At 38.3% G+C, this 57,671-nt stretch carries 50 protein-coding genes and 1 pseudogene (1 of these 51 cut by a window edge); 34 read left to right on the forward strand and 17 right to left on the reverse strand.

Going from position 1 to position 57,671, the window contains the following annotated elements:
• The 8 genes from D017_RS02225 to D017_RS02260 form a co-directional block, all read left to right on the forward strand.
• Positions 1–2,236: hypothetical protein (locus D017_RS02225; RefSeq protein WP_035334454.1), on the forward strand; the 2,236-nt coding region annotated here is incomplete at its 5' end.
• 21 nt (positions 2,237–2,257) lie between these two features.
• The gene (locus D017_RS15555) at positions 2,258–3,526 is read left to right on the forward strand and encodes a collagen-like protein (protein ID WP_081804618.1); all 1,269 of its coding nucleotides are present in this window, start codon (positions 2,258–2,260) and stop codon (positions 3,524–3,526) included.
• A 6-nt stretch (positions 3,527–3,532) separates the two neighbouring features.
• Positions 3,533–4,261: a hypothetical protein gene (locus tag D017_RS02235; protein ID WP_035334455.1), complete on the forward strand. Its 729-nt coding sequence runs from the start codon at positions 3,533–3,535 to the stop codon at positions 4,259–4,261.
• 3 nt (positions 4,262–4,264) lie between these two features.
• On the forward strand, positions 4,265–4,918 hold the full coding sequence (locus D017_RS02240) for a hypothetical protein (protein WP_035334456.1): 654 nt from the start codon (positions 4,265–4,267) through the stop codon (positions 4,916–4,918).
• A gap of 4 nt (positions 4,919–4,922) precedes the next feature.
• Positions 4,923–6,071 carry a T9SS C-terminal target domain-containing protein gene (locus D017_RS02245; RefSeq protein ID WP_035334457.1) on the forward strand — a complete coding sequence of 383 codons (1,149 nt, stop codon included), beginning with the start codon at positions 4,923–4,925 and terminating at the stop codon, positions 6,069–6,071.
• A 67-nt stretch (positions 6,072–6,138) separates the two neighbouring features.
• Positions 6,139–6,420, forward strand: a complete 282-nt coding sequence (locus D017_RS02250; protein WP_035334458.1) for a GNAT family N-acetyltransferase — start codon at positions 6,139–6,141, stop codon at positions 6,418–6,420.
• The gene (locus D017_RS15315; protein WP_051583778.1) at positions 6,420–7,385 is read left to right on the forward strand and encodes a GNAT family N-acetyltransferase; all 966 of its coding nucleotides are present in this window, start codon (positions 6,420–6,422) and stop codon (positions 7,383–7,385) included. The genes D017_RS02250 and D017_RS15315 overlap by 1 nt, the downstream gene beginning before the upstream one ends.
• Positions 7,382–8,119, forward strand: a complete 738-nt coding sequence (locus D017_RS02260) for a M15 family metallopeptidase (protein WP_035334459.1) — start codon at positions 7,382–7,384, stop codon at positions 8,117–8,119. Before D017_RS15315 ends, D017_RS02260 begins: the two co-directional genes overlap by 4 nt.
• On the opposite strand, the gene D017_RS02265 is transcribed toward D017_RS02260, so the two are convergent.
• The 4 genes from D017_RS02265 to D017_RS15160 form a co-directional block, all read right to left on the reverse strand.
• On the reverse strand, positions 8,116–9,078 hold the full coding sequence (locus D017_RS02265; RefSeq protein ID WP_035334460.1) for a tetratricopeptide repeat protein: 963 nt from the start codon (positions 9,076–9,078) through the stop codon (positions 8,116–8,118). The genes D017_RS02260 and D017_RS02265 overlap by 4 nt on opposite strands.
• A gap of 46 nt (positions 9,079–9,124) precedes the next feature.
• The gene (locus D017_RS02270) at positions 9,125–9,649 is read right to left on the reverse strand and encodes a DUF4136 domain-containing protein (RefSeq protein ID WP_035334461.1); all 525 of its coding nucleotides are present in this window, start codon (positions 9,647–9,649) and stop codon (positions 9,125–9,127) included.
• A 64-nt stretch (positions 9,650–9,713) separates the two neighbouring features.
• Complete coding sequence (gene obgE, locus D017_RS02275) at positions 9,714–10,712, reverse strand: GTPase ObgE (protein ID WP_035334462.1); 999 nt, start codon at positions 10,710–10,712, stop codon at positions 9,714–9,716.
• A 52-nt stretch (positions 10,713–10,764) separates the two neighbouring features.
• Positions 10,765–11,880 (reverse strand): adenylate kinase, encoded by a 1,116-nt coding sequence (locus D017_RS15160; protein WP_081804619.1) that lies wholly within the window; start codon positions 11,878–11,880, stop codon positions 10,765–10,767.
• Positions 11,881–12,129: 249 nt separating this feature from the next.
• Here D017_RS15160 and purK point away from each other — a divergent pair, with 249 nt between their 5' ends.
• The 3 genes from purK (at position 12,130) to D017_RS02295 (ending at position 16,066) form a co-directional block, all read left to right on the forward strand.
• Positions 12,130–13,293, forward strand: coding sequence for a 5-(carboxyamino)imidazole ribonucleotide synthase (gene purK, locus D017_RS02285; protein ID WP_035334463.1), 1,164 nt, complete (start codon positions 12,130–12,132; stop codon positions 13,291–13,293).
• A gap of 10 nt (positions 13,294–13,303) precedes the next feature.
• Positions 13,304–13,786 (forward strand): 5-(carboxyamino)imidazole ribonucleotide mutase, encoded by a 483-nt coding sequence (gene purE, locus D017_RS02290; protein ID WP_035337860.1) that lies wholly within the window; start codon positions 13,304–13,306, stop codon positions 13,784–13,786.
• Positions 13,787–14,038: 252 nt separating this feature from the next.
• On the forward strand, positions 14,039–16,066 hold the full coding sequence (locus D017_RS02295) for a M3 family metallopeptidase (protein ID WP_035334464.1): 2,028 nt from the start codon (positions 14,039–14,041) through the stop codon (positions 16,064–16,066).
• Positions 16,067–16,100: 34 nt separating this feature from the next.
• On the opposite strand, the gene D017_RS02300 is transcribed toward D017_RS02295, so the two are convergent.
• Positions 16,101–17,327 carry a glycosyltransferase family 4 protein gene (locus D017_RS02300; protein WP_035334465.1) on the reverse strand — a complete coding sequence of 409 codons (1,227 nt, stop codon included), beginning with the start codon at positions 17,325–17,327 and terminating at the stop codon, positions 16,101–16,103.
• Between the two features lie 91 nt (positions 17,328–17,418).
• Between D017_RS02300 and D017_RS02305 the strand changes: the two genes are divergently transcribed.
• From D017_RS02305 to D017_RS02330, 5 genes are all read left to right on the forward strand, one after another.
• Positions 17,419–17,922: a transcriptional regulator gene (locus D017_RS02305; protein ID WP_035334466.1), complete on the forward strand. Its 504-nt coding sequence runs from the start codon at positions 17,419–17,421 to the stop codon at positions 17,920–17,922.
• A gap of 457 nt (positions 17,923–18,379) precedes the next feature.
• A complete protein-coding gene (locus D017_RS02315; RefSeq protein ID WP_035334468.1) occupies positions 18,380–19,291 on the forward strand; it encodes a TIGR01777 family oxidoreductase in 912 nt (303 codons plus the stop codon).
• Positions 19,288–19,734, forward strand: a complete 447-nt coding sequence (locus tag D017_RS02320; RefSeq protein ID WP_035334469.1) for an SRPBCC family protein — start codon at positions 19,288–19,290, stop codon at positions 19,732–19,734. Before D017_RS02315 ends, D017_RS02320 begins: the two co-directional genes overlap by 4 nt.
• Before the next feature lie 117 nt (positions 19,735–19,851).
• On the forward strand, positions 19,852–20,403 hold the full coding sequence (locus D017_RS02325; RefSeq protein ID WP_035334470.1) for a sigma-70 family RNA polymerase sigma factor: 552 nt from the start codon (positions 19,852–19,854) through the stop codon (positions 20,401–20,403).
• 26 nt (positions 20,404–20,429) lie between these two features.
• Positions 20,430–20,681: a hypothetical protein gene (locus D017_RS02330; protein ID WP_035334471.1), complete on the forward strand. Its 252-nt coding sequence runs from the start codon at positions 20,430–20,432 to the stop codon at positions 20,679–20,681.
• Here the strand turns inward: D017_RS02330 and D017_RS02335 are convergent.
• Positions 20,662–21,516 (reverse strand): hypothetical protein, encoded by an 855-nt coding sequence (locus D017_RS02335; protein WP_035334472.1) that lies wholly within the window; start codon positions 21,514–21,516, stop codon positions 20,662–20,664. The two genes, D017_RS02330 and D017_RS02335, sit on opposite strands and share 20 nt — an antisense overlap.
• Positions 21,517–21,646: 130 nt before the next feature.
• Here D017_RS02335 and gcvP point away from each other — a divergent pair.
• The 7 genes and pseudogenes from gcvP to D017_RS02370 all read left to right on the forward strand — a co-directional run bounded on the left by gcvP (position 21,647) and on the right by D017_RS02370 (position 29,984).
• Positions 21,647–24,497, forward strand: a pseudogene (gene gcvP, locus D017_RS02340) (aminomethyl-transferring glycine dehydrogenase).
• A gap of 266 nt (positions 24,498–24,763) precedes the next feature.
• Complete coding sequence (locus D017_RS02345) at positions 24,764–25,822, forward strand: 3-oxoacyl-ACP synthase III family protein (protein WP_035334473.1); 1,059 nt, start codon at positions 24,764–24,766, stop codon at positions 25,820–25,822.
• 56 nt (positions 25,823–25,878) lie between these two features.
• Entirely contained in the window at positions 25,879–26,406 is a 528-nt protein-coding gene (locus D017_RS02350; protein ID WP_035334474.1) for a methyltransferase, read from the forward strand.
• Positions 26,406–27,257 (forward strand): glycosyltransferase family A protein, encoded by an 852-nt coding sequence (locus tag D017_RS02355; RefSeq protein ID WP_035334475.1) that lies wholly within the window; start codon positions 26,406–26,408, stop codon positions 27,255–27,257. The genes D017_RS02350 and D017_RS02355 overlap by 1 nt, the downstream gene beginning before the upstream one ends.
• A 65-nt stretch (positions 27,258–27,322) precedes the next feature.
• The gene (locus D017_RS02360; RefSeq protein ID WP_035334476.1) at positions 27,323–28,417 is read left to right on the forward strand and encodes an alkaline phosphatase; all 1,095 of its coding nucleotides are present in this window, start codon (positions 27,323–27,325) and stop codon (positions 28,415–28,417) included.
• A gap of 70 nt (positions 28,418–28,487) precedes the next feature.
• Positions 28,488–29,225, forward strand: a complete 738-nt coding sequence (locus D017_RS02365; protein ID WP_035334477.1) for an ABC transporter permease — start codon at positions 28,488–28,490, stop codon at positions 29,223–29,225.
• A complete protein-coding gene (locus D017_RS02370; RefSeq protein WP_035334478.1) occupies positions 29,226–29,984 on the forward strand; it encodes an ATP-binding cassette domain-containing protein in 759 nt (252 codons plus the stop codon).
• An 89-nt stretch (positions 29,985–30,073) separates the two neighbouring features.
• Here the strand turns inward: D017_RS02370 and D017_RS02375 are convergent, their stop codons facing one another.
• From D017_RS02375 to porU, 10 genes are all read right to left on the reverse strand, one after another.
• A complete protein-coding gene (locus D017_RS02375; protein ID WP_035334479.1) occupies positions 30,074–31,564 on the reverse strand; it encodes a DUF389 domain-containing protein in 1,491 nt (496 codons plus the stop codon).
• Positions 31,564–32,649: a mannose-1-phosphate guanylyltransferase gene (locus tag D017_RS02380; protein ID WP_035334480.1), complete on the reverse strand. Its 1,086-nt coding sequence runs from the start codon at positions 32,647–32,649 to the stop codon at positions 31,564–31,566. Before D017_RS02380 ends, D017_RS02375 begins: the two co-directional genes overlap by 1 nt.
• Positions 32,650–32,654: 5 nt before the next feature.
• Positions 32,655–33,251: a SprT-like domain-containing protein gene (locus D017_RS02385; RefSeq protein ID WP_035334481.1), complete on the reverse strand. Its 597-nt coding sequence runs from the start codon at positions 33,249–33,251 to the stop codon at positions 32,655–32,657.
• A gap of 35 nt (positions 33,252–33,286) precedes the next feature.
• Positions 33,287–33,967 (reverse strand): SDR family oxidoreductase, encoded by a 681-nt coding sequence (locus tag D017_RS02390; RefSeq protein WP_035334482.1) that lies wholly within the window; start codon positions 33,965–33,967, stop codon positions 33,287–33,289.
• Positions 33,967–34,962 (reverse strand): M28 family peptidase, encoded by a 996-nt coding sequence (locus tag D017_RS02395; protein WP_035337864.1) that lies wholly within the window; start codon positions 34,960–34,962, stop codon positions 33,967–33,969. Before D017_RS02395 ends, D017_RS02390 begins: the two co-directional genes overlap by 1 nt.
• A gap of 62 nt (positions 34,963–35,024) precedes the next feature.
• Complete coding sequence (locus tag D017_RS02400) at positions 35,025–36,713, reverse strand: pyruvate dehydrogenase complex dihydrolipoamide acetyltransferase (protein WP_035334483.1); 1,689 nt, start codon at positions 36,711–36,713, stop codon at positions 35,025–35,027.
• Between the two features lie 3 nt (positions 36,714–36,716).
• Positions 36,717–37,715: a pyruvate dehydrogenase (acetyl-transferring) E1 component subunit alpha gene (gene pdhA / locus D017_RS02405; protein WP_035334484.1), complete on the reverse strand. Its 999-nt coding sequence runs from the start codon at positions 37,713–37,715 to the stop codon at positions 36,717–36,719.
• Positions 37,716–37,922: 207 nt separating this feature from the next.
• On the reverse strand, positions 37,923–38,405 hold the full coding sequence (locus tag D017_RS02410) for a cytidine deaminase (RefSeq protein ID WP_035334485.1): 483 nt from the start codon (positions 38,403–38,405) through the stop codon (positions 37,923–37,925).
• Between the two features lie 31 nt (positions 38,406–38,436).
• Entirely contained in the window at positions 38,437–39,636 is a 1,200-nt protein-coding gene (gene porV, locus D017_RS02415) for a type IX secretion system outer membrane channel protein PorV (RefSeq protein WP_035334486.1), read from the reverse strand.
• A 45-nt stretch (positions 39,637–39,681) separates the two neighbouring features.
• On the reverse strand, positions 39,682–43,425 hold the full coding sequence (porU, locus tag D017_RS02420) for a type IX secretion system sortase PorU (protein WP_225969322.1): 3,744 nt from the start codon (positions 43,423–43,425) through the stop codon (positions 39,682–39,684).
• A 280-nt stretch (positions 43,426–43,705) separates the two neighbouring features.
• Between porU and gldJ the strand changes: the two genes are divergently transcribed.
• From gldJ to D017_RS02450, 8 genes are all read left to right on the forward strand, one after another.
• Entirely contained in the window at positions 43,706–45,367 is a 1,662-nt protein-coding gene (gene gldJ / locus D017_RS02425) for a gliding motility lipoprotein GldJ (RefSeq protein ID WP_035334488.1), read from the forward strand.
• 72 nt (positions 45,368–45,439) lie between these two features.
• Positions 45,440–46,579, forward strand: a complete 1,140-nt coding sequence (murF, locus tag D017_RS02430; protein WP_225969323.1) for a UDP-N-acetylmuramoyl-tripeptide--D-alanyl-D-alanine ligase — start codon at positions 45,440–45,442, stop codon at positions 46,577–46,579.
• The gene (locus D017_RS15450) at positions 46,576–46,713 is read left to right on the forward strand and encodes a hypothetical protein (protein ID WP_225969324.1); all 138 of its coding nucleotides are present in this window, start codon (positions 46,576–46,578) and stop codon (positions 46,711–46,713) included. Before murF ends, D017_RS15450 begins: the two co-directional genes overlap by 4 nt.
• 110 nt (positions 46,714–46,823) lie before the next feature.
• Positions 46,824–50,003: a glycerol kinase GlpK gene (gene glpK, locus D017_RS02435; RefSeq protein WP_035337867.1), complete on the forward strand. Its 3,180-nt coding sequence runs from the start codon at positions 46,824–46,826 to the stop codon at positions 50,001–50,003.
• 131 nt (positions 50,004–50,134) lie between these two features.
• On the forward strand, positions 50,135–51,778 hold the full coding sequence (locus D017_RS02440; protein WP_035334489.1) for a solute:sodium symporter family transporter: 1,644 nt from the start codon (positions 50,135–50,137) through the stop codon (positions 51,776–51,778).
• Between the two features lie 113 nt (positions 51,779–51,891).
• On the forward strand, positions 51,892–52,908 hold the full coding sequence (gene galE, locus D017_RS02445; RefSeq protein ID WP_035334490.1) for a UDP-glucose 4-epimerase GalE: 1,017 nt from the start codon (positions 51,892–51,894) through the stop codon (positions 52,906–52,908).
• Positions 52,909–53,225: 317 nt separating this feature from the next.
• Entirely contained in the window at positions 53,226–53,366 is a 141-nt protein-coding gene (locus D017_RS15455) for a hypothetical protein (protein ID WP_225969325.1), read from the forward strand.
• A gap of 42 nt (positions 53,367–53,408) precedes the next feature.
• Positions 53,409–53,948, forward strand: coding sequence for a carboxymuconolactone decarboxylase family protein (locus tag D017_RS02450; protein WP_035334491.1), 540 nt, complete (start codon positions 53,409–53,411; stop codon positions 53,946–53,948).
• Between the two features lie 37 nt (positions 53,949–53,985).
• Here the strand turns inward: D017_RS02450 and D017_RS02455 are convergent, their stop codons facing one another.
• Positions 53,986–54,825, reverse strand: a complete 840-nt coding sequence (locus D017_RS02455; protein WP_035334492.1) for a helix-turn-helix domain-containing protein — start codon at positions 54,823–54,825, stop codon at positions 53,986–53,988.
• 139 nt (positions 54,826–54,964) lie between these two features.
• Between D017_RS02455 and D017_RS02460 the strand changes: the two genes are divergently transcribed.
• From D017_RS02460 to D017_RS02470, 3 genes are all read left to right on the forward strand, one after another.
• Positions 54,965–55,390: a hypothetical protein gene (locus D017_RS02460; protein ID WP_035334493.1), complete on the forward strand. Its 426-nt coding sequence runs from the start codon at positions 54,965–54,967 to the stop codon at positions 55,388–55,390.
• Positions 55,391–55,526: 136 nt separating this feature from the next.
• Positions 55,527–56,195: a TetR/AcrR family transcriptional regulator gene (locus tag D017_RS02465; protein WP_035334494.1), complete on the forward strand. Its 669-nt coding sequence runs from the start codon at positions 55,527–55,529 to the stop codon at positions 56,193–56,195.
• A gap of 53 nt (positions 56,196–56,248) precedes the next feature.
• A protein-coding gene (locus tag D017_RS02470) for an ATP-binding cassette domain-containing protein (protein WP_035334495.1) crosses the window boundary here: on the forward strand, positions 56,249–57,671 show its 5' portion. It continues 236 nt past the right edge of the window; 1,423 of the gene's 1,659 nt are visible here — the first part of the coding sequence; its start codon is at positions 56,249–56,251; its stop codon lies beyond the right edge, outside the window.

Raw genomic sequence — 57,671 nt, forward strand, 5'->3', positions numbered from 1 at the left:
TGGGTCTGATGTAATTATTGATACTACCGGTGTTGCTATCACAGACGCTATTGCTGGTAACCCTATCGCAACAGTAACAAACGCAGATGGAACAGAAGTAAAAATTAACGAAACAGTAACAGAACTAGCAATAGCAGCAGGTGCACTTACATATGCAAATGAAGATGCAACAAATGCAAACGTAAACTTGATTTCTACAGATACAGACAACGCAGTAATTGCAGGAGCAGATGGAGCACTATTTGTAGCACAACCAGCAGCAGATGTCGTAACAGATGTGACGGACCTTAACGCTACAGGAAACTTAATCGGAACTTATAACAATGAAGAAGGAGATCCTTTTGCTATTAACGAAACTGTAACAACAGTAACGGCAACAGCAGCAACAGGAAATACCATTGCTACCTACACTAACGAAGATCCAGCAGCAACTCCAGTAAACATTAATGAAACAATAACTGAATTAGCAATATCTGCAGGAGCTCTTACATATGCAAATGAAGACGCAACAAATACAGATATAAAACTAATATCAGGAGATACAAACAATGCACTAATTGCTGGCACAGATGGATCATTATTTGTAGCACAACCAGCAGCAGATATTGTAACTGATGTAACAGACTTAAATACCGCAGCAGACACAAACCTTATTGGAACATATAATAATGAAGAAGGTAATACTTTTGCCATCAACGAGACTGCGACTACCATAAGTAATCTTAATGCAGCCACCAACAAAAATCTTATCGGAACCTACAATAATGAAGGTGCTACTTCTTTTGCTATTGAAGAGACAGTAACGTCAATAACTTTTGACGACACTACAAACGAGTTAGAATACATAGATGAAACTGGAACCCCAAATCCAGTAGATTTAAGTTCGCTCGAACATACAGGAACTGAAGGCTCTATTTTCTTTGCAGGAGCAGACGAAACTCCTACTGAAGATAATGACCAATTATTTTGGGATGCTGCAAATAATAGATTGGGAGTTGGTACAAATACACCAGATAACAAGCTACAAGTATCAGGAGCAATTCGTTCTGCTGGATTTTTAAATTCTGATGGTAATGCCGGCGAGCCTTCTTATAGATTTACAGATGATACAAATACTGGAATATACAGTCCAGCCGCAGACGAAATAGGTCTTACTGTTGGAGGTTTTGAAGCTCTAAGAATTGATGAAGAAACAACAGGCAACACTGTGGTGATAGTTAACCAAACACTAGACTTAGACGGCCCTGTTCTTGACGAAAATGATTTACCTGGAATAGCAGGACAAGTACTCACAGCTACTGCAACAGGCACAGAATGGGCAGATGCCGCAGCAGAAACAGTAACAACTTTCGCTCAAGACGACACCCCTACTACTACAGATGCTACGGCAACAGGAGAAATCACTTACACAGATGAAGCAGGAGATGAATTTAAAGCACAAGTAGTAAGTGCAGATGCAGATAACAAATTAAGCGTGGGTACTGATGGTGGTGCATTCTTTGCTGGACCTACTATTTGTGCAGCTGGAAAGATTGCTGCTGGAGGATCGGCAGTGGCTGGATTTAATGCAACTGCTAGTTTAATCAATACTGGAGATTATCAAATTACTTTTGATAATGACCTTGGGACCTCAAGCTATGTTATTCAGCTTACTATTACAGATTTATTAGGCGTAGGAAACGATGATCCCAACATTAGTTATTATGATCAACAAAGCGATGGTTTTAAAGTAAATGTAGGAGATAATGACAATGGAGGTTCTGACCGTGCAGATTTTAACTCAGAGTTTATGTTTAGTGTTATCTGTCTTCCAGGTTTTGGGAATGGTGGCTCTACGGCAACAGGAGGAACAGGAGGAGGAACTCCTACTAATACTGCTTCTCCTACCCTTACGGAAAACCAAAGTATTAATGCAAACAACTTTGCAGACATTAATACTTTCATTATTAATTTTAACCCTGGAAATGCTAATGCAGGATCAGCCTTTGAAATATTAATTGAAGACAGACCTTATGCCAATTTACCTGCTAATTTAACAGCATCCTCGAATCAAGGTCCTATAAACTTTACGGTAACTTCTGAGGATAATGGAGATGGAACTTACAATCATCTTATTACAGGAATAGATCCGTTGCCATCTAATAATGATCCTGTAACATTTAGTGGTGATCAACCTTCACCCCAAGGCACTACATTTGGTGGCGCCTGTTCTTGTGTATCATTCTTTACCAACTAATTATTTCTAAATTTTTCTAAAATGAAAAAATTTATAAACATAATAATCTTAATGTTAGTTTGCAGTGTCGGTTATTCACAAACCACAGACCCTGCCCTATTAGTAAACATCCAAAAGGCATCTCAATCAGAAATTGATGCCTATGACCCGGCAGATCTAGAAATAGGTATGCTAGTATACAATACAGATGTAAATAGAATATTCGAATATACGACATCAGGCTTTTTAGTAATACTAACCGATGTCGATGTATCTGAAACAGTAACTACTTTTGTAGATAATGGTAATGGTACGGCTACGTACACAAATGAAAACAACACCGCTGTCACTGTAGGAATTGTAGGTCCACAGGGACCAGCAGGCGCAGATGGTGCAACGGGTGCAACTGGACCGCAAGGACCGGCAGGTGCAGATGGAGCAACAGGTGCAATTGGACCGCAAGGACCAGCAGGTGCAGATGGAGCAACAGGTGCAATTGGACCGCAAGGACCAGCAGGCGCAGACGGAGCAACGGGCGCAACTGGACCGCAAGGACCTATAGGTCCAAAAGGAGCTGACGGTGCGACTGGGGCTACAGGTCCGCAAGGACCAGCCGGTGCAGACGGAGCGACAGGTGCCACTGGCCCGCAAGGAGATACTGGACCGCAGGGACCTACTGGTGCAGCAGGAGCAGATGGCGCAACAGGACCTACTGGACCTACTGGAGCACAAGGCCCTGTAGGACCTCAAGGACCAGCTGGACCCACAGGCGCTCAAGGAGTAGAAGGACCACAGGGACCCGTAGGACCATCAGGAGCATACACCGGATTTTTTATTATAGACAACAGCACATTAACCACCACTGGAACATATAGCCAGAGTATCACAGGTATCCCTTTTGAGCCTTCGCAAGTTACTTTTAAGGCGCATCCTAATATAGGGACATTTAATATTAATGACGATAATGCGCTAGGAGCAAATAATACTGGATTGCTAGAAAATACGTTTGGCGCAATGAATGGGTTTGCTCGAGCAGGTAGTCCTATTGCACAAGCGGTTATTTTTTCTGGCGGAAGTGGTAGCTCTATTAATAACATATCTAGATATGCAAATAACACGCAATGTATAGGCTTAAGATATACTAACAATAACGGTAATAATCTAGGTGTTATCTCAGCATCTCTAGCGAGCTTTACGGCTACAGGTTTTAATCTTAATGTAACTTATACCATAGGAACAACAGGAGGCCCTGCTTTTAGTGATGACATACTTGATGAGTCTGTTATTGTGTTATTTACCGCCTACGAATAAAAAACTATGAAAAACAACCCTTTATATATAACTATACTTCTTGTTTTTGTTTACGCTTTCGCGAAAGCGCAAACCACAGATCCTTCATATTTAGTTAATGTACAGAAGGCATCACAGTTAGAAATTGACGCATACGATCCGGCAGATTTAGAGATTGGTATGCTGGTTTATAATACAGATGAAAATAGGATTTTTGAATATACAAATAATGGGTTTTTGGAACTTCTTACAGAGAAGAATATATACACTGGATGGTTTATCATCTCTGGCGAAGGAGTGGTAACAGTAAGCGACATTCCATTTACACCATCACAGGTAACCTTCTCGGCAGCAGCAAATGTGGAGAGTCGGGATATTGATTCTGATAATGGCGTAGGAGACAATGATAGAGGTATTGACAACTCTTTTGGGTCAATGAAAGGGTTTGCAAGAGATGATGACGGCACAATAACGCAACAAGTGATGTATTCTGGAGGACACGGAAATTCTATAAATGACAACTCTAGATATGCCAGCAGTAGCAACTGTATAGGTATACGTTATGGTGACCAGAATGGAAGTAGTCTCGGAAAAATAGAAGGAGCATTTACATCATTTACTGCAGATGGGTTTACTATTACTGTAAATTATACAGATGGTATAGTGACCGCAAATAGTACTAACCCATTAGTAGACGTTCAACCTGGAGATGTAAATAATGAAGCATTACTAGTCATTTTTACGGCATATAAATAAAGTATGAAACAAATATCCCTATATATTACAGCTTGCTTTTTTTTATTTTTTGCTTTCGCGAAAGCGCAAACATTAAATCCACAATTACTATTAAAATTGAATAATGGTACGACAGCAGAAATAAATAATACGACTGGCGCAGAAGCCGGTGTTATGGCTTATGACAGTGACCAAAAAATTGCAAAAATTTATGATGGCGCTACATGGCAAGAAATGAGTACACCATCTAGAGGAAGTATAATCCTCAATAGAAATGGAGGGTCTGGAATACTTACCACCGCTAATAACACTTACTTTGACATGCCTATTAATGCATCACACATACAAGCAAACGAAGGAGGTTTATTTACTGTAGTTGGTACAGGCAAAATCAGAATTGAGCAAGATGGAATATATGCAATATCTGCATCTCTATCCACTAGCAATATGCCCATAGGCAACACTAAATACATTTTGGCAGCACGCCGTAATAATTCTCTTATAGGATATTTATCTAGAGGCTCTGTCACATTAACGGGCCAAGATTATTGGGGATCATCCGGCACCATAACGTACGCTTTGAGCACAGGAGATGTTATAAATTTTCAATATGTGATTAACGCTGGAGGATCTAGCCTCAATGCAGTATTCACAAACGCGTCAATAACGAAATTGTAATACAATGAAAAATATATTAATAATAATCATGGCTTGTTGTGGTTTCGCTTTCGCGAAAGCGCAAGACACCGCACATAATTTTGGTAATGTTCAGATTCATCAAAGTGGATCAATAGGCTTTCATGGTGATCTTGTGAATGACGGAGACTTTGATAATAATTTAGGTCTAGCGGGTTTTTACAACCAAGACGAAGAACTATTTATTTTAGGAAACAATAAACCTGTTTTCTTTAACATGGAGGTAGATGTTCCAGAAGATCTCAACTTTGAGGTCTCTGTAGGTGTTACAAACTTTTTAGATTTTATAAACGGGAGAATCACAACCCCAAGAGAAGACTTAGGAATTAATCTTGACTTTACTAATGATGCAATTTACTTAGGAGAAAGTGATGACAACCATGTGGACGGTTATGTTACAAATCAAGGTAATCTAGAGTTTGACTTCCCTATAGGTGATGATTTTAAAATACGCCAACTCACAGTAGTCCCTCTAGATCCTGCTGGGGACGTGTATCAAGCAGCATATTTCTTTGAAGATCCTAATACTCCAAGTACGCTTTCTGGATCTTTTGATAGGGATTCTTTTCAAAATACATTATCTATTATTGATCCTAATGAATATTGGGATTTAAATGGTACGCTACCAGTACAAGCTAGGCTTACTTGGGATGAAGAAACACAAGTACCAGTACTTGCAGACGGCATTGAGTCTTTACGAGTTGTGGGCTTCTCTGAAGTTCTAAATAGATGGGTTGACTTAGGAAATACACAGATTACAGGAAATGAAACTAATGGCCAGATTACATCTGACATTTTTGAACCAAATGGTTTTTCTGCGCTTACGCTTGGGTCTGTTTTGAGAGGAGGAAGCTCTATAAATGTTTACACTTTCTTTTCTCCTAATGGTGATGGGATTAATGAAACTTTTGTCATAGAAGGATTAGCTACCAGTCCAGACAATGAACTATTTATTTTTAACAGATGGGGTGTAGAAGTTTTCTCGATGAAAAACTACGACAACTCTTTTGATGGAACCTCACAGGGAAGGGCAACTGTGTCTCAAGACGATAAACTGCCAGTGGGAACTTACTATTATGTACTCAAACTTAAAGATCAAAAAGATCTAGCAGGTGCATTTTATATAAATCGCTAAATATTTCCCAAAAACGGACTTTGTTAGGCTGCTTTGCGCTTTATTTATATTTTTAAATAAAAAAGTGATGACCATACAGCATAAAGAAAGAGAGGATAGAGGTGTCTTTTACATAAAGGGTGAAAATGGTATTATATCTGAACTCACATACTCTAAAGATGACAACTCTGTTATTACTATAGACCACACAGAGACAAAAATCCCACAAGAAGGGCAAGGTTATGCATCAAAACTTGTTGCTCGTACAGTAGCATTTGCAAGAGAACATAATCTTAAAATAAATCCGCTATGTCCGTTTGCAGAGGTTCAATTTGATCGTAACCCAGAATTTAAAGACGTGCTTGCTTAATGACTTCTATTCTGGAAACAGAACGTTTGTATTTAAGAGCATTTACCTATAAAGATGCTATGCATCTTTATGCAATGAATAATGATCCAGAGGTCATTAAATATACTGGAGATAGGGCATTCAAGAGTCTCAAGGAAGCCCAAGATTTCGTATGTGAATATATTAGGTTGCGCACTATTAAAGCAACCAAAAATTCATCAAAAGAATCTTTAGCGAGATATGCTGTGATTAGAAAAGAAGATGATGCTTTTTTAGGATGGTGTGGGCTTAAGCTTCACAAAGAAAAAGGAGCAGTAGATATAGGTTTTCGATTTTATAAAAAATACTGGAAGCAAGGATATGCTACAGAAAGTGCCAGAGGTTGTATAAGCTATGCTTTTTCTAATCTACAACTACCATTTCTAATTGCCCACGCACATGTAGATAATGCACAATCTCGCAAGGTTTTAGAGAAATGCAACATGATTGAAATAGAGAAAATTGATTACGACAATAATCCTTCAATCTTATATCGTCTAGACAATGAGGATTACACGCTTCGGGAAATTGTTGCTCAAGATACTTGGCCGGTAAGACATCCAGTTTTACGAGCTGGAAGACCACTTAAAGATGTATATATGGAGGCAGATGAAAAAGCTTCTACCTTTCACCTAGGTATGTATCATAAGCACACCATTGTTGGTGTAGCAAGCTTTATGGAAGACACTCATGAGGCATTTACAGGCGTCCAAACACGTTTACGAGGAATGGCTGTATTACCAGAATATCGCAATAAAGGAATAGCCGCACAAATACTTAATAAGGGTGAAGAAATCTTAAAGGGAAGAAAACGCACCATCTTATGGTTTAACGCTCGTACGGTAGCACTAGACTTTTATAAAAATCTAGGCTATACTATGATAGGAGAACAATTTGATATTCCGCAAGTAGGCCCTCATGTTAGAATGAAAAAAGACTTAATATGAACAGACGCACATTTTCAAAATTAACATTACTAGGAGCCGTTGCTGCTTCCCTCCCACTTCCCGCAACGACTTCAATTTTTCAAGGTATTTCTGAAGATGAATTACTTGGTAAAGGTGCTCCACTTCTTACTAAGACCTCAGCATACCGACTTCGGCCGGAAGCTGCGGTTGCTTATGAAGAGATGAAAAGTGCGGCGCTTAAGGAAGGAATCAAATTCCAGGTAGTATCTAGCTATAGAGATTATAACCACCAAAATAGAATCTGGGAACGCAAGTACAAACGCTTTCGCGAAAGCGGACTCAAACCTACTGCGGCAATTGAAAAAATAATTAAATACTCTACCATCCCTGGAACTTCAAGACATCACTGGGGCACAGATATAGATATTGTAGACGCCACTCCAAAAGTTTCTGGAGGACTACTCGTACCATCTAAATTTCATGGCAATGGTCCCTTCTGCAAGTTTAAAGAATGGATGGATAAGAACGCAAATACCTACGGCTTTTACTTGGTCTACACAGATGACCAAAATCGTAAAGGTTTTAACTATGAGCCTTGGCATTACAGTTTTAAAAGCTTATCCCTTAACTATCTTAAGAAATATCAAGAGTTGCCTATTAAAAACAAATTACAATCGGCTAAACTATTAGGAAGTGAGCATTTTACAGAGGCGTTTATAGATCGCTATCTTCAGGATAATGTAATGGATATTAATCCAGCTTTACTCACTTAAAGCAACTGGATCTCCTTGCGTTCTAGCAATGCTTCCTTAAAGTCAGAGCGGCTAGCTAAGGCTTTGCCTATCCATTGCTGTGCTTTTATTTTATCTCCTTTATGCTTGTAAATCTGCGCTAGACGCAAGTAAGCCCAGTCTTTTGGGACTCCGTCTTTGGCTGTATAATTATCAATATATTTATGTAAACAAGATATTCCTTGATCTAGGCCTATACCGTATTGACCAGCGATTTTTCCAAACTGATAATGCAATCTATTATCTTCCTTATGCTTGCTCTGAGCAGCCTGCACTGTAGCAAGTGCATCTTCTGGTTTATTGTTTTTTTCGTAATGCTCCTGTAATTTTTGGTAGCAGGTTACAGAACCACCTACTTGAACTGCCTTTCTATAATTCACCTCTGCATCATTAGGACGATCATTATATTCTGCAATATACCCATGCGCTAGATACCCGTCTACTGGTGATATATTTGCAAGCTGATCTGCATATTTCATGGCTTTATCTTCACTTCCACCTATAATACTTGGTAACTGGATGTAAAACTCAATAAGCGCCCATCTGGCTTCAATATGTTTTGGGTCTAGTGAAGCGGCCGTTTCAAACGACTTCTTTATATCACCTATCATGGTCGCCGCTCTCAATTTATTTACCGCTAGCGCTTTCATACCCATCACACCACCATATTTATAATGATAGTTTGCATTCTTAGGAGACTGCTCAACTAGTTGCTCATAATATGATATTGCTTCATTCCAGTTTTCGGCATAGCCTTCTATATCGCCTAGATATTCGATAGTTTTTGCATGAGTGGGATGCGTAGATAAGTATGTTTTGAAAAATGGCTTTGCTTGTTGATATTGTTCTTTCTTAAAAAGAGTTTCCGCTTTCGCGAAAGCGGTATCATTTTGCGCTACCACAAAAAGAGGAAAACACAATAAGAGAATCCATTTTATCATTTTCAAATTTTTATCAAATATATACCAATATGATGCCAAAACTGATTTACTTCTGAGGTGGATATTTACTTAAAATCTTTTCGGCAAGCTTCTTAAAATGAGCTTCCTTTTTCTCAGGAGATGCTTTTACCTTTACATCGCTCTCGCTCGTTGCCTCCCATAAGGTAGCTTGCGTATTTTGAGCTTCATAAATGGTAAGAATAAGCTGTAAGTGCCTTTCGGCTCCTCCTATAGGAATCCCACCACTTACGCCAACTCCAACATTTCCTCCACCTCCACCAAGACCTACGCCAATGGTGTTTCTAGAGTTAGTCTCAAATTCGTCAGTTTTTATTTTGATGAAAATATCATTTTCTAGCGTTTTTACAAAACCTCGAGACTGCAATATGCTATCTGTATATTTTATGAATCTACGCTCGTCAAACTCTGATAAGCCCGATGGCTCAGAGAAGTCGTAATCGTAATTTTTATAACTAGCAATATCTTTCTTAGTATCGTAATCATAATCTACATACATCGTCCCGCAGCTAGTGAGCATTAATGAGACGATAAGACATAAAAAAAACCGCATATCCTTTGTTTTGTATAAAGATAACAAAGGATTATGCAGATTGTTGTATTTAAACAGTTCTTAACTACTCATTCATCATTTTCCACAATGCATCTTTAAGCTCTACAAGACCTTGTTGTGCAACAGAAGAGATGAATAAGTATGGAATTGGAAGTTCTCTATCAAGCTCTTCAGAGACTTCTGCTTTAAGTTCTTCATCGAGCATGTCGCTTTTTGTGATTGCGATGAGTCTGCTTTTATCAAGTAATTCTGGATTGTACTTTTGAAGCTCGTTGAGAAGTACCTCATACTGCTCTGCAATACTATCTGCATCTGCAGGAATCATAAACAGCAGTGTAGAGTTACGTTCTATGTGACGTAAGAAACGATGTCCTAACCCTCTACCCTCTGCAGCTCCTTCTATAATACCAGGAATATCTGCCATTACAAAAGATCTAAAATCCCTGTAAGCCACAATACCTAAGTTAGGCTTAAGTGTAGTAAATTCATAATTGGCAATTTTAGGCTTTGCCGCTGTGATTGCCGCGAGCAATGTAGATTTTCCTACATTAGGAAACCCTACAAGACCTACATCTGCAAGCACTTTAAGTTCTAAAGTAAGGTGTACCTCATAACCGTCTATTCCTGGCTGTGAGTGCCTAGGAGTCTGGTTAGTACTACTTTTAAAGTGCCAGTTACCACGACCTCCCATACCACCTCTAGCGGCAATAAACTCTTGACCGTCTTCAGTGATTTCAAAAAGCACCTTATCAGTTTCTGTGTCTTTAATAGTTGTTCCTAGTGGCACCTCGATATACTCATCTACTCCGTCATGACCCGTAGATCTTGATTTTGCACCATTACCTCCGTGACCGGCACGCAGGTGTTTCTTAAATTTTAAGTGTATGAGTGTCCACAGGTTACTATTTCCTTTGATAATGATATGACCTCCACGACCTCCATCACCACCATCTGGGCCACCCTTCTCAATAAACTTCTCACGGTGTAAATGCGCAGATCCAGAACCTCCATTTCCTGAGGTTGTGTGAATCTTAACGTAGTCTACAAAATTTCCTTCTGTCATCTTTCGGCTAGCCTTTAATTTCTTTAATAATATATAAGTACACTAGTACTTTTTATAAGGTGTCAATCACCTTACTTAATCTGTCTGTAATCTCACTTACTGTACCCACGCCATCAACTCCGTGATACTTATTTTGCTTCTCGTAGTATCCTTTTAAGATAGCAGTTTCTGCATAGTATACTTTAATACGGTTGCGTATCACTGCCTCATCTGCATCATCTGCACGCCCAGAAGTCTTACCTCTTTCTAGTAAACGTTGTACTAGCACCTCATCATCCACCTCTAAAGCAACCATTCCAGAAACCTCAGTATTCTTACTTTCAAGTAATTCTGCTAGTGCTTCTGCCTGTGCCTCTGTACGAGGAAAACCATCAAAAATAAATCCCTTAGCATCGGCATTTTTCTCCACCTCTGCATTAAGCATTTTTATAGTTACGCTATCTGGAACAAGCTGTCCTTTATCAATGTATGATTTTGCTAAGGTCCCTAGCTCTGTAGCATTTTTAATGTTGTATCTAAAAACATCTCCAGTACTTATATGTACTAGATTATACTTTTCTTTTAAAACTTCGGCTTGTGTTCCTTTACCGGCACCTGGAGGGCCAAATAAAACCAGATTAGTCATTGTAGATTCTTTAAGTTTATAAATGGATGTAAGATTACGTCCTAGACCATTATAGTCTAGACCATATCCTACTACAAAATCATTAGGTACTTCTAGCCCTATATAATCTATTTTATAAGGCTTTTTATAAGCCGCTGGCTTATAAAGTAAGGATGCTATCGTAAAAGAAGCAACCTCTTCGTCTTTAAGTATTTTTATGATGGTTTCAACAGTGTTTCCAGAGTCTACTATATCTTCTACCACAATCACATCGCGTCCTTTAAGTGATGGTTCTGCTCCCATTACGGTATGAATCTCATCACTTTGCTGTGTTCCTTCATAACTCGCTACCTTAATAAAGCTCAATTCACAATCATGATCAAACTTTTTAATAAGCTCTGAGCTAAATAGAAATGCGCCGTTAAGCACTGTAAGAAAGACAGGGCATTTACCCTTGTAATCTTCATTAAGACGCACAGCTACACCATTTACGGCATGTTGCACATTTGTTTTTGTAATAAATTCCTCAAACGAGAGGTCGTGTAGTGTGATGGTATTTTTCATAATAACAAAGGGCAAAGATACCAAGAGGAAATGACAATTTGCTCAAACCCAAAACCCAAATATCAAAAGGAGTTTTTTAAACCACTTCTCAAACTCCATCCTAAGGAAATTTGTACTTTTGAAAACAGTAATTAGATGCTATAAAAAATCGAGCTTTGGTGGTTAGTCTGCTGTGTTTGATCAAAGAAATAACTTTTAATTAGATCTCATAGGTCTGCACATAAAACCCCTTGAGAGGGATTTAATATTATGACAAACTACTTTTCTTCACAGTTTAAACTTGGAATTTTAGGCGGTGGCCAGCTCGGCAAGATGATGCTTTATGACACTAGAAAATATGATATCCAGACATATGTGCTTGACCCTAGTGATGATGCTCCTAGCAAGATTGCTTGTGATCATTTTGAGCAAGGAAGTCTTATGGATTATGACACGGTACTCGCTTTTGGCAAAAAAGTAGATGTACTTACCTTTGAGATAGAAAGTGTAAATATAGATGCCCTTGAAGCACTAGAAAAAGAAGGGGTAAAAGTGTTTCCGCAGCCATCTGTGTTGCGTAACATACAAGATAAAGGAGTACAAAAAGACTTTTATGCACAACATGATATTCCAACAGCGGGGTATACAAAGTACGCTTTCGCGAAAGCGGTAAAAGAAAACTTAAACACAGCATCAAGTGATATCGAGTTTCCATTTATCTGGAAATCATGCACGGGAGGATATGATGGAAAAGGAGTCTCTGTTGTAAGAACCGCCGAAGATTTAGACCACCTACCTCAAGTACCATGCATCGCCGAAAAAATGATCCCATTTAAAAATGAGCTTGCAGTAATTGTAGCTCGTAGTGTATCTGGCGAAGTAAAGACATACCCTGTGGTAGAAATGGAATTTCACCCAGAAGCAAACCAAGTGGAGTATGTAATTTGCCCCGCTCGTATAGATGAGAATGTTGCAAATAAAGCTCGCGCAATAGCAGAGCAGGTTTCAAAAGCATTTGGCCATGTAGGTCTGCTTGCTGTTGAGATGTTTCAAACAGAAGATGATGAGATTCTTGTAAATGAAGTGGCTCCTAGACCACACAATAGTGGTCATTATAGTATAGAGGGAAGTTTTACAAATCAGTTTGAGCAACATCTTAGAGCTATTTTAGACTTACCGTTAGGAAACACAGATAGTAAAGTAGCATCTGTAATGGTAAATCTAGTAGGTGATGAGGGACATACAGGCGCAGTAAAATATAAGAACATAGAACAAATTATGGCAATGGATGGTGTAACACCACACATTTATGGCAAGAAGGAAACAAGACCTTTCCGTAAGATGGGACACGTTACCATTGTAAATCACAATCTTGTAAAGGCAAGACAAGTAGCTCAAGAGGTTAAAGAAAACATACGTGTAATTGCACAATAAAAAATTAGATATTATGAAAGTAGGAATCATAATGGGAAGCACTAGCGACCTGCCAGTAATGCAAGAAGCTATAGACTTCTTAAAAGAAATGAATATTGATACAGAAGTAGATATTGTGAGCGCACACCGCACACCAGAGAAGCTTTTTGATTATGGTAAAAATGCCCATACTCGCGGTATTAATGTGATTATAGCTGGGGCTGGAGGTGCTGCACACTTACCTGGAATGGTAGCATCATTATCACCACTACCAGTAATAGGTGTTCCTGTAAAATCTCGTAACTCTATAGATGGATGGGATTCTGTCCTTTCCATATTACAAATGCCAGGAGGTGTACCTGTTGCAACTGTCGCGCTAGACGGAGCAAAAAATGCAGGTATTCTTGCTGCTCAGATTCTAGGGGCTAGAGATGGCGCAGTACAAGATAAAATAATAGCTTATAAAGAAGGGCTTAAGCAGAAGGTTATAGAAGGTGCAAAAAGCATTACATAGAAAAGACCACCTAAAAGGTGGTCTCTAACAATGCAGTATACTGGGAAATGATAACGTATTTATTAACCATTCTAAATATTAACCAAACCTTTTCTACACATTGATGGGGGAAATATCGTTTTAAACTAAAGTGAAAGTACTCTAGTTTTTTTCTATGTAAACAAACTTAAAAAATTCATTCTATTTATCGACAACATCACTACTTTTTTCGATAAAGTACATGTTTTCAAAAAATTACAAAATTAAAAGTCCATGTCGCTTACAAACAATCCGCTATTACAAGATTTTGATGAAGCTCCTTTTTCTTCAATTAAAGACGAGCATTTTAAGCCAGCCTTTGAAGAAGCAATACGCTTAAGTCGTAAAGAAATAGACGATATCGCTACCAGCGACGAGCCTGCTACTTTTACAAATACCATCGCAGCCTTAGACTACGCAGGACAGCAACTAGATCGTATTTCAAGTATCTTTTTTAACTTAAATAGCGCCGAAACCTCTGAAGCTATTCAGAAAATAGCACAAGAAGTTTCTCCACTGCTTACAGCTTTTAACAATGACATTACTCTTAACGAGCAGTTATTTGCTAGAATTCAAGATATATACGCTCAAAAAGACAGTTTAGACCTTACCGTAGAAGAAAAAACACTTCTCGATAAAAAATACAAGAGTTTCTCTCGAAATGGAGCCAACTTACCAGAGGATAAAAAATCCCGCTTACGCGAAATTGATACTGCGCTAGCACAATTAAAACTGAGTTTTGGCGAAAACATTCTAGCCGAAACAAACAGCTACGAGCTGCACATCACCGATGAAAAAGACCTAGCAGGAATACCTGATAGTGCAAAAGAAGCATTTGCTGCCGAAGCAGTCTCTAGAGAAAAAGATGGATGGGTAGTAACACTTGATTACCCTAGCTACATTCCGTTTATGAAGTATGCAGATAATCGTGAGCTACGTAAGGAGCTATCACTTGCATTTGGGAGTAGAGCATTTAAAAACAACGAGCACGATAATCAAAAGAACACGCTGGAGATTGCAAATCTACGTCATGAGCGTGCACAGTTACTTGGGTATGCTACACACGCACATTTTGTACTAGAAGAGCGCATGGCAAAAACGCCAGAAAAAGTAATAAACTTTTTAAACGAATTGCTAGAAAAAGCAAAACCTGCTGCCCAGAAAGAATTTGAACAACTAGAAAAATTTGCAAATGAGCTTGATAACATCGCCCGCTTAGAAAAGTGGGATGGTTCGTATTATGCTGAGAAGCTTAAGAAAAAACTCTTTAGCCTAGATGACGAGCAACTCAAACCTTATTTCAAGTTAGAAAATGTAATTGACGGAGTTTTTGAAATTGCGACACGATTGTTTGGACTTCAGTTTAAACAAGTATATGATGTAGATGTTTACCACAAAGAGGTGAAAACTTATCGTGTTACAGATGCAGATGGCAACTATGTATCGCTATTCTATGCAGATTTCCACCCACGTAAAGGAAAGCGTGGTGGAGCGTGGATGACTTCTTTTAAAGGACAGAAAATTGAGAATGGTATAAATGATCGCCCGCATATATCTAATGTATGCAACTTCACTCCTTCTACACCTAGCAAACCATCACTACTTACATTTAATGAGGTAACTACGCTCTTTCACGAGTTTGGACACGGGCTACACGGTATGCTTGCAAATACTACCTACCCTAGCCTCTCAGGAACTTCTGTATACTGGGATTTTGTTGAGTTACCAAGTCAAGTACTAGAGAATTGGTGTTATGAGAAAGAAGCTTTAGAGCTTTTTGCAACACATTATGAGACCGGTGAAGTAATCCCAATGGATTTAGTTCAAAAAATAAAGGATGCTGCTACCTTCCAAGAAGGAATGGCAACACTGCGCCAACTAAGCTTTGGCTTACTCGATATGTCTTGGCATGGTCAAGACCCGAGTGAGATTAAGGATGTAAAAGCATTTGAAACAAAAGCATTTGGAGATACTTCTTTATATCCTGACACTCCAGAGACGTGTATGAGTACAGCATTTGCACACATCTTTCAAGGAGGGTATTCTTCTGGATATTACAGCTACAAATGGGCAGAAGTACTAGATGCAGATGCGTTTGAATACTTTAAAGAAGAAGGGATTTTTAACAAAGATGTGGCAGCTAAGTTTAAGGATCACGTACTCTCAAAAGGAGGAATAGAGGACCCTATGATATTGTATAAACGTTTCCGTGGTCAAGAGCCTAAACCAGAAGCATTATTACGACGTGCAGGACTTATTTAAGTTCAAACATTAATCAGATTACAAAAGGAGTTCATTATATGGGCTCCTTTTTATTTTTCTCCTCAATCCACTTAGACATAAACTTGGTACTACGCATCGAGTGATGTAATAACATCTGCCCTGTGAAATTATTGAGTCGGCTGGTTTCTAGATTAGCCTTAAGAGTATTGATTCTTGTTATGAAATCTTCTTCGAAGTCTTCTTTTTGAAAATTTTTATTGACAATTTCTTTTCCTTGCTCCTGAGCTTTGCTCCAAACTAGCTCATCACTATATAAGGTAATCGCCTCTCTTGCAAAAGTCGCATCATCATCAGTTATCGCACCACTCCACGGCAAGCCTTGTTGCATTCCTTCTGCACCTATTGTTGTGGTCACAGATGGGGTTCCACACTGCATCGCATCGATAAACTTTCCTTTTAAACCTGCCCCAAAACGTAGCGGAGCAAGTAATACACGTGCATTTAATATCACTTCATGCGCATCTTCTGCTCTTCCTTTTACAATAAATCCATCCTTCCTATTATGAAGTTGCATCACTTTTTCTGACGGATAAGCTCCATAGATATGTAACTCTGCAGCAGGAATTGCTTTCCTAATTAATGGCCAGATATTCTTTTTGAGCGCTAGCGTAGCATCCCAGTTAGGGAGATGTATAAAATTACCTATCGCTATAAAATGTTGCCGCTCATCAAAAGGCTTAAAATTGGCTGGGGCTTTTGGTAACAAAAAAGGTACGTAATGTAAGAGTGAGCTAGGTACTTTAAAAAAGTCTTGCAATAATGCAATCTCTACTTGAGAAATCATTAACGTGAGATCACATCTATATATGGACGCTATTTCTCTTTTGGCAACATCAGACACAAGATCTTGTTCCCTGAAATCTCTATCCTCTTTTACTGCTTGCTGGCGTGCTTTTCTCAGGCAATGTAAATCTTCGGTGTCTAGTATTTTAATGGCTTCTGGACATTGTTCTGCGATGCGCCATCCAAATTGCTCTTCGGCCATAAATCGGTCAAAAAGGACGATATTGGGTTGGTACGCTTTCGCGAAAGCGTTAAAAGATTCATCATTTACACGTATCTCTTGGGTAGCAATGCCGAGTGTTTCTAAATCAAAAGCATTTTCTGAAACTCCCGCCGTGCTAGCATAAGTAATCTTCCAACCCTTTGCTAGCATTATATCTAATAGCTGCAACATCCTACTTCCCGCTGCCGAAGAGGTAGGCTCAACCCATACTGTAGAGATCACTAATACGTTCATAAAATCAAAAATACAGATAAGAATATTGCTTTGATTAAAAATAATATTTCATTTATTATTGAAACTACAATAACATTCGTATATTTGATGTATGGAATTTAGTCAAGCAAAAAATAAGTTTATACAAACGTGGGGAGCCTTAGGATCTCAATGGGGAATTAATAAAACTATGGCACAAATTCATGCATTATTAATGGTCTCACCAGAAGCACTTAGCATGGAAGACATCATGGGTGAGCTTCATATCTCCCGCGGTAACGCGAGTATGAATTTACGCTCACTTATAGACTGGGGTATTATTTTTAAAGAATATAAAGCCGGTGAACGAAGGGAATACTTTGTAGCCGAAAGTAATATAGACGAGCTGGCAAGGAAGATTGCAAAGGAACGCAGCAAGCGAGAAATCAAACCAACGCTGAGAGTTTTAGAGGAAGTAAGCAATCTACAAGATACTGATTCTAAGGAAGCGGCTCACTTTAAAGCAAAAACAGCCGAGCTCCATGAGTTTGTCTCTAGAGCCGACAGCATGCTTGAAAAAATCACCGATTATAAAGAGAACTGGATTACTAAGACCATCTTAAAACTGATGAAGTAATACTTCTCAAACTCTACATAACAAGCACTGAAACATGTGCTTTTTATTGAATTAAATGTTTCATTTTTTTCTGAAAGTATAATATTATGGAAACCATCTACAAGATTAACAAAGTCATTGTAATCATTAACTTAATTCTAGCGTTAACCATATACTTTGGTATGCTGTTTTTACCTATTACTGGGATAGTACAAATAGCTTCTTTTGTTTACTTCTTATGCCATTGGAAAAACATCAATCCTAGATTAAAAAATCATTTTATTGGTTACGGGATATCAGTAGTAATTACACTATCTATCGTAAGTTGTATTAACTTTTTCAAATCTTCGAGTTTCTTTATTTGGATGCCTATGATTAGTGGAATTTGCCTTGCTATTTACTTTCTACTTCTTTCTAAATGGCAAATGGAGTATACATACACTCATCACAAACCTCAACAATTTAATACTACATCATCATGAAAAAATTAATTATATCAGGTGGGAGCGGCTTTTTAGGGTCGCTCTTAACTCATTATTTTGGGAATAGCTTTGAGGAGATTGTTTTGCTTTCGCGAAAGCAAAAACCACAGCATAACAACGTGCGAACAGTATTATGGGACGCAAAAAATTTCTCTGGCTGGGAGCGAGAATTTGAAGACGCAGATGTAGTTATTAATATGGCTGGACGCTCTGTAGACTGTCGTTATAACAAGAAAAACAAAGACCTCATCATGAACTCGCGTGTAGATACTACCACGATTATAGGTAAGGCAATTGCACAATGCAAAAATCCTCCTTCCACTTGGCTCAATTCATCTACAGCAACCATATATCGTCACTCGCTCGATAAGGAAATGACCGAACGTACTGGAGAAATAGGCGCTGGGTTTTCTGTGAGTGTGGCAAAAGCATGGGAAGATGCATTATTCTCAAGCACGACTCCACAAACGCGTAAGATTGCGTTGCGCACATCTATTGTGCTTGGCAAAAATGGCGGAGCATTGCAACCCATTAAAAAAATCACCCAACTAGGACTAGGGGGAAAACAAGGTGACGGGAAGCAGAAATTCAGTTGGATTCATGAAGAAGACTTTTTACGAAGTCTTGACTTTCTAATCAATCATTCCCATATAAAAGGACCAATTAATATAGTGGCACCAAAGCCCACCACAAATGCACATCTTATGTCATTGATGCGTGATAATCTTAGAATACCTTTTGGCATCCCTTCTCCTAAACCACTGCTGGAAGTGGGCGCCTTTGTTATAAGAACAGAAACCGAATTATTACTTAAAAGCCGAAATGTAATCCCAGAACGATTACTAGAAGAGGGTTTTACATTTAAGTACGACCAACTAGACAAGGCTTTAAAAGATTTATTAATATGACCACTATACGCCTCACAACTAAAATAAATGCCTCTATAAAGAATGTCTTTGATAGATCACGTGATATTGATTTTCACAAAAAATCTGCGTCACAAACACAAGAAAAGGTAATAGGTGGCATAACATCTGGACTTATAAATAAAGGGGAAACTGTTACTTGGCAAGGCAAACACTTAGGATTATGGCTTACTCATCAGAGTCTGATAACTGAGCTTAAGTCACCCAGTTATTTTGTGGACGAAATGATTACAGGCAATTTCAAGAACTTTAAACATGAACATTACTTTAAAGAAGTGGGCAACACCACAGTAATGACAGATGTACTTACATATAAAGTTCCCTTTGGTTTCTTAGGAGAAATTTTTGACTACTTATTCATAAAAAGACACCTTACTCGCTTTTTGAAAGTACGTAATCATTCTATAAAAAATAGTTTTATCTAAATAGATAAGTGGCAATTACCGCTATTCACAAATGAGGTATCTGGTCTTGATTGCTCTAAAAATCAATATGCTAATCAGTTTTATGTTATTTTTGAAAAAATATACGACAGATTACTTATGTCCACTAACCAAATAGACCCCACAAAATGGGTAGACCAGTACTCGGACTACCTATTTAATTATACCATCGCCCGCGTGAATGATCGCGACATGGCAAGAGACTTAATTTCTGAGACTTTTCTCGCAGGCCTTAAGTCAATGAAAAACTTTAAAGGGGAAGCTACAGAACGCACGTGGCTCATTTCCATTTTAAAGCGTAAAATCATTGATCACTACCGCAAGACAAACTCCAAGAAAGGAAAGGCAGAAGTACATATTAACTATAAAGATGACGAAAGCGAGGGCGACTGGCTAGAAGAGCGCGTTGCAGATCCCTTTGACAAAACTGCAGAGGATAGCATAGAAAATGAGGAACTAGGCGAGGCTATTTTTAACTGCTTAGGTAAATTACCAGAAAAGCAAGCTCGCATTTTTAAGATGAAAACAATAGACGACTTTGATACTGAAGCAATTTGTAATGAATTTGATATTACTCCGTCTAACTTTTGGGTAATTATCCACAGAGCCCGTACAGCCATGGCAAGTTGTATGGAGAAAAATTGGCTATAAGTATCTAAAAAATAAAAGTAAAAAAAATGAAATTTAAAACTGAATGTCAAGAGGCTAACCACATCTGCGACAAGAACCAGTATAAAGAAGCTTCCTTGCTAGAAAAGATAAAACTAAGCTTTCATCTTATCTACTGTAGAGCTTGTAGAAAATATTCTGCACGTAATGGAAAACTTAGTAAAGCTATAAAAAATCCATCGGTAGAAACAGTTTCTATGTCCGAAAAAGAACTCATGAAGCAACGCCTTCAAGAGCAACTTAAGCAAGTAAATAATTAAATAACAACGATAGACCTAACCAAAATAGCGGGATTCCCTCTACCCAAAAGGATGTAAAATAACTCTTAGCTGCATTACGCTTTCGCGAAAGCGTAATGCAAACCACCACCACTGCAACAATTATTGAGTGTGTAATTAACATCGGCATAGATAAGTCGTCCTTTAAGAAGTCTAGAATTAAAAATAAGAAAAGCCAAATCACACCAATGATTTTGGCTTTTTTTATGCCTACTACTTGAGGTAATGTACGTAAAGAGGCGAGGTCATAACTCGTATCTCTTATCTCAAATGGAATCATGAGAGCGATTACAAAAAGAAAGCGTTGTACACAAACAATCCACACATCCCAGTACATGGAGAGACCTTGTTCTAAAACAGGCAATAACACCGTCACTCCTGCCCACACAAAACCTATGATGTAAATTTTTACACCAGAGATGCTTCTCAAATTTCCCTTACTATTATTTGTGCTTGTTGCTGGGAGAAAAAATGGAACTGCATACAGTAGCGTGATTAACCCCAAAATACCACAAGCCACCCACACTTCTAGTGGCAAAGAAAAAGCAGTGATAATCATCCCAATCCCGCAAAAAACAGAAAAAACTTGTATTGATTTTAATGATTTCGCTAGGCTTCGATGGTGTAAACCAGCTATTTCGGCATATTTTACAAAATTATAGCCAGTCACTGTGCTAAAAAATAAAAACGCAAGCAACTCGTAATTAACGTTTATGTCTAAAGATAAGCAAGTCACCCACCCTAATGCAACTACGGCTAAGCTCACGTGGATACTACTGTTTATATAAAAGTCAAAAACACGTTTAAACAACTGCATTAGACAAAAATACTACAACTGTTAATAAGGTTGCATTTCGGTTGAAAACATTAGCTCGCTATGAGGCAAATAAGTCGTAAAAATCGATTTCGTTGCCTTATTTTTGTTGCACCTAAAAATATTCAATACGATGAATACAGATTCGTTTGCATTACGCCATATAGGCCCGCGTAGAAGTGATCTTAACGAGATGCTTAAAACCGTAGGCGCTGAAACTATCGAGCAACTCATTTTTGAGACTATTCCTGATAACATTAGACTTGAGAATAACCTTACGCTAGACCCTGCGCTAAGCGAGCATGAGTTTGCTGCACATATCACAGCACTGTCTAATAAAAACAAAGTTTTTAGATCTTTTATAGGTCTAGGATACAACCAAGCGATTACACCAGCGGTAATACAGCGTAATATTCTAGAAAATCCGGGATGGTACACGGCTTACACTCCTTACCAAGCAGAGATTGCTCAAGGACGTCTAGAAGCATTGCTTAACTACCAGACCATGATCACAGATCTTACAGGTATGGAGCTTGCAAATGCATCTTTACTTGACGAGTCTACCGCAGCTGCAGAAGCAATGGCATTGCTATTTTCTGTACGTAGCCGTGATCAGAAAAAGGCAGACGTAAATAAATTCTTTGTATCTGAAGAGATTTTACCTCAAACGCTTTCTTTATTACAAACTCGTGCAACACCAATAGGTGTAGAACTAGTAGTAGGGAATCATGAGGAATTTAATTTTTCTAATGAGTTCTTTGGAGCCATCTTACAATATCCAGGTGTATCTGGTAAAGTATTTGACTACGCAGGTTTTGTAGCAAATGCAAATGCAGCAGATATTAAAGTAGCTGTAGCAGCAGATATATTGAGCCTTGTAAAACTACGCGCTCCAGGAGAATTTGGAGTAGACGTTGTAGTTGGTACTACGCAACGCTTTGGTATTCCACTAGGATACGGAGGTCCTCACGCAGCATACTTTGCTACTAAGGAAGCATATAAAAGAAGTATCCCTGGACGTATCATTGGAGTAACTAAAGATACTGATGGTAAGCGTGCCCTGCGTATGGCGCTTCAAACACGTGAGCAACACATCAAACGTGATAAGGCAACTTCAAACATTTGTACTGCTCAGGTATTACTTGCTGTTATGGCGGGAATGTACGGTGTATATCACGGTCCAGAAGGATTAAAAAATATAGCAAATAAGGTTCACAACACTGCAGCTACTGTTGCAGATGCACTTGAACAACTAGGATTGTATCAAACTAACGAGAGTTATTTTGACACTATCCAAATAAAAGCAGATGCTGCCAAAGTTGCTGCCGTAGCGCAAGAAATGGAAATCAACTTCCATTACCCAGACGCAGAGACTGTAGCCATCTCTATACATGAAGCTACCACCTTACAAGATGTAAATGATATCGTTTCCGCTTTCGCGAAAGCGTACTCAAAAGAAACTATCGTTGTATCTGAAATTGCCGAAGGAAATGCGATTCCTGCAAGTGTAGCTCGTGAGACTTCATTCTTACAACTTCCAGTATTTTAACAGCTATCATTCTGAAACAGAATTGATGCGTTACATCAAAAAACTAGAACGTAAAGATTTATCATTAAATCACTCAATGATATCTCTAGGTTCTTGTACGATGAAGCTTAATGCAGCGTCTGAGATGCTACCACTTTCTGATCCGCAGTGGGGGAATATGCACCCTTTTGCACCATTAGATCAGGCAGAAGGATACCAGACTATGCTCAAAAAACTTGAAGATCAACTTACGGAGATCACTGGTTTTGCGGGCACATCACTACAACCTAACTCTGGCGCTCAAGGAGAATATGCTGGACTTATGGTAATACGTGCATACCATGAATCTCGTGGAGATAGCCACAGAAACATCTGCCTTATCCCATCTTCTGCACATGGAACAAATCCTGCAAGTGCGGTAATGGCTGGTATGAAAGTAGTAGTTACAAAAGCACTAGAAAACGGAAACATCGATGTAGATGATTTACGTGAAAAAGCAGAAAAGCATAAAGACAATCTCGCTGCACTTATGATCACATACCCATCTACGCATGGAGTATATGAAAGTGCTGTAAAAGAAATCACATCACTCATACATGAGCATGGTGGTCAAGTATATATGGATGGTGCAAACATGAATGCACAAGTTGCCCTTACAAACCCAGGAGCAATTGGTGCAGATGTATGTCACTTAAACTTACACAAAACTTTTGCTATTCCTCACGGAGGTGGTGGCCCAGGAGTAGGACCTATATGTGTTGCAAAACAACTAGTTCCTTTCTTACCTACTAACCCAGTAGTTACTACTGGCGGTGAGCAGGCGATTACAGCAATAAGCGCAGCTCCATGGGGATCTGCACTTGCATGTCTTATATCTTACGCATACATCACTATGCTAGGTGAGCCAGGGTTGCGTCACTCTACAGAGTATGCCATTCTTAATGCAAACTACATCAAAGAGCGTCTTGACGGCGCTTATCAATGTTTATATGTAGGAGAACGCGGTCGTGCTGCACATGAGATGATTATAGACTGTCGTCCATTTAAAGCTCATGGAATCGAGGTTACAGATATCGCAAAGCGTCTTATGGATTATGGTTTCCACGCTCCTACGGTTTCTTTCCCAGTAGCAGGAACTATGATGATAGAACCTACCGAGAGTGAAAGCAAAGAGGAACTAGATCGTTTTTGTGAAGCGATGCTTTCTATCAGAAAGGAAATAGACACAGCAAGTTCTGATGAGCCTAACCACATCATGAAGAATGCTCCGCATACCCTAGCAATGCTTACCGCAGACACTTGGGAGTTCACATATTCTCGAGAGCAAGCAGCTTACCCACTAAGCTACGTTACAGAAAACAAATTCTGGCCTACTGTGCGTCGTGTAGATGACGCTTATGGTGATCGTAATTTAATATGTACTTGTGCTCCTATTGAGGAATACATGGAAGCATAAATGCACAATAATTGAAACATCTATTATTTTGATAAAAACATCGTCAAAATTGAGATGATCCCACTAAGTAAAGGTCAAAATCTAGTATTTTGACCTTTGCTATTTTATACATACATCAAGATTAATTTAATAACGGTAAAGTTCTCGCCGATAAGTAGCCAAAAACAGCTAATTATTATGGATTTCACAAAATAAGTAGGAACAGTAATCATCTCGGGCATTCCCATTCTGTTTCATTAACTTTACCTCCTTTCAAAATACCCTATATGGCAATTAAAATAACAGGTCTAGGCAGCTACATCCCAGAAGTCATTACAAAAAATGACAATTTTCAAAAACATCAATTTTTGAACATGGACGGCTCTGCCATTACATCTGAAAATGGTATTATCATAGAGAAATTTAAAGCGATTACTGGCATTTCAGAACGACGTTATGCACCTGCTGGCATGCAATCCTCAGATATGGGAACGCAAGCAGCACTAAACGCTATTAAAGACTCAGGAGTAGATCCTGAAACATTAGACTACATTATATGCGCTCACAATTATGGTGATGTGCAAAAAGGATCAAACTTTAGCGATATTGTACCTAGTCTTGCATCACGTATTAAACACAACTTACGTATTCAAAACCCTAAGTGCGTTGCATATGATATTCTCTTTGGATGTCCAGGCTGGATAGAGGGTGTAATTCAAGCACAAGCTTATATCAAGGCAGGAATGGCCAAGAAATGTCTTGTAATTGGTACTGAGATGCTTTCTCGCGTGGTAGATGATCACGACAGAGACAGTATGATTTATAGTGATGGTGCTGGAGCATCTATCATTGAGCAAGATGATAGTGACACTGGCATATTATCTTTTGAGACAGCTACATTCACTTATGATGAGGCATATTTTCTTTTTAACGGATCTTCTTATAACACTGAAGCAGAACAGCAAACTAAGTACATAAAAATGTATGGTCGCAAGATTTATAACTTTGCGCTTACACAAGTACCTCAAGCCATGAAAACATGCCTTGAAAATAGTGGCTGTACAATAGCAGACATTAAGAAAATATTTATTCATCAAGCAAACGAAAAGATGGATGAGGCAATCGTAAGTCGTTTTTATAAACTTCACGACTTAGAAATGCCTGAGCATATCATGCCTATGAGCATAAATACATTAGGTAATAGCTCTGTTGCGACGGTTCCTACAGTATTTGACTTAGTACGTCAAGGAGCTCTAGAAAATCACGAAATCAACAAAGGTGATGTCGTTATTTTTGCAAGTGTAGGTGCTGGAATGAACATCAACGCCATGGTATATCGCTACTAATAAAAGAAGCAACAAGGCTCTTTTCAAGTGTTACTAACTGTAAATCTTTATTAAACGTGTACGAAAACACTTTTCCAAACAAACGGTACAAGCACACCATCGATTTTCTCAAGGAAGTAATTCCTAATACAAATGAGCATATTCTTGATCTTGGTGTACGTAACCCATTTGTTGAATTTATGGAACGTGAAGGATACACTGTACAAAATACGTCGGGAGAAGATCTGGATATAAACACGAGTGCCGTACAAGAGTCAGACGCTTCGGTGATAACTGCTTTTGAGATTTTTGAACACCTACTCGCCCCCTTCAATGTCTTGCGTGATATAAAAGCAGATAAAATTGTAGCCAGTATACCCTTAAAATTATGGTTCTCCCCTGCCTATCGTTCTAAAACAGATATGTGGGACAGACATTATCATGAATTTGAAGATTGGCAATTTGACTGGCTTTTTGAAAAAGCGGGCTGGGAAATTAAGAAACGTGAGAAGTTTACAAATCCCGTTAAAAAAATAGGCATAAGGCCACTACTTAGAATGATTACTCCCCGCTATTACTTGATTTACGCCGAACGCAAATCATAATGAATTTCTACATCGTCATACCTTGTCACAATGAGGCCGAGTTTATAAAACAAACACTAGACTCCCTAGTTGCACAAACTTTGCTTCCTAAAAAGGTAGTTGTGGTCAATGACCAAAGTACAGATAACAGTGAGAAGATAATTTCCGCTTTCGCGAAAGCGCACTCTTTCATAGAACTTCTCAATACAACCAGCAGCGATATACATCTACCTGGCAGTAAAGTAATACAAGCCGTTCAAAAAGGTATAAACACGCTTGATGAAGACTATGACATCTTTTGCAAATTTGATGCAGATCTTATTTTCCCGGTGAATTACCTAGAGACTATTGCTCATGAATTTGAAAAAAATTCTCGCATCGGAATGGTTGGCGGATTTTGTTATGTTGAAAAAAATGGAGATTGGGTTCTTGAAAACCTAACTAACAAAGACCATATACGTGGTGCACTTAAAGCGTATAGAAAAGAATGTTTTAAAGAAATAGGCGGTCTGAAACCAGCAATGGGATGGGACACCATCGATGAGCTTCTTGCAAAATATTATAACTGGCAGGTTATCACAAACGACACCCTGCATGTAAAACACCTGAAACCAACAGGCAATACCTACAACAAAGCAGCACAATTCAAACAAGGAGAAGCATTCTATGGAATGAGATACGGCTTTTGGCTCACTTTGATAGCCTCAATCAAGCTAGCAAATCGTAAAGGAAACCTGCTTTTAACTAATGATTATTTGCTTGGATATTTTCGCGCAAAGCGATCTAAAAAAGATCATCTTGTAAGTGCACAAGAAGGCACATTTATAAGAAAATTACGATGGAAAGGAATAAGATCTAAGCTTGGTGTCTAATTCTTAACCTAATCTTTAAAATTGTCACTGAGACATTAATTACTTTTGCTTAAATCTTTACTACAATGAATATACAGTCTATATCAAAATATCTATCGCTATGTGTAATAGGTATGACCATATCTTGTGCATCTGTAAGCAGTACCGCACAAAATAAAAAACCTAAGAACATTATACTTATGATAGCAGATGGTACTGGTTTGAGCCAGATTTCTGCTAGTCAATATTACAATACGCAGCCGTCTAATTATGATCGTTTTAAAACAATAGGACTCATTAAAACTTCTTCGGCGAGTGATTTGATTACAGACTCGGCTAGTGGTGCTACGGCTTTTTCTACAGGTTTAAAAACTTATAATGGAGCCATTGGAGTTAATACAGACACCATCGCTGCACCAACTATTCTTGAAGATCTAGAAAAAAGAGGTTTTGCTACAGGTGTTATAGCAACTTCAACCATCACTCATGCAACCCCTGCAAGTTTCTATGCTCATCAAAAGTTTAGAAAAATGGAGTTAGAAATTGCCGAAGACATCGTCAACTCTGGCGTTGACTTTTTTGCTGGTGGAGGACGCAAATATTTTGAAAATAGAGAAGATGGAAATAATCTCGTAGCAACACTTGAATCTAAGGGGTACGAAATGTATTTAGACAGACTAGATCCAGCGTTATCAATGAAGAAAGATAAAAATTATGGTTTCTTACTAGCAGACAGTGGGATGCCTAAATTTTTAGATGGTCGTGGTTCCTTTTTATATGATGCTACTCAACTTGGTATCAAGAAACTTTCTCAAAACAAGAAAGGGTTTTTCTTAATGGTAGAAGGTTCTCAAGTAGATTGGGGTGGACATAATAACGACAGCGAGTATTTAATAAGCGAACTAATAGACTTTGACACGGTGATAGGTCAAGTGCTTGATTATGCTGAAAAGGATGGCAACACACTCGTTATTGTAACTGCAGATCATGAGACGGGCGGATTTACACTAGCATCAAAAGCGGGAGATTATAACACAATAGAACCATCATTTTCTACAGGTGGACACAGTGCTACGATGGTACCGGTTTTTGCTTATGGTCCTGGTGCTTCTGAGTTCATGGGAATCTATGAGAATACTGCTATTCATACCAAAATGAAAAAATTACTCAAACAGCAGTAGTCATAAACCTATCTTAAATACTATTTTAACAATCGTATTAATACCTACATTAGCCACTTAAACACAGTCAATGTCATACCTACACTCTATAGGTGAATATTTCTTAATGATAAAAAACACCTTTGTAAAACCTACAAAGGGTAGAGTGTTGCGTGATCTTATTTTTAAGGAAATTGACGATTTGATTATAGGCTCTCTTGGTATTGTTGCATTTATCTCCTTTTTTGTAGGAGCCGTTGTTGCTATACAAACAGCGCTTAATCTTACTAATCCGTTATTACCAAAGTCACTCATTGGGTTTGCAGCAAGACAATCTATAATACTAGAGTTTGCTCCTACTTTTGTATCAGTAATTATGGCTGGAAAAGTAGGATCTTTTATCACTTCTAGTATAGGTACAATGCGCGTGACAGAACAGATAGATGCTCTAGAAGTTATGGGTATCAACTCCCTAAACTACCTCATCTTCCCGAAGATTGTGGCGATGTGCATCTACCCATTCTTAATTGCAATAGGAATGTTCTTAGGAGTCATAGGAGCATATACGGCAGCTGTTTATGGAGGTTTTGCACCTAGTAATGACTTTTTATCAGGACTTCAACAAGATTTTATTCCTTTTCAGCTTTTCTACGCATTTTTTAAGACGTTCTTATTTGCATTTTTACTAGCTACTATTCCCGCATACCATGGATACTACATGCGAGGCGGTGCTTTAGAAGTAGGTAAAGCAAGTACAACTTCGTTTGTATGGACCAGTGTTGCTATTATTCTCGTAAACTTTATAGTCACTCAATTATTATTAAGCTAGATGATAGAAGTAAAAGAAATACGAAAGTCATTTGGTGACAACGAAGTTTTAAAAGGCTTCTCAACCAAGTTTGAATCTGGTAAGACTAATCTTATCATAGGTACTTCTGGATCTGGTAAAACGGTATTCTTAAAAACTATGTTAGGCCTTTTTAAGCCCGACAGTGGACAAATAATTTATGACGGTAATCCATACTCACAACTTGACGATGAGCATCAACGAGAGCTTAGAGAGCAAATAGGGATGGTTTTTCAAGGTAGCGCCTTGTTTGACTCAATGACTGTGGAAGAGAACATCGCTTTCCCGCTCAAGATGTTTACAAAGATGAAAAAGAAAGAACGCATAGAAAGAGCAAATGTGGTCATCAACCGCGTTAATCTAGAAAATGCAAACCACAAGCTACCTTCAGAAATATCTGGAGGAATGCAAAAGCGTGTCGCTATCGCAAGAAGTATCGTAAACAATCCAAAATATCTTTTTTGTGATGAGCCTAACTCTGGGTTAGACCCTAATACTGCTACCGTAATTGATAATCTCATTAGAGAGATTACCATTGAGCAAAATATCACAACCATCATCAACACTCATGATATGAATTCTGTGATGGAAATAGGAGATCATATTGTATACCTTCAGAAAGGACACTTAGCCTGGGAAGGAACTAAAGATGAAATTTTTAAAACAGATAATGAGGACGTAACCAACTTTGTGTATTCCTCAAATCTTTTTAAAATGGTACGAGAAGCACAAAACTCTTAGAAGTTACGCTTTCGCGAAAGCGTACTTATTACCTTAAGCAATATCAATAGCCGGTTAACAGTCTCTCTCACATACTGAAATCAAGTATGTTATTTTTTACTCCACACATTACCATTTACAACTACAGTATCAAGACTAAAACGCTCTTTCATCCATTGTCCGAGCTTCTGTTGTTGTTTATCTCTAACGCTTTGCGATAAGCTATCTGCCCACTCTACTCGCACTACCGTTAAGGTATCAATCCCTCCAGAAAAGTCTGTAGTAATCTCTGTAGCATAACCAAATCGCTTAAGACCATCATAATTAATCTTTGCCTCATTGCGCATAGAAGCAAATGGCAGTGCTGTGCCTCGGAGCTGTGTAACTTCATTCTCTAAAAGACGTATTTGCTCATCCTTAGAACTCATTGCTTCTTGATTTTTTACATATAGATCCTCAAGAATACCAGAACGAACCTCTGTACTTAATCTTGCTGCCAGCTCACCACTTTGATCTGCGCCTTGATGCACAACTAAAGTACAATTCTCGCAGTCTTCGGTCTTCTTAAACTCATCCTCCCATTGAGCAATGAGGTTTTGAGGTACTAACTTCCCTATGAGATAAATATCAATGCGGCGCTTCTCGGCATCATCGGTTTCTTTTACAATTTCTGCTCCTTCGTATTTAATTGTATTTGTAACAAAGGCCTTTGCTTTAGTTATAAAAATTTGCTGATTAAGCAATCTTAAAAACGTCCATACACTTGGCACTAAAACGAGTATAGCAATAAGCGTTGCCATACGTGTAGTACGCTTTCTATTTTTCTGGTTTGCATATTTAACCAGCGGAAACTTAAGAAGTTTTGATACTGTAAACGTCGCTAGCGCTATAAACACAGCATTAATAGAGAAAAGATATAATGCCCCTAACGCCCAGTAAAGTCCTTCGCTATTGCCTATTATGGATTGAGAAAGACCATATCCTACAGTACATAAAGGCGGCATTAATGCGGTAGCAATTGCAACTCCAAAAATCACACTCGCTATGGTTCCAGACTTGGTCTTTGCAACAATAAGTGCAAGACCACCAAAAATCGCAATAAATACATCTAATATAGTAGGCCAAGTACGCGCCATCAATTCTGGCGTTACTTCTTTAACCGGTGATAAACTAAAATATAAGGTAGCCGTAAGCACACTTAGCACTATCATCACTGCAAGGTTTACAAATGATCGCTTCATCATGATAGCGTCATTGATAGCTATAGAAAGCCCTATACCAACTATAGGCCCCATAAGCGGACTTATAAGCATGGCGCCTATTACTACAGCGGTACTACTCACGTTGAGTCCAATACTCGCAACAAAAATGGAAAAAATAAGAATCCACGCGTTATGCCCCTTAAAAGGTATGTCTTTACGAATAGCCTCTACCGTGGTAGATCGATCTGTATCCTCTCTTATATCAAGAAGGTCACTTAAGAACTCTTTTATGCTTTGCCAGAGACCCTTTGCCTCATCTCTCATATCCTCGTTAGGATCAATATTGAGTTCGCTGGGCTTTGGATCTGGATTTGCCCCTATATTATCTTTGTTTTCCACTATCCTAAGTTATTACCAAATTTAGATTGCACCTCATTGCGTATTTCTTTAATGTCTTGTTCTTTACTTTTAGGCACAATAACGAGAACATCTTCTTTTTCGACGATAATATAATCTTTAAGTCCGTCTACTACTACCACTTTATTACTTGCAGTTCTAATGATATTTCCTGAGGTATTTGTTGCGATGATACGCGCATTTACAACGGCATCCTTTCCAGAATCTCCCTCCATTTTATCATAGAGAGATCCCCAAGTACCTAGATCATTCCAGTCAAAAGTTGCTGGAACCACTTTTACATTTTGATGCTTCTCCATCACTCCAAAATCGATACTTATATTTTCTGCTTTTGGATATGCCTCATTTATAAAATCTTGCTCTTCTGGCAAATTGTACACCTCATTACCCTCGTTAAGTAAATTGTACATCTCTGGTAAGAAAGATTTAAAACTGTTTACAACCGTTTTTACGCTCCATATAAACATTCCTGCGTTCCAGAGATATTCTCCACTGGCAACAAACTCCTTAGCAGTAGGATAGTCCGGTTTTTCTGTAAAACGTTTTACCGCTTTCGCGAAAGCGTTATCACTTTTATCATAGTTTATATAACCATATCCAGTATTAGGAAAGCTAGGCTGTATACCTAATGTCACAATGGTCTCTTCTTGTTGTGCTGCATCAAAAGCTTTCTGAAGATCTTCAACAAAGGCATCTTCATCTTCTATCCACGCATCACTAGGAGCGACAACCATCACGGCATCTGGGTTTTCTTTCTCCACCTTTAATGCAGAAAGAAGAATACACGGTGCTGTGTTGCGCATAGCTGGCTCAAGTACGATGTTTTTTTGTTTGATAGAAGGCAATTGCTCTTTTACAAGATCATTATAATCTGTATTAGTTAGTATGAGAATTTGGTCTTCTGGAACAATCTTAGCTAGACGATTAAATGTCTTTTGCAACAAGGTTTCCCCAGTACCCAGCATATCGTGAAACTGCTTTGGAAATGATTGTGTGCTCACTGGCCAAAACCTTGAACCTACTCCTCCTGCCATTAACAATGCGTAATAATTCTTAGTGTTCTCCATACTATTTAATCTATGATTTCTACCTCGGCGTTAGGCTGAAATAGATATGTTCTACCTGTACTTATCTCTATACATTCATAACGTTTTACACGCTTTCTGCCTTTTTTAAATATTTTCCCATTGTAAATCTTGAATGTAGATCCCGTGGGCAACTCAAATATATAATTTTTATTACTAGGTGGGTCATAGTTCTTTAGCGCTACAGAAAGATGAGCATCTGTATCACTACTCGCTCTAGGATTTTTAAAATGTCGAGCTAAATAAGGTAATAAATCTGCTGGAAATATCTCTGGTCTTATAAAAGGTAACATCAGGTATTGAAAAGTATGTTTCCATTCTTTACCATGAGGTTTGATTGCTCTACCATATTTTTTAAAAGCAACTAGATGCGCTATTTCATGAACTAAAGTGACTAAAAACCTGTATTTATTGAGACTTACGTTTACTGTGATTTGGTGCTGCCCATCTGCAAGTATTCTATAATCCCCGTGTCTTGTTACTCGTTCATTTACAATCTTGAGATAAACAGCATGCTCTTTTATCAAAGCAAAGACAGGAGCAGCCGCTCTTTCTGGAATATATTTTTTGAGGACTTCTACCACGTAAATTACAAATCGTTTTAAAGATCACTTAGCACTTACGGTGTACTAGCAGAAACCTGCAATACTTTACCGTTATAGAACTGATTTCCTGTTAAGGCAAAATTAGATAGATAATCTGCCATTTGCATAGCCGTTAAGGGCGCCTCATAGCCAGGAAATGCTTCTTCTAACATTTCTGTCTGCACGGCACCTAGAGCCAGTACATTAAATGCTATGCCCTGTTCCTTGTATTCTTCGGCTAAGAGTTCGCTCCATGTAATAACCGCTCCTTTACTTGAGCTATATGCAGCTAGACCCGGAAACTTCATGCTTCCTTGGATTCCGCCCATACTAGACACCGTTACTACATGTGCACCAGCTGTCATATATGGAAGTACCGTACGCGTTAACTCGGCAACGCCAAACACGTTTACTTTGTACACCATTTCAAAATCTGCAACGGTAGTCTCTGCAAATGGCTTATTAAGTAAAGCACCCGCATTATTTATCAGCACATCTACTCCTTCCCAATCACTTTCAATAAAATCTATGACTTTTTGAAAATGTGATTGGTCTGTAATATCAAATGGAAAAGCAGTGAGATTCTGTAAATTTAAATCTGCACAAGGAGTATGCTTTCGCGAAAGCGCAAGTACTTGGTGCCCTTCTTTTGCAAACTTCTTTGCAAGCTCAAAACCTATCCCTCTACTCGTACCTGTAATTATGATTCTTTTCATTAGTTCATTTTAATCTCTTTGTTAGGGCTATTTGCCATTCCCGTGATCCCTGGGATTAACTTTTTAATAAGTCCTTCCATAAAGTCGATATCCATTTTATCTGCTTCATCACCTACGCCATGATAGTGATCATAATTTGTAAAGTCAAATGAAGAAATAGTATGTGCAGGAATATTAAAATCTAAAAAGAAAGGATAGTTATCACTACGCTTGAAAAGATTAAATTCTTTTGCCTTTGGAAGAAAACCAATAACCTTTTCACCTGCATATTGATTGAATTTTTCTGCAAAGTTAGATTTTTCATAACCTGAGGCATATAACGAGTGGTCTTTATCCACCATAGGCACTCCAACCATCTCAATACTGATCATTGTGTATAAATCAATACCTGCAGCCTTGAGCCTACTAGATAAGTCTTTTGACCCCAACAAGCCTTTTTCTTCGGCAGAATAAAGAGTAAATATAATGGTACGTTTATTACTTTTTGCTTTAGTAAAATGATCTGTAAGCGCAAGTACCGTAGTGGTACCAGCAGCATTATCGTTTGCTCCGTTTGCTATAGTATCATCACCAACAGCTTTTGCAGTACCAATATGATCATAATGTGCGCCTATGATAATTACCTCATCTTTGAGCTTAGGATCATTTCCTTCCAGCACGCCTACAATATTAAATGCCTCAACACCATTTGCGTCAAACGGATCACGATAATTCTCAAAATAAGGTTTTATTCCAGCGTCTTTAAAGCGAGCTTCTATAAACTGTGCCGCCATCTCAATTCCTTTACTTCCCGTATCACGACCTTGAAGCTCATCTGAAGCTAGAAACTCCATCGTGCTTTTTACAGACTTCATTTTTTTGATGTCTGGCATAACCATCGTTACTTGGCTCGCTGGTGCAGTACTCACGTTTTCTCCCTTTACACCTACTAAAGGAGAGGGTGACCCACAGCCCACTAAAACAAGGGCTCCTACTAATACTAAGATATTTTTCATAAAGCTAAAGATAAAAAAACCCACGCAGTTGCGTGGGTTTATCATTCTATATTTGTTATTGACTACGCCAGCATTAATACTGGGTTTTCAATATACGTTTTAAGTGTTTGTAAAAATTGTGCTCCAGTTGCGCCATCTACAGTACGGTGATCACAAGCAAGTGTAAGCTTCATAGTGTGTCCCACAGCAAGCTTTCCATCTTTTACCACAGGCTTCTCTACAATTGCTCCTACAGATAGGATAGCAGAGTTAGGCTGATTGATAATTGAAGTAAAATCTGTGATACCAAACATTCCTAAATTTGAAATAGTGAAGGTAGAACCTTCCATTTCTGGAAGAGTAAGCTTCTTATCACGTGCTTTTCCTGCTAGTACTTTTACCTCAGCATTAATTTGCTGCAATGTCTTTTCATTTGCAAATTCCACAACAGGGACAACAAGGCCATCTGGAACTGCTACCGCCACACCAATATGTACATGGTGATTGAGACGCATTTTATCATCAAACCACTGAGAGTTTACTTGCGGATGCTGTTTTAATGCGATAGACGTTGCTTTAATGATCATATCATTAAAAGATACTTTTGTATCTGGTAGTGCATTAAACTGCTTACGGAAGCTCATCATATTCTCCATATTGAACTCTACGTTCAAGTAGTAATGAGGCGCTGTAAACTTAGATTTACCAAGTCCGCGAGCGATTGCTTTACGCATTTGAGAGTTTTCAACCTCTTCAAAACTCTCTTCACCTGTAGCAACAAATTGCTGCACTCCTGCTCCAGAAGATTGACTAGCACCAGGCGTGAAGTTTTCAACATCGCTTTTTACGATACGTCCATTTTCACCAGAACCTTTTACTTGTGCTAGGTTTATTCCTTTCTCCTCTGCTATTTTCTTTGCTAGTGGAGAAGCAAATATGCGTCCTCCGTTAGTATTTGTTGCAGGTTTTGAAGAACCAGAAGCAGAGTTTGTATTATTATCTTTCTTAGGCGCTGCCTTTGGAGCATCTGCCTTTTTATCAGCTTTTGGAGCCTCTTTCTTTTCTTCTTTCTTTGGAGCTTCTTTTTTAGTAACTCCGCCGCTTTTTACCACACCAGAAACATCTGTTCCTTCTGGGCCTATGATTGCAAGTAGCGCATCAACATTTGCCGTCTCACCTTCATTAATACCTATGTGTAATAAAGTACCAGACTGGAATGATTCAAACTCCATAGTCGCCTTGTCGGTTTCTATTTCAGCAAGAATATCTCCCTCTTCCACTTTATCACCTATGGCTTTTAACCAAGTAGCAACTGTCCCTTCCTCCATCGTATCAGACAGACGTGGCATAGTTACTACGACAACTCCTTCAGGAATATCTGATCCAGCATCGGCAGATTCTTCTTCATCAGAAGATTCGTCATTGGCTTTATCTTGAGCTGCAGTCTCTTCTTTCTCATCAGAAGATGATGCTTGGTCTTCTCCACTTTTCGCGGAAGCGTCACCACCATTTAATAATCCAGAAATGTCTTCTCCTTCTTCACCAATGATAGCTAAAAGAACATCAACTTTTGCGGTTTGACCTTCTTCAATCCCGATGTGTAATAGCACACCTTCGTTAAAAGATTCAAACTCCATGGTTGCCTTATCTGTTTCGATTTCAGCAAGGATATCTCCTTCTTCTACTTTGTCACCTACTTTTTTAAGCCAAGTAGCAACTGTTCCTTCTTCCATCGTGTCGCTTAGACGCGGCATATTTATTACTTCTGCCATAACTTAAAGTCTATGAGGTATAAATGGATATTCTTCTTGATCGTACACTACATCGTACATCACGTTTACATCTGGGAACGGACTTTCTTCGGCAAATTTTTCACATTCTGCCACACGTGATTTTACACGTTTGTCCATTACCTTGATCTCTTCTTCGGTTGCGTATCCCTTTTCAAGAATAGTCTCTTTAACCTGAGTAATAGGATCTATTTTTTGATACTCTGCTACTTCGTCTTTAGTACGATAGTGCTGAGCATCAGACATAGAGTGACCTCTATATCTATATGTTTTAAGTTCTAAAAATGTAGGACCATCACCACGACGAGCACGCTCTATAGCCTCGTCCATAGCTTCGGCTACAGCAACTGGATTCATAGCATCTACAGGGCCACAAGGCATTTCATATCCTAATCCTAGTTTCCAGATATCTTCATGGTTTGCAGTACGAGCTACAGATGTTCCCATCGCATACCCGTTATTCTCTACACAAAATACTACTGGAAGTTTCCAGAGCATTGCCATGTTAAACGTTTCATGCAAAGATCCTTGACGAGCTGCACCATCTCCAAAATAACAAAGTGTTACCGCTCCAGTTTTATTGTACTTATCTCCAAAAGCCATTCCAGCCCCCAAAGGTATCTGACCTCCTACAATCCCGTGACCTCCATAAAATCCTTTCTCACGAGAGAAGATATGCATAGAACCACCAAGACCTTGAGATGTACCCGTCGCTTTACCAAACAACTCTGCCATCACTCGCTTAGGGTCTACACCCATACCGATAGGTTGGACGTGATTACGATATGCAGTAATCATTTTATCCTTAGATAAATCCATTGCATGCAATGAACCGGCAAGGATTGCTTCTTGACCATTATAAAGGTGAAGAAATCCGCGGACTTTCTGCTGTATATATACTTGAGCTAGCTTATCTTCAAACTTGCGCCAGAAGAGCATTTCCTCGTACCAATTAAGGTATGTTTCTTTGGTTATCTTTTTCATTTAAAAGCGTATAAATGCCGCTCATTTTTGAGCGAGTAACAAAAATAACCAATTAAGAAGATATGGTAAAATTGAATGCAAGGAAAAGTTACGCAAACGCTATCGTAAATTTATAGTAGCACTTTTTAGCTTTCGCGAAAGCGTACTTTACACAAAAACAACCGCTTACTTAAGTCGATCACGAAGCCTAGCAACGTCCAACAGGAACTACAAATATTTTGAAGTAAACAATAGTGGAAGTATATTTTCTAAAGAATCACTTTTTAAAACCTCTCCACGCTCTCCCATAAAATAGAGTGAAATAGGCATTTTTTGCTTTATTTCATACTCTGCAATTGCTTGTCTACAAATACCGCATGGTGGAATAGGCACCGTAGTCTCCTTATCTTTTGCTCTTGCCGTGATTGCCATAGAGACCATCGCTGCATCTGGATATTGTGAAGATGCATAAAAAATAGCCGTACGCTCTGCACACAGACCACCAGGATAGCAGGCATTTTCTTGATTATTTCCTGTGACTACCACTCCATTATCTAAAAGTAACGCGGCTCCAACTAAGAATTCTGAATATGGCGCATAGGCTTTTTCTCTTGCCTCAAAAGCAGCATCCATTAATGATGAAATCGCTTCTGGAAGTGAATCTTTTGAAGGGTACACATCTAGAAACGATTCAATTTTTATTTTTTTCATAAGCTTTTTTTGCTTTCGCAAATATCATGTTTTAATACTCGTCGTACTCATCTCCAAAATGAAAGGTAAGTCCAAAACGCAGCGTACTTTCTAGAGGACTAATAACAGATCCCGTTGAGAAAAGATAAGAAAGATCTACATCTATTGCGTTAAACTCAAAACCTGCTCCTAGTGTTGCAAACTTACGAGAACCTTTTAACTCACTTTCATTAAAATAACCAGCCCTCAACGCAAAAACATCGTTATAAGTATATTCTGTAGCAAGAGACCAAGTAACCTCCTTAAGCTCTTCACTAAATCCATCTGGCGCATCACCAAAAGATTGAAAGATTCCTGAGAAGAAGTTTACATCATCATCTTGACCCGCTATAACAGAATCATCATTTTCCACACCATTGCCATTAATATCTCCTCCAAAACCAGGATCGCCCTCTCTTCTTGGCGGTGTAGGCACTAGTAATTTATTAAATTCAAGACCTACAAATATCTTATTATAACTATCTAGTATAAAATCAAACCCACCACCTAACTTTAGGTTTGTAGGTATAAAATTTTCTTGCCCAGCATCGTCATATTTGACCTTAGGTCCTATGTTTGAAATATTAAAACCTGCTCTCCACCTACCATCAAAATTACTATACACTTGCTCTTCAGACTGGTAATAACCTGAGATATCTACTCCAAAAGAACTCGCCGGACTAGCATCTGCAAACTCATCAAGTTGCTGTATACGTAAGTTACTCTGTAAAAAACGTCCAGAAACCGCCATAGAGAACTGATCATCAAGTTTAAGCGCATAGGTTGCATCTATAGAAAATTCATTAGGTTTTACATCAAGACCAGGATCTTGAGCACTATTTCTCGTGTTGATGGTACCAAGACTAAAATATCTTACACTAGCCGCAAAAGCACTACGATCATCAATACGATTTGCATAAACCGCCTGCAGTAAACCTATGTCGTTTACTAAGTTACCGAGATAAGGTGTATAGTTAATACCTACGTTATGTTTGTTAGGCAAGAATGCAAGTTTAGCTGGGTTCCACTGCACAGCATATGCATCTGGACTAGTAGCAACACCTTGCTCTCCCATTCCAGCCGCTCGCGCGTCTCCCGCTATTACCAAGAATGGCACTGCCGTTGTAATAGTATTAGGTTGATCTTGCGCTTGAAGGCTTGAGCCCAGTACGCTACATAAAACTACTCCTAATAGTGTAAAAACTTTATTCATATGTTGAGGCATTTAAAACAAATATAGACTTTTCTATGATTATGATTAGAGGATCACGAGCTTCTCTATTTTCTCCACTCGCTTGTTAGTTAACGTGGATTTAACAGTTATCTTATATACATACACACCTTTTCCTAGAGCCTGACCAAAATCATCAAGACCATCCCACGTTATTGAACGTGACAAGAAACCTTCTGTAACAACTGTTTGATTAATGGTTTTTACCACTTTACCGCTTACGGTAAAAATTTGAACCTGTACATCAAGAGGTTCAAAAGGGCGATTATGATTGAACCAAAATTCTGTATAATTAACAAATGGATTAGGATAGTTAAGTACATTTTCCAGCTCTAACTCTTCATCTCCCAAAACCACAAACTGCAGCTCTGCCGTAGATGAATTATTATACACATCCCATGCCTTGAATGACAACGTATGTGGTCCAGGCTCTAAGTTTCTAATCTTACGAGCAGCAGTACCTTTCATAAAGTCATCTACATCTGTCTCATAAAAGTCATTCATTATAATAGGATTGGTCTCATCACCATCTATTATTGCCACAATATCATGACCTATACCACTAGCAGTATTGATCCCGTTTTCATCTTCTAGCTTTGCAAGTATAATAGGTGAGTCGTTTGTGATGCCTCCGTTTACAAAGTTTTCATCATTCATAAACAACTTAATCCTAGGGCCTAGGTTATCTTCTGGTGCATTCTCATTAAGACCTCCTACAATTATAGTTTCATCTACGCCCGTTTGATCTTCTAATACCCCTAATCGTTCTGAATAGAAATTAAGCCGACCATTACCTAGTGGTATTGCGGTATCTCGTGGCATTCTAAATGTAAATTCAAAATTACCGTTTTTCACAGATGCCTGCCCTCTATAAAGAATAGCACCTAGCGTTGTAAAATCCATAATTGCGAGCTCTCCACCTATTACCACACCATCATTACCCAGCGTCCGCCTATCTATACGTTTGTCATACAAAGTAACTGCTAGTGTACCATTATAATCTGTAAGCGTCTGACCTACTTGCGAAGTAACCCGACCACCTACCTTAACTAGGTCAAGCGCCTTTAACACAGGAAGCTCAGCCCCTACTGGCACATCATTAATCGCAGATAGTTGTATGTCTGGCTTAGGGAATGCAAGCTTCATCGCTGGATCACCTACAAAGAAAATTACCCTACGTAGCGGATCTGATATTCCGTTTTTTGAGGCTCTAATATTCTCGGCTACACTTTTAACTTCGTTTGTACCAAAGGAAAATAGCTGCTCTACCAATGAGTTATTAAAATTAACTCCAAGAGTTACCGTGATTTCTCTTGTAGTTGTTACAAGACCTACTGCCCCACCATCGGCATTCCAAAACAAGGCTTCTCCTCCTGTAGGACGTTCAGGATTGTCAAACTTTCCAAACTCACACGTAACAGTTACCACAAGCGGCAAACGTGCGCCATTATCTAGGTTGTTAATTTCGTTTTGTGTCACTATAGCTTCGGCCGCGAGAAGTTCTTCCCCACCGTGACCTAGATAAGTCACTACAAGCGAACCTACCTCAACGGCATTTTCAATAGCTTCGTTTACTTGAGGATATCTGTCTCCCCCAGCAGATGATTGCTGCTGAAACGCATCACTATGTATTTTTATAACATTTACAAAAGGTTTCTCTACACTAATTTGATCTCCCAGATTATCTAAAGTCCCTTGCAACTGAGCAAATTCAAAAACCTCATCCACATCATCAGACACTAACACAAAATTATTACGCCAGCGTCCATAAGACTCACGAGCATCATAATTAATGATTTTATCAACTACCGTAGAGGCAAGACTCGGCGAGTCTGCAACAATACGTCCCACGGCCACGTCTAATTTATCTGACGCAATCATTGTACCCTCAGATGGATCTAATGAGCCATAAAAATCATCACTCATAAATGAACGCACCAGACTAAAACTATCAAAAGTTTGATAGGTAGGCATCACATTATTATTCCCCGTAATTCGGTCTTTATAATCTACAGAAGTATCACCAAAAAGGCATACATATTTTAATCGTCCAGCATCTGAGGATGTATTATCATAGACATATTTTATGAAGTTTCTAATCGCCCCTATATCTGCCTTACCTCCACCAAATTCATTATAAATTTGCTCAAGTGTAACTGTCTTTACATTGAGTCCTCTAAAATTTCTATTATGTTGCGCTAGTCTTTCCGCTTGAGACAACAAGGCACTACCTGTAATCATTAAGTAATCTACATCTTCAAAATCACCACTATTGTTTTGGAAAATAGTTCCTTTCAAATTTTGATTAGCTAACTGCGTATTTCCGCTTTCGCGAAAAGGTATCAAGTAATCAGATGGGGGAACTGCCACAAATGATTTTTCTGTACCTAGCAAACTTTTGAAAGAGACATTCTGCTCCCCATCTAGCTCCAAAGCTCTTATTTCGGTTTGATTTGTTACATCCCAGATTTGAGTATAATCTTGCATATTACTCAATGAATACGCACCCACTCCTGACTGCATGCCTGCATCTGGATTTCTAAACGTAAATTGTTTTCCAGTACCACTTAAGCGTGAGTCTACGTCGAGACTTATAAAATCAAGGTATCCCACACTAGACGGGTTACCATTATTATCATAAACTAACGTCACCACCATCTCACTACTTGAAACAGGCACCTCTACATTAAGAGAGGCGCCTCTAGCTAGTACAATATCATTAATGGCAAGAATATTTACAGACCCTACAGAAGCACCATTTACAAGCACATCAAAAGATGTTACACTTTCTGATGTAGCGGCCACTTCAACCCTCAAAATGGCTGTTTGTCCAAGCAATGCGTTTTCAAAATCAAACTCAAAAGACTGCTCATTCTCAAAACTAAAGCGCTCTCCAAACCAGCGCCTACCTATTTTAACTAAGCTTACCTCATCCTCCTCATGAAACTGATACTCTTTATAGGTATCATAAGTTACAGTCTCAACTCCAGATGGCTCTGCATAAGGACGTACACGCTGTCCATTTGCCCCACTAGTTGTTATGTAGTAATATGATCTATCCTCGTATGGATTTATATGAGTATCTAACTCTTCATGATATTTTCTTGTACTTTCCCCATAAAAGAGTATGCGATCATCATTATCAAAAGTTCCATCGCCTCCTCCCAACACTTGAATAGGAATTTCTCTAAGATCAAAATTCTCATTATCACTATTGCGTAATGGCAAAGGAGAACCTCCGTAACCATACACTTTTATCTGCTCAGGATTAATTCCATTAACATCGACCCCTAAACTATGCAAAAAACTTCTATCAATAGTATGTATACCGGACTCTTCAACGTAAAATTTATAGTAGTCTCCAGTAGCTAATAATGAATTACTTATCACAAGCGGTGCTCGTTGGAATTGTTGCGCTTTCGCGAAAGCGAATATCACATCACCAGAAACCACCCTCATGATCTGGCCATTCTTTTTTACAAAAGGCGTGATCTCTAATACACCATAATTCTGATTACGAGCTTTAGATGTATAAAATTGATAACTCACTTCTGAGGATAGTTGCTTTTTATCAATCGCATTGAGCCAAGACTGAGGAACCGTCTCAAATCTTATATTTATGAATTTTGAAGATTGGGGATCAATCACATTTCTAGCATCCCACTGCATACTATACGTATACTCACCTCCCTCACTTACCACAAGATTCATTACCTCTACAGAGCTGCCTTCCTGAGTGATTTTTAAAGCACCTTCCCAGTTTATAATCATTTGCTCTGATTGTGCAGATGTACAAATCGTAATAAAAATTAAAAAAAAAGAGAGAAAAGTTTTCATTAGTAGGATAACGAAAGCCTGTGCGGCTTATTATTAACTTATAGTAATAGTGTAGTTTTTTTACTGTAAACAATAATAAAGAATAAATAGCGCCGTTACTAATGAGTTAACCATAAGAATCGAACTTTTTTTTGGGCTCGCCATAGCAAAATGCTTGCACTTTAACGAGTTATTACTATCTTGCAACCCCAAATACATTTGAACATAATTACCTATGAAACTACACTTTGCATTAAAAATGCTGGCACTTGCCGTGATTTCGATTACAGTCTCAAGTTGTAGCAAATCAAACGATTACAAAGACAGCTCTAGAGGAACAGGCTGGAAAGTCGACGGTAAAAACGGAGGATTTAAGCTTAAAACAGACTACGAAGAGCAAGCCACTGGACCTGGACTTGTGTTTGTAGAAGGAGGTACTTTTACCATGGGTAAAGTACAAGATGATGTAATGCATGACTGGAATAACTCTCCAAACCAGCAGCACGTCCAATCTTTTTACATAGATGAAACTGAGGTTACTAACGGTATGTATCTAGAATACCTAGATTACTTAAAGAAAGTATTTCCTCCAGAAGAAGAAAATTACCGCAATATTTACAAAGGTGCACTACCTGATACGTTAGTATGGAGAAACCGTCTTGGTTTTAATGAAACTATGACAGAAAACTACCTGCGTCACCCTGCATATGCAAACTACCCAGTAGTAGGTGTAAGCTGGATACAGGCAGTAGAGTATGCAAACTGGAGATCAAACAGAGTTAATGAGCTTATCCTTGAAGAGCAAGGTTATACTGCAAGAGGTGCTCGTTTTGATGTAGATGCTGGCTCAACGTTTGACACAGAAACTTACTTAAATGCTCCTACACTTACCTATGGTGGAAGCGATAGTCTTGCAAGAGGTGGTCGTTCTAGTGAGCGCCGCATGAAACAAAATGATAGTACGAACATATTTGTACAGCGTACAGATGGAATACTTCTTCCTAAGTACAGACTACCTACAGAGGCAGAGTGGGAATATGCAGCTCTTGGCCTAACTGAATTAAGAAGCTACAATGTATACCGTGGTCGTAAGAAATATCCTTGGGATGGATCTTATACTAGATCTTCAGATCGTCGTACACGTGGAGATCATTTAGCAAATTTTAAACAAGCAGATGGAGATTATGGTGGTATCGCAGGATGGTCTGATGATAACGCAGATATTACCGCTGAAGTAAAAACTTACGAACCTAACGATTTTGGACTTTACGATATGGCCGGAAACGTTTCTGAGTGGGTAGCAGATGTTTATCGCCCTATTGTAGATGATGAGTTTAACGACTTTAACTACTACAGAGGTAACGTTTACACCAAAAATGCAATAGGTGAAGATGGTAAGGTAAAAATCGTTACTGTAGATTCTATCGTATATGACACACTAGCAAACGGAAGCATTGTCGCTAGAGATTTACCTGGAGAAATACTGCAAGTACCAGTAGATGAAGATGAGACTTACCTTAGAACACAATTCTCTACAAGTGACAACCGTAACTTTAGAGATGGTGACAGAAGATCTACAAGATATTTTGAATCTTTTAATGAAGATGTAGACAATCCAGACTCAGGTAAAAAAATGTACAACGCTCCACAACATAAAGTGGAGAGAGATGAAGAAGGAAACATGGAACGTCGCTATGACGAATCTAACAACAGAACATCGCTAGTAAACGACGAAGTACGTGTTTATAAAGGAGGTTCTTGGAGAGATAGAGCATACTGGTTAGATCCAGCACAGAGAAGATTCCTTCCACAAGGAATGGCATCAGATGATATTGGTTTCCGTTGTGCTATGTCAAGAGTGGGATCAAAATCTAAAAAAGGAAAAAGAGCTAGATAACATTCTCTTTTTACAGTATTTTTAAAAGCCCTCTTGTGAGGGCTTTTTTCATATTAAAATTTTACTATCATTATGACCATTGCAGAGCTACACTTCCATTTTTTAAACAGTAACGGTGTTTGTACTGACACCAGAACTTTACAAGAAAATCAGATTTACATCTCTTTGAAGGGAGACAATTTTAATGGTAACAAGTTTGCAAAACAAGCATTACTAGATGGCGCTAGACTCGCAGTGATAGATGAAAAAGAATATGAAGCTGATTATACTGTGCTGGTAGACGATGCTCTTAAAACATTACAACAACTAGCAAATTACCATCGTAAATACCTTAACCTACCTATAATAGGATTAACTGGAAGCAATGGCAAAACCACTACAAAGGAGCTTATAAACTCAGTACTTTCTGAAAAATATGTGACTGTAGCTACTAAAGGAAATCTTAACAACCACATAGGAGTGCCACTTACACTCTTATCTATGGATACTACTACAGATTTAGGAATTGTAGAGATGGGCGCAAACCATCAAGGAGAAATTGCCATGCTATGCGAGATTGCCCAACCTAACTTTGGCTATATCACAAACTTTGGAAAGGCACACCTCGAAGGTTTTGGAGGGTTTGAAGGTGTTATAAAAGGCAAAAGTGAGCTTTATAATTATCTTAGAGATCACGAGGAAATGGCTTTTATAAACGACACAGACCAACTGCAAGTGGAAAAATCTAATGGCATTACTTTACAAACATTTGGCTCTACAGAAAGCAACTTCCCTATCAGTTTAGTAGATGGATCTGAGAACCTCAAACTATTGTTTAAGGAAACCACTATCAATAGCCAACTCATAGGTATCTATAACTATACAAATATTGCTGTTGCTATTGCAATGGGCACCTATTTTGACCTATCTATTGATCAGGTTAAGTCAGGAATTGAAAAATACATACCTGCAAATAATCGCTCTCAAATCATAAATAAAGATAATTATAGTATTATTCTCGACGCCTACAATGCAAACCCTACGAGCATGGTGGCAGCTTTAGAAAATTTAAAGGCTACAAACACCACAACCATTGCATTCATAGGTAATATGTTTGAAGTAGGTGCCACCTCAAAAGTCGAGCATCAAGCTATGTTAGACTTAGCTAGTAATCTTAAGATTGACCAAGTATATGCCATAGTACAGATTTTGGCGCTTCGGCCCCTCATTTGAACCAAGAGGTTTATGAGGATTATAACGCTTTCGCGAAAGCGTACTCAAACAAAATTCCAACTGGCGCAACGGTACTTATAAAAGGTTCTAGAGGCATGAAAATGGAGCGAATATTAAATCTCTTAGAAAATTAACTCCAAAGATTCTCAATAGAGATAACTTTTGATTTTCTAAATATTAACTCTAGATCAATTAAAGATGTAATTCTTAACTTTAGGCGACTTCATTAATGAAGTTTCTCTCTATGGAAAAGAAATATATTATTGCATTTGATCAAGGCACAACGAGTACTAGAGCTATCATATTTGACCATCAAGGAACCATAAAAAACATTGCCCAAAAGGAACTTAAACAACATTATCCGCAACACGGCTGGGTAGAACACAATCCTATAGAGATTTTTGAAGCACAGCAAGCTACCTTCAAAGAGGTTATCGAAACGTCTGATATATCTATAGACGAGATTGCTGCGATAGGTATTACTAACCAGCGAGAGACTACCGTAGTCTGGGATAAGAATACTGGAAAACCTATATATAATGCTATTGTATGGCTCGATAAGCGTACTAAAAATATCTGTGAGCAATTAAAATCTCAAGATCTAGAAGAATATGTGAATAAGAATACGGGACTCATTATAGACTCCTACTTCTCAGGAACTAAGGTCAAATGGATCTTAGATAATGTAGATGACGCTTTCGCGAAAGCGCAACAAGGCGACTTACTTTTTGGAACTATAGATACTTGGCTTATTTGGAAATTTACCAATGGTACTGTACATGCAACAGATCACTCTAATGCCAGCCGAACGCTACTCTACAATATTATAGACCTCAAATGGGATGAAAAGATGCTTAAGGCATTAAACATCCCAGCGTCTATGTTACCTAAGGTTCAACATAGCGCCTCAAATTTTGGAAATATAGTACTAGATGGTCACAGCATTCCTATTTGTGGAGTTTCTGGAGATCAACAAGCGTCGCTCTTTGGTCAGGGAGGTTACAAATCTGGAATAGCTAAAAACACCTACGGTACCGGTTGTTTCCTACTCATGAATACTGGAAAAAAACCTGTTACTTCAAAAAATGGATTGCTTACTACTTTATGTGCCAGCTTACCTAGTGGTAAAGTTAAATATGCTCTAGAAGGTTCCATTTTTGCGGGAGGCGCATCTGTACAATGGTTACGGGATAAACTTGACCTCATAGATCATGCAAGAGACACAGAAGATATCTGTATGAATACGGCAGCTACAGATGATTTATATGTAGTTCCTGCTTTTGCAGGGTTAGGAGCTCCTTACTGGGACATGGATGCAAAAGGAGCAATTTATGGACTAACACTAGACTCAGGAAAAGACGATATTATAAAAGCTACCGTAGATTCGATTGCCTATCAAACACGAGATGTTCTCGATGCAATGATTGAAGATTCTGGCAAGCAAATGAAAGCGCTAAGAGTAGATGGTGGAGCCACTGCAAATAATTATCTCATGCAATTTCAATCAGACATTCTTAACATTGCTGTAGATCGTCCAGAGATGCTAGAAGTCACTGCATTGGGAGCTGCATTTTTAGCTGGAATTCAAGTGGGTATTTGGAACAAAAAAGATATTTCTAAAATACGTCAAGTAGATTCCATTTTTGAACCAACGATTACTGAGTATGAGCGCAACAAGAAATACACAGGCTGGAAAAATGCCGTAGCACGCACAAAGAGCACTACAATTCAGATGCTCGCCACACAAGAAGAAACACCTATGCGCTTCTCTGTGCTAGACAGGCAGCGCCAGATAAGCCGTGCTCAAAAAGAAAAATTTGATCTTATTGTTATAGGAGGTGGAGTTACCGGAGCAGGGATTGCACTTGATGCGTCTTCTCGTGGTATGAATGTATGTCTTATAGAAAAGAATGATTTTGCTTCTGGAACAAGTAATAAATCTACAAAGCTTATTCACGGTGGACTGCGTTACCTTAAGCAAATGGAAATAGGACTTGTTCAAGAATCAGGTAGTGAAAGAGCCATAGTACACACCCTAGCTCCTCACCTTGTTGTACCAGAAAAAATGCTACTTCCACTTATAGAAGGTGGTACCTACGGAAAAATGATGACGGCAATAGGCTTAAAAGTCTATGACTTTCTTGCCAACGTAGAAGGCGATGATAAACGTAAAATGCTTAGCTCAGAAGAAACTGCTTCTAGAGAACCTTTACTTAACAAAAATCAACTAGTGGGTGGTGGTTATTATGCAGAGTATCGCACAGATGATGCACGACTTACCGTAGAGTTATTAAAAAAGGCTGCCAGCTACGGCGCTACTATTATTAACTACTGCGAGATGAAAACCTTTAAGTACGATGAGCAAGGAAAGATAAAAAGCTTACAATGTTATGATCACAATACACAAAGGAGCTTCAAATTAAAATCACAGCACTATGTGTCTGCTGCAGGACCATGGGTGGATCTTTTAAGGAAAAAAGACCACTCCATGAATAATAAGTATTTACATCTCACAAAAGGGGTTCACATTGTTTTTTCTAGAGAGCGTTTTCCATTAACTCAATCTATTTATTTTGATGTACCAGATGGTCGTATGATTTTTGCCATCCCTCGCGGCAGGTCTACATACGTAGGAACAACAGACACCAACTATAACGGGAACCTCAACCGCGTAGTCGCCACTCAAGATGATGCAATCTACCTACTAGATGCGACCAATAATATGTTTCCAAGTGTTAATCTCACTATAGACGATATAGAGTCTAACTGGGCTGGACTAAGACCACTTATACATGAAGATGGCAAGGACCCTTCTGAATTGAGTCGTAAAGATGAAATTTTTGTATCTGAAACAGGATTGATTTCTATTGCTGGAGGTAAACTTACTGGATATCGTAAAATGGCGCAAAGGGTTATAGATCGCGTACTTAAAGATGTACCAGAAAAGAAGAAAGCCCATCTGGTAAAATCGCATACTGAAAAAATACCTCTTACTTCTGAGCCTTTAAATAATACAGCAGAAGTTGATATTTACCAACAAGAGATTAAAAAGCGCCTTGAAGAGGTAGGTATAGTAGATGAGTATCAAAGTTGGTACCTAGCAACTACATACGGGAAGCAGAGTGACACCATCATTGATAAGATGAGTTATTTCTTAAATGAAAATCCAGAAGAGCGCTTAATACGCGCAGAGGTATGGTACAGCATACATCATGAAATGACAAACAGTCTAGCTGACTTTTTTGTGAGACGTACGGGTAGATTATATTTTGACATATACTCTGTGCATCAATATCGTGACATTGTACAAGAGGACATGATACGATACTTAGGCTGGGATGAGAAAAGAGTAGTACAAGAAAATGAATATCTCCATATTCTCTTAAAAGATGCTAGTGAATACTATGAAGAAGAATTTGAATAACACAAACGCTCAAAAACATTTCAAACTAACACACTAGCGAAAACGATATCGTAAAAAGGTTCGTAATAGAACTCATAATATTATATTAAAAAGTCATATTTTACACGCTATATTAATAAATACCTAATTACATGGGACTCATTTCATTTCTTGGATTTACTTTACTTGTAGCAGGATACGCTTGGTGGAAAACACGTGGTACTGATGAAAAAAGTGCAGACGGTTACTACCTAGGTGGCAGAAGTCTAGGCGCACTCACAATTGCAGGATCACTATTACTTACAAACCTCTCTGCAGAGCAAATTGTTGGGCTTAACGGTCAGGCTTTCTCAGAAGGGATACTTGTAATGGCGTGGGAAACACTAGCAGCAATCGCAATGGTGATTACTGCGGTTTATTTCTTACCAAAATATATGCACAAAGGTATCACCACGATTCCAGAATTTATAGAAGAACGCTTTGATGAAAACACAAAAGCTATTCTCTCTGTATTATTTCTTATCGCTTTTAGTATTGTATTATTACCTACTATCCTCTACTCTGGATCTCTCGCCTTCAGCACTATGTTTGACTTACCTACTTTACTAGGCATGTCTGAAGGAGCAGTAATCTGGCTTTGTGTGTGGACAATAGGTGTTATAGGAATTATATATGCGATTTTTGGAGGTCTCAAGGCCGTAGCCGTATCAGACTTAGTAAATGCCGTTGGTCTATTAATAGGAGGATTACTAATCCCATATTTTGGTCTCAAAATGATAGGTGATGGTAGTGTAGGTGCTGGTCTGAACGAGTTATGGACAGAAAATCAAGATAAATTTGATGTAACTGGAGATGTAACATCATCTATTCCTGTAGGGACTATTTTTACAGGTATGATGATTGCGCAGATGTATTACTGGGGAACAAATCAAGCTATTTTACAACGTGTTTTTGGAGCAAAAAGCCTTAAAGAAGGGCAAAAAGGGATGATGCTAGCGGCCTTTGTAAAGTTTTTAATACCAGTGATTGTAGTATTACCAGGTATCATAGCTTGGCACCTGTTTGAAGGGGATTTAAGCTCTGCAGATAAAGCTTATCCAGAACTTGTAAAAGAGGTGCTACCTCCAGCGCTTGTTGGTTTTTTTGCGGCTGTTTTATTTGGAGCTGTACTTAGTTCTTTTAATAGTTTATTAAATAGTAGTGCAACGCTATTTGGGTTTGATCTGTATAAAAAATTCTTTAACCGCGATGCTTCAGAGCATAATGCGGTAAAGGCTGGAAAGCTTTTTGGAGTTGTTGTTGCTATTATCGCAATGATAATTGCCCCGTTTATTGCAAATGCACCTGCAGGGTTATTTGATTACATCCAGCAAGCCTTGGGAAGTCTTAGTGTTCCTATTCTTGCAGTAGTACTTGTAGGTATTGTAACAAAAAAAGTGCCCGCCATAGGTGCAAAAATTGTTTTAATAGCTGGTGTAATTATGTACGTATGTACCATATTTATGAGACCTAGCTATCAAGCAACTGCCCTTGCAGAGGCAGATGCAAATGGCATAACAGATGCTGCACAACTCGCAATCATAAAAGCGGAGGCATTCCCTCATTTCTTACATATTATGGGAATTTTATTTGTGGTAAATGTGATTATCATGCTCATAGTAGGCGCTATAAAACCTAAAACAGATATTTACGTACCTAAGCAAACAGAAGCGATAGATACTACTCCGTGGAAATATGCATACATCGTAGGCGCATTAATCGTATTACTGGTATTAAGCACCTACCTAATTTTTTAAATATGGTAGATATCCGCTTTCGCAAAAATTGGAAGTGGCATCATTAAGTACTTAGTGTTAATAGAGGACTGACAAAATCAATTACTTTAGCAGATATCTAAATAGGATATAGAATGAAAATTTTAGTAACAGGAGGTCTAGGTTTCATAGGGTCACACACAGTTGTTGAACTTCAACAAATTGGACACGATGTGGTAATTATTGACAACTGCTCAAATTCCTCAACAGAGGTGTTAAAAGGCATATCAAATATTACAGGTACGACTCCGCTTTTTGAAGAATTTGATCTGCGTGACAAGTCAAAAGTGCAAGACTTTTTTAGTCGTCATAATGATATCGCGGGTGTCATTCATTTTGCAGCATCAAAAGCGGTGGGTGAGAGCGTAAAGGAGCCTTTATTATACTATGAAAATAATCTTGTTACCTTAATTTACATATTACAAGAGTTACAAAAAAAGGAGAAGGCTTCATTTATTTTTAGCTCTTCTTGCACTGTATATGGTCAAGCAGACGAGTTACCTATAACAGAAAATGCACCTGTTAAACCAGCGGCTTCACCTTATGGAAACACAAAACAAGTAGGTGAAGAAATCATACGTGACACTTGCAGTATACAACCACACCTTAACGCTATCTCTTTGCGATACTTTAATCCCATAGGGGCACACCCTACTGCAGAGATAGGTGAGTTACCACTAGGAGTACCTGCAAATCTAGTTCCTTTTATTACTCAAACAGGTATAGGCATAAGGGAGGAGCTCTCCGTTTTTGGTAATGACTACCCTACTCCAGATGGTACTGCTGTACGTGACTACATACATGTGGTAGATCTTGCAAAGGCACATGTTATTGCGCTAGAACGACTCATTAAAGAAAACAATACGACTAATTATGAAGTTTTTAACGTGGGCACAGGTACTGGTAGTTCTGTACTAGAAGTGATCAGATCTTATGAAAAAGTAGCCAATAAACCTCTTAAATATAAGATTGTAGATAAACGAGAAGGTGATGTCACGGCTGCTTATGCAGATACAGATAAGGCTAATAATGTGCTAGGCTGGAAGGCTGAAAGCACGCTAGATGAAGCAATGGATTCTGCCTGGAAATGGGAGCAAAAAATTAGATCCTAATACATCAAACATAATATGATATCAAAAAGCTCTCAGTACTACTGAGAGCTTTTTTTGTTATGTAGATTTAAGTAAGCCTGCTATCTCTCTCTAGCCCCGATTGCAATGTAAATCCCTCAGCTGTCTGGCACAGCCAGGCGCGAGGAATTGCAATGTAAAGCGGGATACTACAATGCAAATACAAAATATCCAATCGCTACTAAGTAAACTCTTTTAATATAAGGAAGGGAATAATATACCATAAGCGAGGAAGTATACACATTAAGGTTGCTTGTAACTGCTCGTCTATTGTTGTGTACCAAAAGAGTAACAACATTATGAAAACAAAAAACAACTCCATTTTTAATCTCATTGAGATTTTTAGAAATACTACAAATCGCGTCTCAAAGCAACTATTTAAAACCAATTGCGAGACCAACTTTAACGACGACTATTACTGCGACGCAGAAAAAATATAAATACATCACACTAATAATATTCTAATTATAAAAATTTAAATTATGAGCACATTTAATGTACCTACAAGAGCAGAAGTAAGCGAGACAAACCAAGGAATTTTTGACAATCTTAAAAAAGCAGTGGGGTTTGTACCAAACTTATATGCAACATACGCACACTCAAACAATGCACTTAAAAACTACCTAGACTTTGCAAATGCACCAAGCTCGCTTAAGGCTAAGGAAAAGGAAGTGGTAAATCTTGCTGTGAGTGAGGTAAATGGTTGTGAGTACTGCCTCTCTGCACACACCGCTATTGCTGGTATGAATGGTTATACACCAGAGCAGATCTTAGAGTTAAGAGCTGGAAGAGCCTCTTTTGACACCAAGCTAGATGCGCTAGCTAGGCTATCTCAAAACATCACAGAAAATCGTGGCAACACGAGTGAAGAGGTTTTAGAAAACTTTTTTAACGCTGGATGGACAAAGGAAAATCTTATTGATACCATCTCATTAGTAGGAGATAAAACTATCTCAAACTACATTAATAATACTACCAAAATTCCTGTAGATTTTCCTGCAGTAACATTATTAGATAAGTAATAGGTTATTAGGTTGATTGTTTTAATTAAAGCTCACTTTACAGTGGGCTTTTTGACTTTTTAAAAGTTCCTGGCGGGACACCCGTGTGTTTTTTAAAAAATTTTGAAAAGTGACCAGCATCATTAAATCCAATGTCATAAGAGACTTCTTCAACATTTTTATCTGAGTAAAGAAGTAAACGCTTTGCTTCTAAAATAATTCGATCATTAATCACTTTAAGAGGTGATGCATCACCCATATTTTTAAAATGATTGGATAACGTTTTTGGCGACTTAAATAGCAGCTCTGCATAATCTGAGACTTTATGCAAGGTTCTAAAATGTTGTTCTACAAGAATGTGATATTGCCTCACTAAATCAAACTGATTGCTAGGCAGCTCTGGTTCTGGTAACTGGCTTTTTATATGCCTGCTAGAAGCTATAAGCAACCTTTTGAGTAGTACTCGCAACATCTCTCCTTGTATATGATCTCGTGTCTCAAACTCTTCTTGAATCATTAAAAACATAGCATCATAACTTTTGAGCTCCTTATCACTCAACGTTATTACTGGCGGTTGTGACGACCCATAAAATAGAAAGCCGTTACAAGAAACCTCATCATCGTGCTCTCTTATGCAGTAAAATTCTCTATTAAAAACTAGCGCTAGTAGTCCATCACTCTGTGCAATCTCTAATACGTTGAGTGGCGTGCAAAAGATAAGCTGCCCTTTTTCTAAACGAAGCGTGTATCCATCTATTACAATATCCCTAGAAGCGTCTTTTGCCCATAGTATTTTATACATTCCTTTGTCTGAAAGCATTTGCTGCGATGGCGCGCAATTAAAGTCAGTAAGCACTAATTTGCTATCCTCTTTTAAAGATGTATATGTGAGCTTCATAAATATAAATTAAGACAATGTACAAAATGTACAAATGGCTAGGAAGTATGTCCATACTATACCAGGCAACCTTACGATAACTTTGTACAATCGTTAATCACAATAGCACTAACAGACTATTCTATAAAATAAATTTACTATGAAAACACTATACATCACACTGCTATCCATATTAATTACTGGCCAGACATTTTCACAAGATTACATCGCTAGTAATGGAAATAGGCTAACATCTTCTTCTAGATCATCTACCACTTTATCTTCATTTACTATTGAAGTGATAGATGACGAAAGCTTTAGTTACACAGAATTTTTAAATAAAAGCAAACAATCAAAATCTGTTTACAAAGTGGATGGAAAGCAAATCTCTAAAAAAGAATTGGTCAAAATTTTTAGAAAAGCAAGTAGAAAATCTAACGAGCAGCAGGAATTCAATAAGTATCTGGCTACTTATTACTCGAGCATTTATAGCCAACTCACACCAATGGAACTTAATGCTTTATACAGTAAATTCAGTAAGAAGACGATTACAAAATATTTATCAACCTTGCCTAGTATTCTTTAAGTTTAGCTTTCGCGAAAGCGTCATTTAATAAAACCAAAAGTCTCGTCAAAGAATATTTATGGAGATGATAGTTGTATTTTCATAATAAATAGTTAAACTTTTTATTGCAATAGTATTACTATCATATCTTTGTTACATGGAACAACTGCATATACAAATCACTATTGACCCAGCCTTGTATACACGTAATCCCGAGACCACAGAACTGGGCCGGAATATCGTGAGTAAGAGTATCGAAATGATTGATGAGCTGGGCTTTGAAAAATTTACTTTTAAAAAACTAGGTGTAGCAATTAGCTCAAATGAAAGTTCTATTTATAGATACTTTGATAGTAAACACACATTACTGGTTTACCTGACAAGCTGGTACTGGAGCTGGGTAGAGTATAAACTTGTATTCTCTACTACAAATGTTTCAGACCCCGAGGTAAAACTCGGAAGTGCACTAGCGCTCATCACTAAAGATGCTACTCAAGACAGTGCAATTTCTTACGTGAATGAGATGTTGCTGCATCGTATCATCATTTCAGAATCTTCAAAGGCATACCACACAAAAGATGTCGATAAGGAAAATGCAAAAGGGTATTATAAAACGTATAAGCGTGTTGTGCAACGCATAAGCGACATTGTACTTGAGATTAATCCAGATTATGCCTTTCCTCACATGCTTATCTCTACTGTAATAGAAGGAGCACACCATCAACGATACTTTTCTAAGCATCTACCTGCACTTACAAACGTAGAGGAAGGGCAGAATACAATAGAAAAATTTTATAGAGATATGGTATTTAAAGCCATTAACTAAGATATTATTTAAACTAAAATCTCTGTTATGGAGATGAAAAACACCGTTTTTCAATGAAAGAAATGACACCTTGGCAACGATTTGTAAATATGCTCGAACTAGACAGACGAGATATTAAGCAAATTTTATTTTATGCAATTTTCGCTGGACTTGTAGCGCTCACACTACCTTTAGGTATACAGGCTATTATTAACCTCATTCAAGGCGCTCAAGTGAGTACTTCATGGATTGTACTCGTTATTCTAGTAACGCTAGGAGTAGCCTTTCAAGGTATCTTGCAATTAATGCAAGTACGTATTCTTGAAAATATACAGCAAAAGATTTTCACTCGATCTTCCTTTGAGTTTGCATATCGCTTCCCTAAGTTAAAAATGAGCGAACTAGACAATTACTACCCGCCAGAACTGGCAAATCGTTTTTTTGATACGCTTACAGTTCAAAAGGGATTGTCTAAAATCTTATTAGATTTTCCTGCAGCAATCTTACAGATTTTCTTTGGCTTAATATTACTTTCTTTTTACCATCCATTCTTCATCATTTATGGTTTCCTCCTAGTAATCCTTGTGTACTTAGTATTCAAGTTTACAGCAAGAAAAGGACTTGAAACTAGCCTAGCAGAGTCTAAGAGTAAGTATAAAGTAGCACACTGGTTACAAGAGATCGCACGATCACTTATAAGTTTTAAGCTTTCTGGCCGTACTTCACTTGCCATGAATCGCAATAATCAACTCACACAATCGTACCTAGAGTCACGAGAAAGTCACTTTAGGGTATTGATGTTACAGTTTATACAGATGATAGGTTTTAAAGTACTTGTTACTGCAGGGCTTTTAGTCATAGGTGGTTTACTAGTTCTCAACCAGCAAATGAATATAGGACAGTTTGTAGCGGCTGAGATTATAATACTCTTAGTTATAAGCTCTGTTGAGAAGCTTATTTCTGGATTAGAGAGTTTTTATGATGTACTTACTTCTCTTGAAAAAATAGGTCAAGTAGTTGATAAAAAACTAGAGCCGCAAGAAGGTACAGATCCCTTTGACGTAAATGAGGATATGGATATCTACATGGATAGTGTAAGCTATAGCACTCCTGAGACAGGTACTATTCTTAATAACATCACTTTAAATTTAAAAACTAGTGATCGCATTTTAATAACAGGCTTATCGGGATCTGGAAAAACCACATTGTTAAAGTTACTTTCTGGTGTTATACAACCTTCTTCTGGAGGAATCTATGTTAATAATTTCTCTTTTAAAGGAATGCGCCCCAACGCGTATCGTTCTAAAATAGGTCAGGTGCTTCCAGAGCAAAATCCATTTGAAGGAAGCATTTTAGAGAACATTAGTTTTGGCAACCCAGAGGTTTCATCGGCGAGAGTGAATGAAGTCATTAGAATTGTAGGTTTACAAGAATTTGTGCGCACACAACCTAACGGGTTGCAAACAAAGCTATTTCCAGAAGGACAAAAAATACCAC

Source organism: Dokdonia sp. PRO95, from assembly GCF_000355805.1.
Taxonomy (GTDB): domain Bacteria; phylum Bacteroidota; class Bacteroidia; order Flavobacteriales; family Flavobacteriaceae; genus Dokdonia.

Bases quoted from the DNA above. Each gene is read 5' to 3' on its own strand.
- D017_RS15555 (WP_081804618.1), top strand. From the start codon at position 2,258: ATGAAAAAATTTATAAACATAATAATCTTAATGTTAGTTTGCAGTGTC.
- D017_RS02235 (WP_035334455.1), top strand. From the start codon at position 3,533: ATGAAAAACAACCCTTTATATATAACTATACTTCTTGTTTTTGTTTAC.
- D017_RS02240 (WP_035334456.1), top strand. From the start codon at position 4,265: ATGAAACAAATATCCCTATATATTACAGCTTGCTTTTTTTTATTTTTT.
- D017_RS02245 (WP_035334457.1), top strand. From the start codon at position 4,923: ATGAAAAATATATTAATAATAATCATGGCTTGTTGTGGTTTCGCTTTC.
- D017_RS02250 (WP_035334458.1), top strand. From the start codon at position 6,139: ATGACCATACAGCATAAAGAAAGAGAGGATAGAGGTGTCTTTTACATA.
- D017_RS15315 (WP_051583778.1), top strand. From the start codon at position 6,420: ATGACTTCTATTCTGGAAACAGAACGTTTGTATTTAAGAGCATTTACC.
- D017_RS02260 (WP_035334459.1), top strand. From the start codon at position 7,382: ATGAACAGACGCACATTTTCAAAATTAACATTACTAGGAGCCGTTGCT.
- D017_RS02265 (WP_035334460.1), bottom strand. From the start codon at position 9,078: ATGATAAAATGGATTCTCTTATTGTGTTTTCCTCTTTTTGTGGTAGCG.
- D017_RS02270 (WP_035334461.1), bottom strand. From the start codon at position 9,649: ATGCGGTTTTTTTTATGTCTTATCGTCTCATTAATGCTCACTAGCTGC.
- obgE (WP_035334462.1), bottom strand. From the start codon at position 10,712: ATGACAGAAGGAAATTTTGTAGACTACGTTAAGATTCACACAACCTCA.
- D017_RS15160 (WP_081804619.1), bottom strand. From the start codon at position 11,880: ATGAAAAATACCATCACACTACACGACCTCTCGTTTGAGGAATTTATT.
- purK (WP_035334463.1), top strand. From the start codon at position 12,130: ATGACAAACTACTTTTCTTCACAGTTTAAACTTGGAATTTTAGGCGGT.
- D017_RS02295 (WP_035334464.1), top strand. From the start codon at position 14,039: ATGTCGCTTACAAACAATCCGCTATTACAAGATTTTGATGAAGCTCCT.
- D017_RS02300 (WP_035334465.1), bottom strand. From the start codon at position 17,327: ATGAACGTATTAGTGATCTCTACAGTATGGGTTGAGCCTACCTCTTCG.
- D017_RS02305 (WP_035334466.1), top strand. From the start codon at position 17,419: ATGGAATTTAGTCAAGCAAAAAATAAGTTTATACAAACGTGGGGAGCC.
- D017_RS02315 (WP_035334468.1), top strand. From the start codon at position 18,380: ATGAAAAAATTAATTATATCAGGTGGGAGCGGCTTTTTAGGGTCGCTC.
- D017_RS02320 (WP_035334469.1), top strand. From the start codon at position 19,288: ATGACCACTATACGCCTCACAACTAAAATAAATGCCTCTATAAAGAAT.
- D017_RS02325 (WP_035334470.1), top strand. From the start codon at position 19,852: ATGTCCACTAACCAAATAGACCCCACAAAATGGGTAGACCAGTACTCG.
- D017_RS02330 (WP_035334471.1), top strand. From the start codon at position 20,430: ATGAAATTTAAAACTGAATGTCAAGAGGCTAACCACATCTGCGACAAG.
- D017_RS02335 (WP_035334472.1), bottom strand. From the start codon at position 21,516: ATGCAGTTGTTTAAACGTGTTTTTGACTTTTATATAAACAGTAGTATC.
- D017_RS02345 (WP_035334473.1), top strand. From the start codon at position 24,764: ATGGCAATTAAAATAACAGGTCTAGGCAGCTACATCCCAGAAGTCATT.
- D017_RS02355 (WP_035334475.1), top strand. From the start codon at position 26,406: ATGAATTTCTACATCGTCATACCTTGTCACAATGAGGCCGAGTTTATA.
- D017_RS02360 (WP_035334476.1), top strand. From the start codon at position 27,323: ATGAATATACAGTCTATATCAAAATATCTATCGCTATGTGTAATAGGT.
- D017_RS02365 (WP_035334477.1), top strand. From the start codon at position 28,488: ATGTCATACCTACACTCTATAGGTGAATATTTCTTAATGATAAAAAAC.
- D017_RS02370 (WP_035334478.1), top strand. From the start codon at position 29,226: ATGATAGAAGTAAAAGAAATACGAAAGTCATTTGGTGACAACGAAGTT.
- D017_RS02380 (WP_035334480.1), bottom strand. From the start codon at position 32,649: ATGGAGAACACTAAGAATTATTACGCATTGTTAATGGCAGGAGGAGTA.
- D017_RS02390 (WP_035334482.1), bottom strand. From the start codon at position 33,967: ATGAAAAGAATCATAATTACAGGTACGAGTAGAGGGATAGGTTTTGAG.
- D017_RS02395 (WP_035337864.1), bottom strand. From the start codon at position 34,962: ATGAAAAATATCTTAGTATTAGTAGGAGCCCTTGTTTTAGTGGGCTGT.
- D017_RS02400 (WP_035334483.1), bottom strand. From the start codon at position 36,713: ATGGCAGAAGTAATAAATATGCCGCGTCTAAGCGACACGATGGAAGAA.
- pdhA (WP_035334484.1), bottom strand. From the start codon at position 37,715: ATGAAAAAGATAACCAAAGAAACATACCTTAATTGGTACGAGGAAATG.
- D017_RS02410 (WP_035334485.1), bottom strand. From the start codon at position 38,405: ATGAAAAAAATAAAAATTGAATCGTTTCTAGATGTGTACCCTTCAAAA.
- porV (WP_035334486.1), bottom strand. From the start codon at position 39,636: ATGAATAAAGTTTTTACACTATTAGGAGTAGTTTTATGTAGCGTACTG.
- porU (WP_225969322.1), bottom strand. From the start codon at position 43,425: ATGATTATAAACTGGGAAGGTGCTTTAAAAATCACTCAGGAAGGCAGC.
- gldJ (WP_035334488.1), top strand. From the start codon at position 43,706: ATGAAACTACACTTTGCATTAAAAATGCTGGCACTTGCCGTGATTTCG.
- murF (WP_225969323.1), top strand. From the start codon at position 45,440: ATGACCATTGCAGAGCTACACTTCCATTTTTTAAACAGTAACGGTGTT.
- glpK (WP_035337867.1), top strand. From the start codon at position 46,824: ATGGAAAAGAAATATATTATTGCATTTGATCAAGGCACAACGAGTACT.
- D017_RS02440 (WP_035334489.1), top strand. From the start codon at position 50,135: ATGGGACTCATTTCATTTCTTGGATTTACTTTACTTGTAGCAGGATAC.
- galE (WP_035334490.1), top strand. From the start codon at position 51,892: ATGAAAATTTTAGTAACAGGAGGTCTAGGTTTCATAGGGTCACACACA.
- D017_RS15455 (WP_225969325.1), top strand. From the start codon at position 53,226: ATGAAAACAAAAAACAACTCCATTTTTAATCTCATTGAGATTTTTAGA.
- D017_RS02450 (WP_035334491.1), top strand. From the start codon at position 53,409: ATGAGCACATTTAATGTACCTACAAGAGCAGAAGTAAGCGAGACAAAC.
- D017_RS02455 (WP_035334492.1), bottom strand. From the start codon at position 54,825: ATGAAGCTCACATATACATCTTTAAAAGAGGATAGCAAATTAGTGCTT.
- D017_RS02460 (WP_035334493.1), top strand. From the start codon at position 54,965: ATGAAAACACTATACATCACACTGCTATCCATATTAATTACTGGCCAG.
- D017_RS02465 (WP_035334494.1), top strand. From the start codon at position 55,527: ATGGAACAACTGCATATACAAATCACTATTGACCCAGCCTTGTATACA.